The organism is Sorangium sp. So ce128 (assembly GCF_051525245.1).
Lineage (GTDB): Bacteria > Myxococcota_A > Polyangia > Polyangiales > Polyangiaceae > Sorangium > Sorangium cellulosum_B.
On record NZ_CP150313.1, the window covers coordinates 9941313 to 9998343 of the forward strand.

Genomic DNA, 57031 nt, shown 5'->3' on the forward strand with positions numbered 1-57031 from the left:
CGCACCTCGACCGGCCCCCGCCCCGCGCTGATCTGCACCCACGACCGGCTCATCGCTTCACCGTGAGCACCGGCACGAGCGGCGCGACCGCCGTCGCCAGGCCGGCCTCGACGAGGCTCTCGATCACCGGCTCGATCGGCTTGTACGCGTCCGGGTGCTCCTCGAGCAGCAGCGCCGGATCGTCGCACACAACACGGCCGCCGAGCTCCGTGCGGGCGAGCTCGCGCCGCCGGTACCTGGCCGCGATCTTCTCGCGCGCCTCGCTGCGCCCCATCTTGCGGCCCGCGCCGTGCGCGACGGAGCGCAGCCCCGCCTCGGCGTCGCACGCGCGCATCACCCACGACGGCGCGCCGCGCGACCCGAGCACCACGGTGAAGTCGCTGCCCCGGGCGGGCGCCGCGCCCTTGCGGTGCACCCAGGCCAGCTCGCCGCCCACGGCCTCGCGCGCGACGTCGTTGTGGGTGAGGTCGAGCCCGCCCGTGATCGTCGACGCCCGCGAGGCGCCGAGCGCGCGCAGCATCCGGTACGCGAGCAGGAGCCGGTTCGCCCGCGCGAAGCGGCACGCGCCGGCAAGCTCGCCGAGGTACGGCTCGGCCGCGTCCCCCTCGAGCACCGCGCCGCCCCAGCGCTGCCCCAGCGCGCCGCCGAGCCCGCGCGAGCCGGAGTGCGCCACGACGACGAGCTCCCCCGCGGAGAGGCCGAGGGCCTTCGCCGCCGCAGGGTCCCGCAGCGCGCCGACCCGGGCGACCTCGAGGAAGTGGTTCCCCCCACCGACCGAGCCGAGCGCGCCCTCGTAGCCCGCGCGGTACGGCGAGGCGTCCCCGCTCGGGCGAAGGCCGTCCTCCGGCTCCGCCGCCGCGAGCCGCGCGAGCGCCTCGGGCACGCCGTCGACCTCGGCAAAGCCGCGCGCGCCGCGCTCCCAGACCCGCTCGAACACCGCCCGCGGGTCGCACTCGGCGAGCGGCTCGTCATCCATCGCCTGCCGGGCGCGCCGCTCGAGGACGTCCGGCGCCATGCGGCCGATCGACGTCGCGACGAGCCGCACGCCGCAGCCGGCGTCGCCGCCGATGAGCTCCGGGACGACCTGATCCGCGAAGGCGAAGGCCGCGCCGATGGGGATGCCCCGCCCGGCGTGCAGGTCCGGCATGCCCACGGCGCGGACGCAGCCCGGCAGCGCGGCGACGCGCGCGAGCTGCTGGACGGCGTTGCCCTCGAGCCAGACGTCGTCGCGGGCGACCAGGCGGGCGTGGGCAGGAAGGACTGCGCTATCGGCGGGGGCTTTCATCGAGATCTCCGGGGCAGGAGGCAAAGGCAGGCGCAAACGCGGAGGAGAACGGGAATGCCCATGGGAATGCGGAGGAGACTTGCGGCTTCCGTGCCAGCGCGCGGCCCGCGGCGACGCCGGCAGAACGCCTCAACGTGGTGCGCCGTGCACCAGATAAAGTGGTACATCATGCACCACGTCTGGTGTACGGTGCACCAGTGAATCGCCTCCTCCTCACCTGGTCGGACGCGGGCACGCTCGGGCCGGCGCCGGCGCACCACGGCCGCCGGCCCGAGGGCGATCGCGGGCCGGTGCTGCGGCTCCTCGACCAGGAAGAGAGCCGCTACGACGCGATCGTGGTCCTCACCATCCCGGCGGGCGAGGCGCCGTCGCGGGCGCTCGTCGAGCAGGCGCGGGCCCGCGCGCCGCGGATCGAGCTCCGGGTCGTGGACGTCGACGATCCGTCGGACCACGCGAAGCTCTTCCGGGCGCTCGGGAAGCTCTCGGCGCAGCTCAAGCGCGCCTTTCCACCCGCGGCGTGGGCGACGGACGTCCTGCTCTCGGCCGGCACGCCGCAGGCGCAGACGCTCTGGGTCATCCTGGTGCAGGCGGGGATCCTGCCGGCGCGCATGCTCCAGGTGATCCCGGCGGCGTTCGTGCCGCACCCGCACCCGCGGCCGGTGCGCGAGGTCCGGCTCGACATCGAGGGTTTCCCGGAGATCCGCGCGCTGCGCGAGGAGGTCGTGCGCCTGCGGGCCGAGGCGCGCACGCGCGACACGGTGCTCGTGGGCGAGAGCGAGCCGATGCGCTTCCTCCGCGCCCGCATCGCCCGGGTCGCCGCGACCGACGTGCCTGTGCTGATCGTCGGCGAGACCGGGACCGGAAAGGAGCTCGCGGCCAGGGCGATCCACGAGCACAGCCCGCGCGCGAGAGGGCCGTTCATCGCGGAGAACTGCAGCGTCTTCGCCGAGGGCGTGCTCGCGAGCGAGCTGTTCGGCCACGAGGCGGGGGCCTTCACCGGGGCCGCGGGGCGGCGGCGCGGCGTCTTCGAGCAGGCGCACGGCGGGACGCTGTTCCTCGACGAGATCGGCGAGCTGTCGCCGCGGGTGCAGGCGTCGCTGCTGCGCGTGCTCCAGGACGGGACGCTGCGGCGGGTGGGCGGCGAGGCGAAGATCGAGCTGGACGTCCGCGTCCTCGCCGCCACCCACCGCGACCTCGCGGCGATGGTCGAGGAAGGGACGTTCCGCGAGGACCTGTATTACCGGCTCCGCGGCGCGATCATCGAGGTTCCCCCGCTCCGTGCGCGGGGTGGCGACATCGAGGTGCTCGTCGGCGCGTTCCTCGACGAGGTGCAGCCGCGGCGCAAGGGGCGCGGGCTCGAGGTGACGCGCGAGGCGCTGAGGAGCCTTTACCAGCACGCCTGGCCGGGCAACGTGCGCGAGCTGCGCGCGGAGGTGCAGCGGTGGGGCGTGTTCTGCGAGCACACGGTCGACGTGGGCGATCTCGCGCCGGAGATCGCGTCGCCGGCGGCGCGGCCCGCGAGCGGCGGCGCAGGCGGGATCGCGCGAGCGCCGGAGTCGGAGGCAGGCGGCGAGGAGGTCGCGCCGCTCGCGGAGGCCGTGGCGTCGGCCGAGCGCGCCGCGATCGGGCGCGCGCTCGAGGTGCACCAGGGCAACCTCTCGCGCGCGGCGCGCGCGCTCGCCATCGACAGGAACACCCTGAAGCGCAAGATGGCGGCCCATCGCCTCGGCAAGGGGGCGCCTGCGCGCTCGACGATCCGAAGAAGCTGAAGCTGCCGCCGCTGCCGAACAAAGAGAAGAAGAAGACGAACGATCGCGGATACCGCGAACGGCGCCCGGGCCGCCGGCGCCAGCAGCGATGTCCTCGATGTCCCGAGGCTGGGCGCCCGAAGCCCGGAGAGCCGATGCCTACGCCAGGAGCACCCACGAGCGCGCGCGCCTGGTTCACCGCTTGCATTGCCCTGTCGAGCAAGCTGGGAGGTCGTGCGAATGCTGGCGCTCACATACCATGGGCCGAAGAACGTCCGCGTCGAGGAAAACCCGGAGCCTCGGGTTCAACATCCGAACGACGTGGTCCTGCGCGTGAGTCGCGCCACGATCTGCGGCTCGGATCTGCACCTCTATCATGGCTACGTGCCTGACACGCGCGTGGGGACCATCTTCGGCCATGAGTTCACCGGCGTCGTGGAGGAGCTCGGGGCCTCCGTGCAAACGCTGAAGCGCGGCGACCGGGTCGTGGTGCCCTTCAACATCGCCTGCGGGACGTGCTTCTTCTGCCAGCGAGAGCGCACCTCCGCCTGCGAGAACACGAACCCGCTCACCACGCTCGCCAGCGGGATCTTCGGTTATTCACACACCACCGGCGGCTACCAGGGCGGCCAGGCCGAGCGCGTCCGCGTCCCCTTCGCCGACGTCGGCCCCATGAAGATCCCCGACGACCTCTCGGACGAGGACGCGCTCTTTCTCTCGGACATCATCCCCACGGGGTACCAGGCCGCGGAGATGGGGGACATCGGCCCCGCGGACACCGTGGCCGTCTTCGGCTGCGGGCCCGTCGGCCTCGTGGCCCAGCGGTGCGCATGGCTCCTCGGCGCGCGCCGGGTCATCGCCGTCGATTCGGTCGGTTACCGCCTCGATTTCGCGCGCCGGCACAACAAGGCAGAGACGCTCGATTTCAGCGAGACCCATGATGTCGTGTCCGCGCTCCGGGACATGACCGACGGCCGCGGGCCGGACGTCTGCATCGAGGCGGTCGGCCTCGAGGCGAACGGCTCGGCGCTGCACGACGTGCTGGGCAAGGCGCTCAAGCTCGAGGCCGGGTCGCCCGTCGCCCTCAACTGGGCGATCCAGTCGGTCCGCCGCGGCGGGAGGGTCTCGATCGTCGGCGTCTACGGGCCGCCGTGGAACCTCCTCGACGTGGGCGCGGCCATGAACAAGGGCCTGACGATCAAGACCGGGCAGTGCGACGTCAAGCGGTACATGCCCCGCCTGCTCGAGCACATCCGCAGCGGGAACATCGACCCGAGGGCGCTCATCACCCACCGCGTCCCGCTCGAGGCGGCCGCGGAGATGTACCGGGTGTTCGCGGCGAGGACCGACGGGATCCTCAAATGCGTGCTCATTCCGCGGGGGGCCAAGTGAGCTCTGCCATCGAGGAGGAGGCGATCATGGAAGCCGAGATCGTGCTGCCGAGGGAGCTGCCGTACTGGGGAGTCGATCTTTGCCTCGAGGACAGGCCCGGCGTCCCGAGGGAGGTGCCGCCGCGCCTCCTGGAGAGCGCGCACTGGCTCGAGCCCGAGCAGCAGCCGATCGAGGGGCCGCTGCTCAGGCACCCCGGGCGCGCCCGCCCGACGCCGGTGTTCAGCACCGCATTGCCGCCGAGAGGAGCGAGCGGCGCGCTGCGCCGCGTCGCAACCAAGGTCCCGGATCACCGGCTCTCCCACTGGGTCGCGCTGTTCATCGCGGATCGGGTCGACGTGATCGAGAGCCTCCCTCTCCTGTTGAAGAGGCGGGCCGTCAGGGCAGGCAAGCCCAGGCGCGCGGCGTCACAGCGCGCGTGACGAAAGGCGTGCTCGCGCCGATCCAGCGTGGCACACGCGATGCCGGATCGGGACCAGGGCCCCCGGGGCCATGGCGAGATGCGAGGAGCCGAGCGCATGCGCACTGGATGGATGGAAGCTGAAGGCCAGGAGAGCTCGGGCATGCGGCGCGTGATGTCCGGCGCCGCCGAGCAGGCGGCATGAACGCCGCTGACGCGCTCGTGCTCTTCGGAGCGACAGGCGACCTGGCCTTCAAGAAGATCTTCCCGGCGCTGGCCGGGCTGATCCGCCGCCGCAAGCTGGAGGTGCCGATCGTCGGCGTGGCCAAGAGCCCGTGGAGCCTCGATCAGCTCTGCGCCCGCGTCCGCGAGAGCCTCGAGCGGGCGGGCGCGTTCGAGGCGGGCGTGTATCGCGAGCTGTGCGCGCGGCTCTCGTACGTGAGCGGGGATTACGCCGATCCGGCGACGTTCCACCGCCTCCGCGAGCGGCTCGGCACCGCCCAGCGGCCGCTCCACTACATGGCCGTGCCGCCCGACCTGTTCGAAGAGGTCGTCAAGGCGCTCGACCGCTCCGGGTGCGTGCGGCGAGGGCGGCTCGTCGTCGAGAAGCCGTTCGGCCACGATCTGGAGTCCGCTCGGGCGCTGTACCGCACGCTCGCGAGCGTCTTTCCGGAAGAGGAGATCTTCCGGATCGACCACTTCCTCGGCAAAGAGCCTGTCCAGAACATCGTTTACTTCCGCTTCGCGAACGCGCTGCTCGAGCCGGTCTGGAACTCCCACCATGTCGAGAGCGTCCAGATCACCATGGCCGAGAGGTTCGGCATCGAGGGCCGCGGCCGGTTCTACGACGCCACCGGGTGCATCCGCGACGTCCTGCAAAACCATCTCCTGCAGGTGCTCGCGTGCCTCGCCATGGATCCTCCCCCGTCCGGGGACGCCGACGCCGTGCGCGCGGAGCGCGTCCGGCTGCTGCGGGCCATCACGCCGCTCGATCCGGCGCACGTCGTCCGCGGTCAATACAACGGGTACCGCGGCGAGCCGGGCGTCGCGCCAGGGTCGCAGGTCGAGACGTTCTGCGCCGCGCGGCTCCGCATCCACACCTGGCGCTGGGCGGGCGTGCCGTTCTGCATCCGCGCTGGCAAGCGCCTCGCCGTCACGGCGACCGAGGTGCTCGTCCTGCTGCGGCGGCCTCCGCACGCCGTGTTCGAGGATGTCGGGCGCGGGGCTCCAGACTACGTGCGCATCCGGCTCGCCCCGGCCCCGGAGCTCGCCGTCGGCGTGCGGATCAAGGCGCCCGGCGAGCTGATGGCCGGACAGCCGACCGAGCTGCTCGTGGCGAGCGACCTGTCCGAGGCGCTGGGGCCCTACGAGCGGCTCCTCGGCGATGCGCTCGCCGGCGATCCGACCCTGTTCGCGAGCCAGGCCGAAGTGGAGGCGCAATGGGCCGTGGTCGATCCGGTCCTGGACCAGGCGACGCCGCTCTCGCCCTATGAGCCGGGCAGCTGGGGCCCAGCCGAAGCCGACCGCCTCGTCGCCGACCTCGGCGGGTGGCGGACGCCCTCCCTGGCCACCCCGCTGGCGAGGAGAGCCGCATGACCGCGATTCGCGTGCTGCTCGCCGACGTGGACGGCGCGCTCCTCACGCCCGACGGCGTGCTCACCCCCAGGGCGGAGCAGGCCGTGAGTCGGCTCCGCGACGCCGGGATCGACCTCGCGCTGATGAGCAGGCGCTCGCCGCGCGGCCTGCGCGTCCTGCTCGGGCGGCTGGGGATCGCGACGCCGTTCGCCGCGTTCGGCGGCGCCATGCTGGTGCGGCCGGATCTCTCCGTCATCGAGCAGCACCCGCTCGACAACGGCGCGGCCGCGGTCGTCATCGCGACCCTGGAGCGACACGGCGCCGCGGTCTGGGTCTACCAGGGCGACGACTGGCTGGTGCGCCGCGCCGACGCGCCGCACGTCGCGCGCGAGCAGGCGGTCGCGCAGTGTGTCCCCAGGGTCGTCGAGCGCTGGGAAGGCGTCGTGGACAGCGCGGTCAAGATCGTCGGTGTCAGCGATGACGCCGAGGTGCTGGAGCGCGGCGAGTCGGACCTCCGGGGGGCCTGCGCGTTCTTCTCTGCGTCGCGCCCCGTGCCTCATTGCATCGAGGTGATGCACCCGCGGGCCAACTCCGGAGAGGTCGCGAGGGCCCTCTCGGCACGCCTCGGCCTCTCCGGCGCGGCCATGGCCGCGATCGGCGAGCAGCCCGACCATGTGCTCATGTTCAGGGAGAGCGGGCTCAGCATCGCCATGGGGCAGGCGCGCGCCGTCGTGCAGCGGCAAGCCCACTTCATCACGCTGTCGAACGCCGACGAGGGCTTCGCGCACGCCGTGGAGACCTGGCTGCTCGCCACGAGCGGTGGTGGCCAGTGAGGGACGAGCGTCAGGCGCGGTCTCCGGCCCGGGGCGCCTGTCACATGCTGGCCACCGGCCGCTGTCGCGCGGCGGTGCCGATCAGCAGCATCGACGTGCCGCTGACGAGGACGTTGACGCCCACGAGCAGCCCGATCGCCCACGCCGCGGTGCTCGGCCAGCGCCACCAGATCAGGACCCCGAGCGCCAGCGCGAGCAACCCGTCGAACAGGAGCCAGCCCCAGGCGGGCATCTCGCGGTGCTGGAGCGCGCGGACGATCTTGAGGAAGCCTTCCACGAAGAAGAAGGCCGCGAGGATCAAGGTCAGCGTGACCGTGCCCGTCAACGGGAAGACCACGATCAGGACCCCCGCGGCGATCTGGAGCAGGGCGCTCGCGAGCGACCAGCCGGAGTTGGCCCATCGCCGGTGCTGGATGGCGTGGACGCCCTGGAAGAGGCCGCTCGCCACCAGCACGGCCCCGATGGCGACCGCCGTGACCAGCGAGGCGATCACGGGCATGAGGATCGCGAGAGCGCCAAGCACCAGAAGGGCGATGCCGAGCCCGATGAACGAGCCGCGGTTCTCCCGCAAGGTGTGGGGCTCGACCAGTTGCAATCCGAAGCTCGTCGTGCGAGCAGAGTCCTGCCAGCGATCAGCCATGTATGTACCCTCCTCTTCCCGGAGCTGGAGTTTCGCCGTAACGTAAATGGAAGCCCAGCGCCTCACCGGCGTGCCTGCTCGCCGCAACGAGCGCCACGCGCTCCGCCGAGAGCGCATGAGCCGGGCGGGGCACCGCAGGGGTCGGGCCACGACGAACAAGGTGCCGCCCCCGAGCGGTGTCAAGTGACTCCAGAGCGACCGGCCTCGCGCGCCCGTGATCAGGTTGCTCACCCCCTCACGCCCAGGGGGTGGTCGGCGGCCCTCTCCGCGGCGTCGTTCTACCAGCGATCCGCGCGGCCGGGCCGCTCAGCCGGCGAGCCAGCGCAGGAGCGCCCGCCCGCGCTCACTCGTACCACGTCGGCACGATCTCCCGCACCTCGGGCAGCGCGGCGATACGACAGACCTGGTCCCATGCCGCGTCCTCGAGCGCGCCATGGCGCGCGGTGCACTCGGCGTCTCCCGTGGGGAAGAAGTACAGCGTCTCTGCGGGCACATCGCACCTGGCGCGCCCCCTCGACGAGCCGGCCCGGATCGCGGGCGCGATGCCCCGCACGCGCGCGAGGAGCGCCGCGTCGTCCGACGGCAGGCAAAACTCCAGGGATCCATCGTTCACGCACCCCGTTTCCCTGGTGAACGCGAGCTTCTGGGTCGGGCACGTCGGCGCAGGGGGCGGAGGCGCCTCGACGACCCCGTCCCCCGGCGTGGACGGCGGCGCCGACGTACAGCCCGCCAAGCACGCTATCAGCCAACGAGAGATCGCGAATCGTCGCATGGATCCACTCTCCATGTGCTCCGGCGGCGCACCTCTAGCCGATATCGCAGAGACGCTGGGACTGTCAACCCGGCGGTCCTGCAGTTTGGGCTTGACGTCTCCAAGACGTTTGGGTGTGCTTTCCCTCGGCCTCGGCGGGCTTCAACCTCGACGACCTCGGGCTGGTGCAAAAATGAACGTGCGACTCCTTCTCTCGCTGTCCGCGCTGGGCGCTCCGCTGCTCGTCGCGACGAGCGGCTGGGCCAAGGACTACTACGTGGCCCCGGCGCCCGCCGGCGACGACGCGAACGCCGGCACCGAAGCCGCGCCGTTCGCGTCGATGGCCAAAGCGCAAAGCGTGGCCCAGGCCGGCGACGTCTTCTACTTCAAAGGCGGCACGTACACCTACACGGAGGGCACCACCACCTGCTCGAGCGGGACGGCGACCATCAGCGGCGTGGTGCTGAACAAGAGCGGGAGCGCCGGCAACCTGATCAAGTACTGGGCGGCGCCCGGCGAGAAGCCCGTCTTCGATTTCGACGGCATCAGGGATTCGTGCCGCATCAAGGGCATCCTCGTCTCCGGCAATTACATCCACCTCAAGGGACTCGAGATCAAAGGCGTTCGCCAGAACAACAACCTGAACCACGAGTCCTGGGGCGTGTGGAATCAGGGCAGCAACAACATCTTCGAAGCGCTCGACGTCCACCACATCATGGGCGCCGGCATCTTCATCCAGCGCGGCAGCAACAACCTCGTGCTCAACTGCGACTCGCACGACAACCTCGACGAGCTCACGTCGAACGGCGCGGGCGAGAGCGCGGACGGCTTCGGCTGTCACGTCGGCGCCCGGGAGACCGGCAATGTATTCCGAGGCTGCCGCGCCTGGTGGAACGCGGACGACGGCTACGATTTCATCAACTCCGGCGCCGCCTGCCTCGTCGAGCGCTCGTGGGCCTGGTACAACGGCTACAGGCCGGGGACGCAGACCGGCATCGGCAACGGCAACGGCTTCAAGGGCGGCGGCTACGGCGCCGATCCGGCGAGATTTCCGGCCGAGCCCGCCGCGCACACGGTGCAGAACTGTCTCGCCGCCTTCAACAGGGCGGCAGGGTTCTACGCGAACCACCACCCGAGCACGCTCTACTTCTACAACAACACGTCGTACGGCAATCGCCCCGACTTCAACATGCTCGGGATGGATTCGAACGGGAACGACATCACCGTCGGGGTTTACCGGAACAACCTGGCGTTCGGCGGGACGCTGTTCTCGAACCGGAACGGCGCCGACGACGCGAACAACTCCTGGACGTCGGGGGGTGTCACGGTCTCGGACGCGGACTTTCAGAATCCGTCCGAAATGGGGCTGGACGCTCCGCGACAGGCTGACGGCAGCTTGCCCGTGCTCACGAATTTCCGCCTCGCGCCGGACAGCGACGCCATCGACAAGGGCGTCGACGTCGGGCTGCCCTACGCAGGCTCCGCTCCGGATCTTGGCTGCTTCGAGGCGGGGTTGGCCGAGACCGAGACCGCCGGGGCTTCCGGCACCGGCGGCGCGGCGAGCGCTGGCTCGGGCGGCGGCGGTACCGCGGATACGGGGTCGGGCGGCGCGAGCGCAAGCGCAAGCGGAGGAGCGGTAAGCGGCGGCGCAGACAGCGGCGGCACGACGAGCGTCGGTAGCGGCGGAACCCTGGGCACGGGCGGCGATGGCACCGAGCCGAGCGCGAGCAGCGCCGACGACTCGGCCGGATGCGCGTGCAGCACGCTTGGCGGCCACCGGCCGGACGCAGCGAGCCTCGTACTCCTCAACCTCGTGCTTTGGGCCTTCAGAGCGCGCCGGAAGCGCCGAGTCCCGGCCAGCGCATGAGCGCTGCCGCGGCTCGCGTGTCGCAGCCCTTCGCCCCGTTCTCCAGTTTCGTACGAAGCGCGCTAGACGGCCTATTGCCGGCGTGGCAAGGCTTCCATCGCATGAACCCGAGCTCCAAGCCTCAGCTCCAGACCCGACGCGGCCGTCTGTGGCGCCTCCTGTTGGCCCCGAGCGCGTTGTTGGCGAGTGCGGCCTGCTCTGACGGCGGCGGGGCTGACACAGACAATCCGGGAAGCGGCGGGGCTCCGACGAGCGGCGGCAGCTCGAGCGCAGGCGGCACCTTCGCGGCGACTACTGGCACATCTACGGCATCGACGTCCTCCGAGCCGGCGACAACGGCATGTTCGTCAGCGGCTCCCACAACGTGATCGAATACTCCACGTTCGTCGAATGCGCCGACACCGGACTCCAGCTGGGCGGAGGAGCGGCCGACAACCTGGTGCTCAACTGCGATTCGTATTTCAACGCCGATTCCAGCCTGGAGAACGCCGACGGCTTCGCGGCCAAGCTCGACGTCGGCACGGGCAACAAGTTCGTGGGCTGCCGCGCCTGGAACAACCTCGATGATGGCTGGGACGGCTACCTGCGCCCTGCAAACAACGTCACCACGACCTACGACGACTGCTGGGCCATCGACAACGGGAAGCTCAAGAATGGCTCGGCCGGCGCAGGCGACGGCAACGGCTTCAAGTCCGGCGGCAGCGACGGCAAAGATCTGAGCCACAACGCCATCTACACGCGGTGCATCGCCGCGGGGAACGTCAACGACGGCTTCGACCACAACAGCAACCGCGGCAGCGTCACGATCCTGAACAGCGCGGCGCACGCCAATGGCAGCAACATCAACTTCAGCACCTCGAACACCGCGGCGTCGTTGACCATCAGAAACACGATCTCCCTGGGAACGAACGGGTCACTGTCGGCGACGACCACGAGCATCACGAACAACAGCTGGCAAGGTGGACTGTCGGCCACGAGCGGCGATTTCGTGAGCGTCGACACCAGCCTGCTCAAGGGCCCCCGCAAGGCCGATGGCAGCTTGCCGGACGTCGACTATCTGAAGCTGGTGCCGGGCAGCGATCTCCGCGATGCGGGCGTCGACGTAGGCGTGGAGTACAACGGATCCGCGCCGGATCTCGGTCCCTTCGAGAGCGAAGAGTAGTCCCACCGGCGCAGGCGCGTGAGCCAATGTGCCTGGTGCCCTGGATCCATCAAGCCGGCTTGTCGCGGAGCGCGAGCCCGATCCCGACCGCGGCCGCGCCGATCACGAACGGCAGGACGCCCAGCGAGGCGCCGATCGTCACGCACTGATTGGCCTCCTCCGTGCCGACGCGCCGGATCATCTCGCGCAGCGTGGCGTCGTTCTCGCCGCCGGGATAACCAAGCGCCGCTTCCACGCGGGCGATTCCGATGGAGCGGCCGAGCAGCCCCACCGAGACGGCGCTGAGCCCCAGCAGCACGGCGATGGCGCCCGGGATCCAGGCCATGCCCCGCGCCTTCGTCGCCAGCATCGCCGCCCCCGCAAGGCCGATCGCGATGCCGGCTATCCCGGCCAGGAGGGCGAGCCACGCCGCCCACCCGCACGCCGTGAACGCTTCCAGCACGCTTTGCATGCTGCCCTCTAGCGCAGCGCCTGCCCGGAGAGAAGCGTCAGGTCCACCGCATGGGGCTCCTCGCGCACCCCTTACCGGCATCGGTTCATCGGCGGAGTCGGGCGCGGAAGGTCACCGCTCATGTCGCGCGCGGCGTCCACCTGATGTGGAGCAGAGCCCCCCACCCTGCGAGTCTTCGCCTCCAGCTGACCACAGGAGGCACTGGCGCCACCGCCGGGCGTGGGACCTCTGCGATTCCGCCCCGATTCCCACGAGACGGCGCTCCGGCTACGCTCCGCGCTCCGAGGTGCACCCGATGAAGGTTTGGCGAATCGAACGCATGATCGTGATTCCAACAGCGTTCTGTGCTGCGGCGTGCGCCGCTCCAGGCCCCGACGAAGGACCGCTCGCGACCGCCCCCGCGGCGCTCACCGTCACCGAGGACCAGAAGCTGACCGAGGAGACGCCGGCCCTCCAGCGCGTGTTCGGGTTCGCGGTCGCGGGCAGCGGTGACACGGCGCTGATCGGAGCGCCGGACGAGAACAGCCTGACCCGCGGCGCCGCGCACGTCTACACCGTGACCGACGGGGCCGCGACGCTCGACGCCACGCTCGCGCCCAGCGACGGCGAAAATGGCATGGTGTTCGGCCGTCAGGTGGCCCTCGACGGCGATACCGCTGCCGTCATGGCCAGCGCCAACTATGAGGTGCGGCCGTACGAAGAGCGCGTCTATGTGTTTGTCCGGAGCGACGGCGCCTGGTCGGAGCAAGCGAAGCTGACCGTCCCCGAGGATCCGGCGTTGAGCTTCTCGAGGATGGCGGTCGACGTCGGTGGGGACACGGTCGTCGCGAGCACGGTGGGAGAGGACATCGACCTCGTGCGGGGCAAGGCATTTGCGTTCACGAGGACGGGCAACGCGTGGTCGCCGCGGGTGGAGCTCGTGCCTCAGGACGGCCCTCGGGGATTCGGCTGGTCGGTCGCTGTGTCGGGCGACACGGCGATCGTGGGCGCGGCGGCGGATTCGCCCGAAGGCAGCGAGTTCGCCGGCTCGGCCTACGTGTTCGTGCGTGATGGGGGCAGCTGGACGCAACAGGCGAAGCTCCTGCCGCATGACATGAGCGCCCGCGCGTCCTTCGGCTTCTCGGTCGATCTCGCGGGGGACACCGCGGCGATCGGAGCCAAGAGCGCGGTGTACATCTATACGCGGAGCGACGGCGCCTGGACCGAGCAGGCGAAGCTCGTGCCCGCCTTGAGAGGGAGCGAGGCGACAGGGGTGCAGCTCCTGGGCAACGCCGTGGTCGCCGGGTTCGTCGGCGTGGCTGACAACAAGGGGATCGTGTCCGTGTTTCACGGAGGAGAAGGAACATGGACGGAGGTGCGAACGCTCGCGCCGTCGGATGGGCAAACGCTGGATTTTTTCGGGTGGAGCGCGGGATACGCGGGCGGGAGCGTGGTCGTCGGGGCGCCGTACCACAGCGCCCCTCTGGACCGGAGCGGCGCGGCCTATGTGTACGCGCTGCCGTCCCTGGACGGCGCGGCGTGCGTGGCGGACACCGATTGCCTGAGCGGCTCCTGCGAGGCCGGCCAGTGCGCGCCCGGGGGCAGCAGCGGCGCGGGCGGCGGCGGCGCTGGCGGTGAGGCGGGCGGCGGCGGCTCTGGCGGTGAGGCGGGCGGCGCGAGCAGCAGTGTTGCGGGCGGCGGTGGCTCTGGCGGTGACGCCGGCGGCGGCGGCTCTGGCGGTGACGCGGGCGGCGGGAACGCGGGCAGTAGCACGGCGTCAGCCGGTACGGGCAGTCCTGGGACCGACGCCGGCGGGGATGGCGGCTGCCGCATTGGCGGTCCAGGTCAGCCGACGCGCAGCGCTTCCACCCTCATGGCCTTCGCGCTCGCGCTGGCCGTCTTGCCGGCAAGACGCCTCCGCGATGCGCGCCGCCGACGGCTGGCGGCCCGGGATACGGCCCTCCCGGCCTGAGACCACAGCTCGCCCGCTGCGGGCCATTGCCGGTGGGGATCGCCTCGCTCATGTTCCCGGCCGCAGGGCCGTGTCGCGCCGCCGAGCCCGGGCGGCCGTGCCTGCTTGTCCAGAGGGTACAGGCAGGCGTTCGCGCTGGCGTTTCCCGGGCAGCCGCGGGCCGTGACGTTCGACAACCTCGCGCGGGCGCTCGCGGCGTCCGAGGCCACGCTGTTCACGCGGAGCCGCTGGGACGTGTTCCTCGAGGGGGACAATCCATGACGGCTCGGTCTCCTCGCTGGAGGAGGCCGTGAGCTGGAGGAGGCCGTGAGGAGGATGGCGAGACACCAGCTCGGGAAGGAGCTGGACGACAAGGAGGTGCACCTGATCACCCGCTGGCTCGACAGCCTGACGGGCCGGATCCCCCGCGCCGACATCGAGCTCGACGAGGCGTCGCGCGCGATCGTGCTGGAGCCAGGATACCCAGGAAAATTGTGACCCACCTCAGCCCGCGGCTGGGATAATATCGCCCTGGACGGCGATGGACGCGCAGAAGACCGTGGCGCTCGAGGCGGAGCTGGACGCGTTGCAGAAGGAAGTGCAGCGCCTGCGCTCCCGCGTCGCCGAGCTGGAGGAGGCCGGCCGCGGCTTCCCGGAGCGCTTGCTCGACGCGCTGCCCAGCCTCGTTTACGTGCTCGATCTCGATGAGGGGCGGTACGTCTACTGGAACCGGGAGCTCGCCGATCTCGTCGGAGAGGGCGGCGGAGCCGCGGCGGGCTCGCCCCGCGGCGGCGGCCTGTCCCCGATAGTCCATCCGGACGATATCGGTCGCATCGAGGAGTACCGGGCTCGCGTGGCCGCCTCGGAGAGCGGGGAGCAGGCGACGGTGGAGTACCGCGTGCGCGGTCGCGACGGCGGCTGGCGATGGTTCCTCGAGCGAGGCGTCGCGCTCGGCCGCGAGGGACCGGGGCGGCGGATGCTGGGCTCGGCGCACGACATCACCCCGCGCAAGCACACGGAGCAGATGCTCGAGCGGAGTGAGAGCCTGCTCCATGCGTTCCTCGAATACACGCCGTCCATGATGGTCGCCGTGGACGCCGAGGGCCGGCTCCTCCTCGTGAACCGCGAAATCGAGTCGTTCTACAAGATGAGCCGCGAGGAATTGCTGGGGCGGGTCGTCTACGACCTTCTCCCGACGCCGGCGGCTACCTCGATACGAAAAGCCAATGAAGAGGTGGCGGCCGCCGGACGTCCGGGCGCATCCGAGCAGGTGCTCGTCTTCCCGAACGGTCCGCGCACCTACCTGTCGACCAAGTTCCCCATCCGCGACGCCGAGGGGAAGATCTACGCGGTCGGGACGATCTCGGTGGACATCAGCCGAGCCAAGCAGGCCGAGGCCGAGCGCGCGGAGATGCAGCGGCGGCTCATCGAGATGCAGCAGGCGACGATCCAGGAGCTCATCACCCCGCTCCTGCCGCTGGCGCCTGGCGTCGTCGCGATGCCGATCGTCGGGAGCGTCGACCCCGCGCGCGCCGAGCAGATCCTGACGACGTTGCTTGAAGGGATCGCCGCCCAGCAGGCCAGGATCGCCATCCTCGACATCACCGGGGTGAAGGTCGTCGACGAGCGGGTGGCGCAATCCTTCGTCGACGCGGCCCGGGCCGCGGGATTGCTCGGCACCCGGGTCGTGCTCACCGGCATCAAGCCGCAGATCGCGCAGACGCTCACCACGATCGGCGCCGATCTGAGCGGCATCGTCACCAAAGGGACCCTGGAGAGCGGCATCGCTTACGCGCTGGGACGCCGGCTCCGCTGGTGACCGAGCGCGCACCCACCGAGAGACCGGGTGTACGCGGGTACGCACAAGGCCTTCACGGCATCGGCGGAGCGCGCGACGACCTCGGGAGAGCAGGTTTCAGGCGCCCCTGACGGTGTACTCTGGTGATGACATGCGCCCGCGCCCATCATGGAGCGCGGGGCGCTGTCGGTACAACGTGCGATGTGACCCAGGAGGTTGCGTATGAAGCCTGGAGTGATGCCGTTACGTGGCGTGATCGTGGTGACCATGGCCGTCAGCCTGGTCGCGGGGGCAGCGCTGGCCCGCGGCGTGCCGATGCTGGAGAGTTACGATCCAATGCCCGGTCCCTCGCCGTGGGGCCCTGACGACGAGGCGGGCGCCTCCAACACGCAGACGCCGGACAAGGTCCTCGAGGGAAAGCGCCTGATCAAGGAGGGCAAGGTCTATCGTCTGGGTCACGTCTACGAGCCGGGGATGCCGACCTTCCCGGGCAACCAGGGGCTCTCCGTGGAGGCCGGGCCGACCGCGGTCATCCAGCAGCAGGTCACGAACTCCGAGGTGATGCACGGGGAGTTCGGCCAGATGGGGACCGAGTTCGACGCGCTGGGCCATTTCGGCTACATCCCGCCCGGGAGCACGGACCCCGCCGACGCGCTCTTCTACAACCAGTTCACTGGCGCCGAGATCCTCACGGAAGACGGGCTCGCGCACCTCGGCGTCGAGAACGTGAAGCCGCTCGTCACGCGCGGCGTGCTCCTCGACGTCAAGCGCTACGCGAACGGCGGGGAGACGCTCGCGTTCGGCCAGGAGATCACGCTGCCCATGGTGATGAAGACGCTGCGCGCGCAGAAGATGGACGCGCGCGACATCGGCGCCGGCGACGTCGTGCTGATCTTCACGGGCTGGGAGGAGAACTGGGAGCTCGGCACCGAGGGGTATTACACGCAGCCAGGCGTGGGGCTGGCCCAGCCGGGGATCGGGCTCGAGGTCGCGAAGTGGCTCTCGTCGAAGGGGATCGCCTGCGTCGGGTCGGACAACTTCGGCATCGAGGTCCTCCCGCCGAAGGCTCCGGTGGCGCCGGGGGTGATCTTCCCGGTGCACCATCACCTGCTGGTGAAGAGCGGAATCTTCATGCACGAGGTGATGGTGCTCTCGGAGCTGGCCGCGGATCTGGCCGCGGAGCTCCAGGAGCGGCCCCACGGCCACAAGAGCCCCTACGAGTTCTTCTACGTCTACAGCCCGCTGCCCCTCCGGGGCGCGTCCGGCTCACCGGGCATCCCGCTCGCGATCCGGTGAGCGGATCGGCGCGCCGGCGCCGCGCGCGCCCGCATGTCGCCACTGTCCTCTGGGCCTCTGTGGTTCGAGCTCTCTCTTCAGGGCGCCAGAAGCGCTCTCAGCCACGCCGTGCAGACGTCAACCGAGGCGTCTTCTCATGCTCAGGCTCGTGATCCGGTAGCCGAGCGACTCATAGAGCCGCCGCGCCCGCGTGTTCTGCGCGAAGACGTGGAGCTCGATATCCCGCGCGCCCAGGCCGCGGGCAGCCTCCTCGGCGAGCGCCATGACCCGGCGCCCGAGGCCCCGGCCGCGGGCGGCCTCACGCAGGTGAAACTCGTAGATGAACGCGCTTCGAAACCCGTCCACGCTGGTCATCCCGATCCAGAGGTGCCCGACCACGGCATTCCCTTCCAGCACCGAATAGAGGTGGTGGTCGGGGGTGGCGAGCCCCTGCGGCAGGAGCGCCTCCACCTGGGAGCGCGCGTTGCGCAGCGCGTCCGCGGTCCCGGCGTCCACGGCGCTCGCGCGCTCGCCCGCGTACGAAGAGATCACGAGCTCGACGAACGCAGCGAGCTCGGTGACGTCGAGAGGCCGCAGGGCGACGGGGGGGTCGGTCATCGGTAGATCCTACTTGCTCCTGCCCGGCCGTGTAGCCGGGCGAGGAGGTTAGGGCAACCGAGGATCGCCGGCGAACTCGGCTGCTTCACCCGGGGTGCTCGGCTCGCTCGCTCGCTAGGCTGCTCTGGGTCTGATAGAATGGTCGTTGGCCATGCTCGAGCTCCTCCGCAACGCGCACCACACCGTGACGGTCGACCCGGTCTCGCAGATCGCGCGGGTCACGCGGAGCCCGCTGCCGTCCGAGTCTGCCACGCAGTTCGAGGCGCTGTGGATGGAGGTGGGCCGCGCGCTCGACCGGGTCGACCGCCATCGGCTGTGTCTGCTCATCGATCTGCGCGCGGCGGTGGGGCGCAATGATCCGCAGTTCGAGGCGGCGATGCAGCGGATTCGGCCGGTCGTGATGGGCCGCTTCCGGCGCGTCGCCATCCTCGTGCGGACGACCGCGGGGGCGCTGCAGATCCAGCGCCATTTCCGCGAGGACGGCATCGATCGGATGATCGGCAGCGACGAGGCCCGGCTGCTCGATTACCTCCGCGATGCACCGGCGCGCAGCCGTTGATGCGGGTCGCGATCGGCGCAGCCCCCCAAGACGCGCGCGGCTGCGCCGTCTGCGATCTGCATCGAGGTGTCCTCCGTCCGGCGATATCCATCGCGGTGTCCCATGTTCCGTGAGGAGACGATGATCCGAAGTCACCCGCGGCGCCGCCGCAGGGGGAACCGCTGCCAAGCACGCTCCATCCCAGAGCGACCCCCGGCCCGACCTCTACAGTGCTCAGGCGAGCGAGTCGCGGCTCACCTTTCGTGACCGGCCGGCGACGATTTTTGTAACCTGGCGAAAATGAACGACTTTTGGGGCCAGCGACCGGGCCGCCCGCGCGCGCTCTCGACGGGCTCCTGGGCCGGTGAGATGTCGCCCTCGCGGGACGTGGCCAGTCGAAGACTGGGACGGATCACCACGCTTGAGCGCCGCGGTCCATGTCCTTTTCGAGCTTGCGCAGCCCCCGTACTCCGGTCTTCTCGTTTGTTGTTCGATGTGCTTGTCAGTTCGCGAATTCGACGTATAGTGTATTCGAATCGCGCCCTTGCCGTCCGCAATGTAGTCATGCGGCGTGTTGCAGCGCTCGTGTCGATCTGCCAGGTCGAGGCCCCATCCGTCCCGGTTTCGCATCTTGCGATGCCCTGGACGGTGTGTTCCGTACCGGAGAGGCGCGGCGGGAGGACAGCGAGGCATGCCTGGCGCTCGATGAGCGGTCGAGTCGAGAGATCGACAGTCTGCTCGATGGGGGGAGAGGGGTATGATGGTACGGACCGATTGCGGCATCGAGGCTCGTGATCTCAAGGATTCACGGACCTCCCGGCGGCTCGCCATCGCGCACGTGGTGAGCAGCTTCCAGACCGGCGGCGCCGAGCAGGTGGTCGTCGATCTCGCCGCGTCCCAGCGCGCCGCGGGTCATGACGTGCTGGCGGTCGCGATCGCCGAGGATCCAGACGGCCCGCGCGCCGAGCAGCTCCGGCGGCGCGGGGTCGAGGTGCACCTCGTGCCGAAATGCCCGGGGTTCGACGCGACGATCACCGCCCGCCTCGCCGCGCTGTTCGCGACGAAGGGCGTCACGCTCGTCCACGCGCACAACCACCTCTCGCTCATCTACGCGGCGCCCGCCGGATGGCTGCACCGGGTCCCCGTCATCCACACGAAGCACGGCGTGTCCCAGGACATGCAAGGACGGAGCTGGCTGCGCCGCGCCGCGTCCGCGTTCGTCGATGCTCATGTCGCTGTGTCGCAGCCGACCGCCGCGGTCGTCCTCGGCCGGCGCGAGGTCGACCCGCCGAAGCTGCATGTCGTCGTGAACGGCATCGATCTATCGCGGTTCGCGCCGGATCCGGCGGCGAGGGCGCGGGTGCGGGCCGAGCTCGCGATTCCACGAGACGCCTGGGTCGTCGGGAGCGTGGGGCGCCTCTCTCCCGTGAAGAACCACGCGCTGCTCGTGCGCGCCGCCGCGACGTCGCTGCCCCGGAACGGAAGGGTGCTCCTCGTCGGCGAGGGCGCCGAGCGCGGGCGGCTCGACGCCCTCGCGCGCGAGCTCGGGGTGTCCGAGCGCGTGCTGTTCGCAGGGGAGCGCCACGACGTGCCAGCGCTCCTCGCCGCGCTCGACGTGTTCGCGCTGCCGTCCCTCTCCGAGGGCCTGCCGCTCGCGCTCCTCGAGGCGATGGCCGCTGGGCTTCCGGCCGTTGCGACCGACGTGGGCGGCGTGTCCACCGTGCTCGTCCACGGGGAGACGGGCTATCTCGTGCCGTCCGACGAGGTAGCGCCGCTCGCCGCGAGGCTCTCGGAGCTCCACGCCAATCCCGCCCGCGCCGCGCAGATGGGCCGGAGCGGCCGGATGCTCGCGCTCCGGCGCTACTCGGCCATCCGGATGGCCGAGCGCTACATGGACCTGTACGCGCTGCTGCTCCTGCGGCATTCGCAGCGCGCCGCCGCTGTCCGCCCGAGCGCCCTGCTCGCCCGGATCTGGGGCGCGGACGAGGCGACGCGCGCAACCACCGCCGCCTCACACCGCGACGGCGGGCGAGCTCTCGGCGATCACCCGTCGTCGCGCTCGCCGGCGCCGCTCGCGAGCTGATCGGGCGGCGGAGCACCGCCGTCGCCGAACGCTGCTGGTTTCAAACGCTCTCGAGGGGGGACGACTCATGTCGAACGCAATGCGATGGCTCTCCGATCTCCTGGCCGCGCCGTGGGCGACGCGGCCATTCACGCCGATGATGCACGGCCATTCGACCATCATCGTGATGCATCGGCTCGCCGACCCGGATCGCGGGATCGAGGGCCTCGATCCGCGCGCCCTCCGGCGCGCGCTGCAGTTCCTGAGAAGCGAGCGGTATCCGCTCGTGTCGCTCGAGCGGGTGTTCCGAGGCCTCGCGGGCGAGGAGCCGTCCATCGACCGGGCCGTCGCCTTCACGATGGATGACGGCACGATCGACCAGGCGACGGTCGCCGCGCCGATCTTCGCGGAGTTCGATTGCCCGGCCACCATCTTCGTGGTGAGCGGCTATCTGGACGGCCATCTGTGGTGCTGGTGGCACCGCGTGGAGCACGTGTTCGAGACGACGCGGCGCCGCGAGTTCAGCGTGATGGTGGGAGGCCTCCGCCACGTCATCCGCCTGGACGGCGGCGTCCCGCGCGCGCAGCTCGCGCGGCGGTTCATGGAGCGCTGCAAGCGCGTGCCCGAGACCGAGAAGCTCCGCGCCATCCAGCTGCTCGCCGCCGCGGCCGAGGTCGATCTCCCGGCGCGCCCTCCCGCGCGGTACGCGCCCATGTCGTGGGATGACGTCCGCGCGTGCGAGGCGCGCGGCATCACGTTCGGTCCGCACACGGTCACCCATCCGGTGCTCTCCAGGACGACCGACGCGCAATCGAAGCACGAGATCCACGTGTCCTGGGCGCGCCTGCGCGCCGAGGCCAGGCGCCCGGTCCCCATCTTTTGTTATCCGAACGGGCACGTGGGGACGGACTTCGGTCCTCGCGAGCGCGCGACGCTCCGCCGGCTCGGCTTCCTGGGCGCCGTGACCAACTGGCCTGGCGACTATGCGACGGTCAGCGGATTCCGTAGCTCCGCGGACGCGCCGTTCTCGGTGCCGCGGATCGACTTCGGCGCGGATCACCGGAGCCTCATCCGCGCGGTGTCGGGCGTCCTGCGGACCAAGCAGCTACTGCAGCGGCAACTCGCCCTGCGAAGCGCGGTGGCGCCGGTCGATCCGGGCCTGATGCTCGATGGATCCCAGGACGAAGCCGAGGGCCCGCCGACCTCGCTGATCCAGTGATCGCGGAAGCCGCGCGCGGCCGCTCATGCGGGTCGCGGAAGGCGCGGCCCGGCGCGCGCCGGAGCGCCAGGCGCTGCTCGGCGCGAGGGGATCCCCTGCGCCCGAGGAGCCCGGCCGGGCGCTCACTTCTTTCGATAGGCGCCCGGCGTCGTCCCCGTACGGCGCTTGAACGCCGTCGTGAGGTGCCCCTGATTGGCGAAGCCACACTCCAGCGCGATCTCCGCGATGGACAGCCGCTCGTCCTGGAGCATGGTCATCGCCTTCTCGATGCGGCGCGAAATGACGTACTGGTGGGGAGTCTGGTGAAAGGCGCTCTTGAACAAGCGCGAGAAATGGTCCGGCGAGTAGCCCACCAGCCCCGCCAGGTCGACGAGCCCGAAGTTCGAGGAGAGCTCGCTGTCCACGAATTTTTCGATCTGGGTTCGCTGGCTCCTCGAGAGGCTCGCGTTGCGCAGCGAGATCTCCGCCCCTGATCCCGCTCCGTACCGCGCCGATAGGTAGGAAGCCAGCGCCAGGCAGAGCGACTGCACGTAGACGGCCCCGAAGTACTCCTGCCGCTCGGCCTGCGCCTGCAGGCGACGGACCAGGTCGACGACATGGGCGTCGACCAGACCGAACCGTGGCTCCCGCTCCGGCACCAGCACGGCGGACGGAGATGCACAGAGAGCCAACATGGATGCTTCGGGGAAGTTCACCGACGTGCACACGGAGGGCCGTCCCCGCCACGCGACGCTGTACAGCCTTGTCCTCCGCGGCAAGAGGTCCATCATTCCCGAGAGCCGCTCGAAGGAATGCTCCCGGACCTCGCCCGACGTCGGCTCCGCGAAGTGAATGTCGACCTGCGAGGGGCCTCCCGTCCACACCAGGACCGCATCACTCTCCGCCGAGAGCCCCTCGATCCGGCCGCTCTCGGGCACGTACCCGATCCGGAGGGGCAGCCCCACCCAGTCCGATCCGGTGAGAGCCGCCCCGTACTTTGCTGAGAACTCCGCGGTCATGCCTGGGGTCGCCCCGGAGCATCGTCGACGTCGAGGAACACGGGGGTCAAGCCCCTCGTGCGCCCGGCATGTGAGCGCACACACACCTCTGCTCGCGGGCGCCGGGTGGATCGGATCCCGCGCGTCGGGATCCTGAAAACCTTCGCCGGGAATTTGAACGACCTCGCTGCGAGCGCCACGTACCCTTCCCTTCACTTCCTCGCAGAGGCTGTGCGGGTGGTGTGACACTGCGCCGAGCTCCCGCTCTCTCTGCTTACAACACAATTTTATTCGGTCGCTGACCGGGAGCGCTGCTCACATGTCTACCTCGACCTCTCCGCTGCTCGTCCGTCGTGGCGCATTCGGCACCTTTGCCCGCGGGATTCCGCTCGTGGGCCTTCTCTTGGTCGGTTCCATGGCCTGCTCCAGCGCTTCCGATGGGTCGTCCGACGGCTCGGGCGGCTCCGGAGGAGGTGCTTCTTCCTCCGGCAGCGCCCAGACGACGAGCGCGGGTGAGGGCTCGGGAGTCTCCTCGACCACGAGCGGAGCGAGCAGCACGACGGCCACCAGCGGTTCGGGCGGTGGGGCTTCTTCCAGCAGCTCGAGCAGCGCCGGAGGGGCTGGGGGCGCGAGCAGCAGCAGCAGCGCAGCGGAAGGAACGAGCGGGAGCGGGGGCTCTCCGGATGCAGGGTTCCAGCCTTGCCCTGCGACGGGCGCCTGCAAGATCCTGCCCCTCGGGGACTCGATCACCTTCGGTCTCGGCTCCGACGGCGGCTACCGGGTCGAGCTCTTCCACCTCGCCACGCAGGACGGCCACGAGGTCACCTTCACGGGCAGCCAGCCGGGGAACGGCCCCGCGATGGTCGATGGCAAGCCGTTCCCCCGCAATCACGAGGGCATCAGCGGAGAGACGATCCAGCAGATCGCCAATCGTATACCGACCCCGGGGCTCCGGGAGATGCCGCACATCGTGCTGCTCCACGCCGGCACCAACGACATGTATCGAGAGCCGAACGGCGCCGACACCCGCCTGGGCGCGCTCATCGACGAGCTGATCGCCGAGGCGCCCGACGCGCTGATCGTCGTGAGCAACATCATTCCTTTCCCGAGCGGCGCAAACGCGGTCAGTACGTACAACGCCAAGATCCCCGCGCTGGTCGAGGCGCGCGCCAGCAAGGGCGCGCACGTCCTCTTCGTCGATCAGTTCAAGGATTTCCCCACGTCCGAGCTCGGCGACGGGGTCCATCCCAACAAGGCCGGCTACGCCCGGATGGCAGGCCGCTGGTACGACGCGATCTCCGACTACCTGAGGTGAGCCGGACCCGGGCCGGAGGCGAGCGTCCCCCAGGTCAGCTCGACGATCCTTCGACGCGCCGGCCACGGCGCCTCGGACCGGGCCGACCATCCACCAGAATCTACCGGCATCCTGAGCCCCGCTGTCGCCTTCGGGGATGACGGGGCGGCCCGGGTCGTTCACGGAGCGCCCGGTCGGCTGCTCGGGCTGCCGCCGGCGACACCGGCAGGGACGCAGGAACCACGGCGTCCGGCGGACCATCCTCGTACCGCCAGGCGACGGGATCTCGGTGCGCGTGCCCCCCATCGACAGCCCTCCGCTTCCAAGATAGCGTAGCCTTGCGTCAATCAGGCGCACACATCTTCCGCCAACGTATGCGCCTGGCGACGCGACGCGACGCGGAGCTCGCTTTCGCAGGAGATTCGCTGAGGACGCGGCGATCGACCCGGCTTTGAACCAGGGGAGAGTCGCTCACGGCACGTACGAGGTCGATGGATCCATGGATGGCTCGGCCGCTCGTTCGCGGGTCCGGGCCACCCGCGCCGCTTACACGAGGTGAGAGCCATGGCCAATGCAAATGTCGGGATCAGTCAACGCGGCGTCGTTGACGCGACGAACGGGCAGTTCGTGTTCCGGAACTTCTCCTCCGTCGACGACAGGTATACCGCGCAGTTCAGCGTCACCGCGATCGACGGCCAGGGGCGCCCGATCGACGCGATCTCCACGGTGACGGGCCTCGTCCACGGATCGCTCTTCTCCTTCCCTGCGTCGAGCGCGATCGACGTACAGGTCGTGCAGACCAGCGGCGACAACACCGGTGATAGCCAGACGTTGAGCCTCCAGCCGTACACCCTCGTCGCGCCAGGGTACGACATCTTTCACTTCTTTCATGAGGAGCTCACGGAGGTCGTCTGGGCGATCGGCAGCCCCACGTCGGCCAAGAACCAGGTGGTCGTGCTCCGCTCCAGCGACTACTTCACGAGCTTCATCGTGGTCTGGACGATCGATATCCCAGACGGCGACAAGAACCTGAACCAATATCGCTCGATCTACATCGATCAGTACGACAACATCATCATCGGATGGCGGCCGGGGCCGCTGATCTGGCGAAGCGGCGCCCGTCTGATGCGCGACGCGAGCTACAGGCCTACGACCGACCCGTTCGTCCAGTTGTTCTCGTGGATGGATCCGGACAATGGATTGCTGTGTCCGTTCTGGAACATCACGGAGGATGACATCGGCGGTCGCTTGATCATCTCGGAGTACGGAAGCAGCACGGCCGCCCAGAAGCCGCACGGCTCCCACCGAGGGATATTCCGGTCGTCTGACCCGCTCCGGGCCACGTGGAGGCTGGACGTGGTGGACGCGGGGTTCGACGCGAATGTGACGAAATTCTCGGGCTATTTCCGTCACATTCACGGCTATCACGTGAACCCCGACTTCTCCAACATACACCACATGTTCCTGGGGGACACCGTGCCCGACGTGAGCTCGGACGGGACACCTGGTTATTACGTCAGTCAGGACGGCGGTCGGACGTGGAGCACCGAGATCATCACCCAGTGGCCGGGCGGAGGGAGCCAGTTTTACAACGGCCCTTGCTTCGTCACATGGTGGCCGAACGGACAGGCTTTCATCACCAGCGACACGGCAGAGACAGGGCGCGCGTACTGGTGGGGGAGCGGTCCTTCGAACTGGGGCGGCCCCGGCTTCAGCCCGGTGATCGAGCTGCGGGCCAACGTCGATGAGGAGTCGGAATCCCCCGATACCCCGTGGATGGCCATGGCCGTGAAGAACTCCTACGAGACGTACTGCACGACGGCCAGCTCTGGGCACAAGGAAATCTTGTGGCGTTACGACTGGGACAAGGGAAAGACCCAGGTCCTGGCCGAGGTGCTCATCGACCCGTCGGCGAGCGACCCGTCGGCCACGACGCTGAGGTGGTTGTCCGGCTCTCGGCACAACAGGATACCTTCGCAGGCGCAGTACTTCTTCACGTCGAGGAACCGCCGATTCTCACGGCGCGGGGCGACGCCGTCCGCGGGGCGTACCATCCCCGACGGCACCTACAAGGTTATCGGCCGCGGCAGCGGCAAGGCGCTCGACGTCAGTGAGTGGTCGGTGGCGGACGGAGCCGGCATCCTACAATGGCCTTATGGTGGAGGGGACAACCAACGCTGGCTCTTTGCCTACCAGGGAAACGGCTATTACAAGATAACGGCGCTTCACAGCGGTAAGGCGCTGGACGTATCCAGCTTCTCCACGGAGGATGGCGCGGACGTGTTGCAATGGCCGTGGCACGGCGGTGACAACCAGCTCTGGCAGGTGGCCGCCAACGGCGATGGGACGTATCGCCTGGTCAGCAAGCACAGCGCGAAGGTGCTGAACGTGCTCGGCGCTTCGACGGCGGACGGCGCCAAGGTGAACCAGTGGACCTGGAGCAACGCAGCCAATCAACAATGGTGGATCCAGCCGCCCTGAGCTCGGCTTCCTTGTCCTTTTCGAGGCGCGGGAACGTGGGCGAACCCTTGCGGAGCCTCGCGCCGGGCTTTCGGGCGAGAGGCTCCACGGGCATCGAGCGCGGCCCGCTTCGCCGTTGATTTCGCGAGCTCGTCTGAAAGTCCATGGCCGGGGAAAGCCCGCTCCCGACGAGAGCTCACCGGGCAGCCGTCGCGTGTTGTCGCAGGAGTAGCCCTGCGCCGACCGCGTCGTTTTCCTGCTGTCCGTGACTCGCGACGCACATCAAAAATGTTGTTGAGCTTACATCCTGCACCGTGATAGACGTGTGCCGTCGTCTTGTCTTTCCGTCATCAACCGAAGAGAGGTTCATGTGAGCAAGGTGTCAGGATCGGTGTCCCTGCTGTGTGCCGCCGTGGCGCTGGTGGCGTGTGGAGGAGAGCAAGGCGCGGAGCTCTCCGAGGAGGTCGCGTCGACCGAGCAGCCCCTGAGCGTCGCCGTGGCGCTCACGGTCGGCAGCTCGCATGCCTGTGCTGCTCTGGCCGACGGCACGGCGTACTGCTGGGGCTTCAACAGCGGCGGCGAGCTCGGTGATGGAACGACCACGAGCTCGAGCAGCCCGGTGCAGGTCCCGGGGCTGTCCAGCGTCGTCGGTATAGCGGCGAATTTCTACCACACCTGCGCCGTTGACGGCGGGGCCGCCTATTGCTGGGGGAGCAATGGTTACGGGAAGCTCGGCGACGGGACCCGTACAAGACGTTACTCCCCGACGGCGGTCTCGGGCCTCTCGTCGGGAGTCGTCGCCGTGACAACGGGATACGAACACAGCTGCGCATTGCTCTCCGGGGGCTCCATCAAGTGCTGGGGATCGGACCTGCACGGGCAGATCGGGGATTCGAACGCCGCGACCGACCAGCTCACACCGGTGACGGTCTCCGGTATCACAGATGCGGTGGCCATCTCAGCTGGATCCTATTCCACCTGTGCCCTCCACAGCACGGGAGCCGTCTCGTGCTGGGGAGACAACTACCTCGGTCAGCTCGGAGACGGCACCCAGACGCTCAGGCAGACGCCTGTGAGCGTGACAGGCATCTCGACGGCGACCGCCGTGACGCGCGGTAACAATCACACCTGCGCCCTTCTGTCCGACGCGACGGTGAAGTGCTGGGGACGTAACGGCTCAGGTGAGCTCGGGATAGGCTCGTCGTCGCCCACCTACAGCACCACCGCGGTTACGGTCACCGGGATCAGCGACGCTGTGTCGATCGACGCCGGTTACACCTATGTCTGCGTGGTTCACGCCGGTGGGGGCGCATCCTGCTGGGGCTCGAACGGCAACTATCAGCTGGGGGACGGCACCACGACCAACAGGACGTCACCGGTCTCTGTCGGGAGCCTCAGCAACCCGACGCTGATGGCTGGAGGATACTCGTCGACATGCGCGACCATCTCGGGCGGTGGAGCCAAGTGCTGGGGCGCCGACGTCGATGGGCAACTTGGCAACGGAGGATCCATACCCGGCACCGCAAGCAGCACGCCGGTCAGCGTCGCGCTCCCGTGATCCGTCGAAGGGCCGGACAGCTCGCCATGATCTCCTGTCCAACCAAGGACGCGCTCAGGCGACGACCTACGTGAGGGCGTCGCGCTCGCCGGTGCGGCGCGCGGCGGACGACACCCGCCCGAGGGCACCGGCGAGCGCGCCGCGCGGATCCGCCGGCAGGTCGAGCGAGCGCCAGGCCACGTAGCCATCCGGGCGGACCAGCGACGCTCCCCCGGCCCCGAGGCCAAACGCCCTGGAGAACGCTCCTTCATCGGATGGCAGCACCTCCGCGCCGATGCGGATGCATTCGAGCTCGATGCCCAGCTGATCGCCGACCTGCGCTGCGGCGGCGCACCACCGCGCGTCCTCGGTGAGCAGCACCCAGCGTCGCTGGAACAGATCGAGCGTCGACAGCCGCTCGCCGCCCCTCACCACCCACACGTGCGGCGCGCGCGTGCCGGGCTGACCCGCCCATTGCTCGGGCCGCAACGCCGGCGGGAGTTCGTCCCCGGCGCCGAGCACCGCCGTCGATCGGACCAGCTGCCCGAGCTCCATGGCGTCGTCGTCGAGGATCGGCGCGCCTCCGGCGGTCCCGCCCGCGTGCGCCTTGTAGTCTTCCCGGGCGAAGATCTGGTGGTGCCGGAGCCACGCGATCGGGCGCCGCTCGGCGTCGTACGTGTCGAGCAGATCCGGCGCCGACGCGCCGGAGAGGACCGCAGAGAGCTTCCACGCGAGGTTGTGGGCGTCCTCGATGCCGGTGTTCGCGCCGTAACCGCCCCGGTTGGGCGGCAGCGTGTGCGCGGCGTCCCCGGCGAGGAACACCCTGCCGGACATGAATCGATCGGCGACGAGGGCGCTGATCTCCCAGCGCCCGGTGGTGACGATCTCGATCTCCAGGTCCGGCCTGCCGATCGCCCTGGAGATCAGCGCTCTCAACGTCGCCGCGTCGCGCTCCTCGTCATCCCAGAAGATCAGCACCCAGCGGCCATCGCCGTAGGTGGTGAGGAATGCGCTGAAGCCCGGCTGCTCGATCGCGAACTGCGTGACCCCCGCTCGGAGGTACTCCTCGAGCGGAGCCCGGAAGAGGACGCTGCGCGCCGTCCGGATGTGCCCTCTCCCGGCGCGGCCGATCCCGAGCGCCTCGCGGATCGCGCTGCGGTGGCCGTCCGCCGCCACCAGGTAGGAAGCGCGCAGCGCGATCTCTCGCCCGTCGCGCCCGCGCAGCCAGGCGGTCACGCCGCCTGGGTCCTGCTCGAAGCGGGTCAGTTCGGTCTCGAGCCTCACGTCGGCGCCGAGCTCGATCGCCCTGTCTCGAAGCCTGGGCTCGAGGCGATCCTGGGCGATCGCGGCGCCCGCGCACGGCGATCGCTCGATCGCGGGCGCCACCTGCTCCCCGGGCGTCCACGGGACCTCCTCGAACCACGCCCCGGCCAGGCTCTCGACCCGAGCCCGGCGCAGCCGGAAGCCGGGCGGCACCTGCGGGATGTGCGGCCCAAGCCCGACCGCGCGGTAGAGCTCCAGCGTCCTCGGCGTGTAGCCGATCGCGCGTGGATGCGGCGAGCTGCCAGCGTGCCGTTCGACCAGCACCGTGCGCACACCTCGCCAGGCCAGGAACACCGCGGCCGACAGGCCGACCAGGCTGCCCCCGACCACGAGCACCGACGTCGATTCTACGTGCATGAGAACCGTCCTTTGATACAGTGTATCACTACGATACAGTGTATCGCGTCGGATTTGTTGTCAACCGGCTGCTGATGCGAACAAGACGAGCGATGACCGCACGGCAGAAAAAACCGCACGTGACCGGCGCCTCCCTCATCTGGGACCGCCCGGAGCCGGCGCTCCGTCCCGCTCCCGGGCCGCTGAGCAGAGACCGGATCGTGCGCGCGGCCATCGCGCTCGCCGACGCGGAAGGCCTCGCCGCGGTGTCCCTGCGCAAGATCGGGGCTTCGCTCGACGCCGGCCCGATGCGCCTCTACGGCTACCTGGACACCAAGGAAGAGCTGCTCGAGCTGATGGTGGACGCGGTGTACGGGGAGATGGCGTCCGCGGGGCCCATCCCTGGCGGCTGGCGCGAGGCCCTCCGGACGATTGCCCACCGCACCCGTCGGGCGGCCAGGGAGCACGGGTGGTTCATCGATCTGCTGGGCGGCCGTCCCCATCTGGGCCCGAACGCCCTCGCGCACCTCGAGGCCTCGCTCGCCGCGCTGAGCGGCGCACCGGGCTTCGAGGACATCGACGCCGTCATGATGGCGGTCGGGACCGTCAACGCCTACGTGATCGGCGCCATCCGCGCCGAGGCCAACGAGCTGCGCGCCGAGGTCGCCAGTGGCCTGGATCAGACCGAATGGCAGCGGGCGTCGGAGGCGTACATCCGCCGGATGATCGCCACCGGCCGTTTCCCGACGCTCGCCAAGGTGGTCGAGGACGCCACCCACCCGCCGGCCGACGCCGCGTTCGACAGGGGTCTCGACTGCGTGCTCGACGGCATCGCGGCGCGCCTCTCCTGCGGAGCGGCGGCGGGAAAAGGTCCCCGCGAGCGGCGATAGCCGCTGCCTTTCTAGAGCACCCGAAGGAACGCCGTGAGATCCGCCTTCTCCTGCGCTGTCAGCTTCGTGCCGAGCACGAGGTTGAAGAACTCCACGGTGTCCTCCAGCGTGAGCAGGCGCCCGTCGTGCAGGTAGGGAGGGCTGTCCTTGATGCCGCGCAGCGGGAACGTCTTGATGGGGCCGTCCGCGGTCGCCATCCGTCCGTTGATGAGCACGGGCTTGAAGAAGCGCTCCGCCCGCAGGTTGTGCATCAGGTTGTCCGTGTAGTACGGCGCGGCATGGCACGTCGCGCACTGGCCCTTGCCGTTGAAGATCTGCTCTCCACGGAGCTCCTCCGGCGTGGCCTTCGCGGGATCGAGGCGCCCGTTCAACGCGAGCTTCGGCGCCGGGGGGAAGTCGAGGATCTCCTGGAACTCGGCCATCGCGTGGACCTGGTGCCCGCGGTCCAGGATGTTGATCCCCTTCTTCACGGCGATGACGATGTCGCCGTCGAAGTACGCCCCTCGCTGCTCGAACTCGGTGAAGTCCTCGACGGTCTTGAGCGCGCGCTGCGAGCCGAAGAGGCGCTGGATGTTCACGCCGCGCAGGGTCGGGGTGTCGATCCGGTGACGGAACTCCTGCGGTCGGATGTCGCCCACGAGGTGGGTCGCGTTGTTCGTGTGCCCGTTGGCGTGGCAATCGAAGCAGGCGACGCCGAGGCTCGCCCTCTCCGAGCGCCGATCCGCGGTCGCGTTGAACTGCTGCTGCGGAAAAGGCGTGACGAGGAGGCGGAGCCCCTCGAGCTGCTTCGGGTTCAGGATCCCGTTGAAGAGCTCGTAGAAGTTGGCGATGGTGACGAGCTGCCCCCTGGAGACGTCGCCCAGATCAGGCCGCGTGGTGAGGTAGATCGGCGGCGGGAACTCGGAGACGACGTGGTCCGGCAGGTCGAAGTCGAGATCGAAGCGCGTGAGGTCGCGCCCTTCCTGGCGCTTGATCTCCTCGATCTCGAACTTCGGGAAGACCATCCCTCCCTCCGGATGGTTCGGGTGGGGCAGCGGCAGGAAGCCCTGCGGCCAGAGGCCCTGGTCCCGGATGGCGTCGGGCGTGAGCGCGGCCAGCGATTCCCACGTCGTCCCCTTCTCGAGCTTCACCCGGACGCCGCCCTGAACGGGCTTTCCGCGCGACATGGTGACCCCCGGCGCGGGGCGGTTGGCGAGGTCGTACCGCGCCTCGAGCAGCGTCTTCTGGCGCTTCATCAACGCGGGCTTGTCGGCCTTCATCCGGGCCATCACCGCGGCGAACGGCTCCTTGTCGTCGACAGGGAGGTAGCTCGTGCGCGGCGTGGCGGGGCCGGGCGGCGGATACGCGTTCATGGGCGCCCTCGGGCCCGCCGGCGCGACCGCCTCGGGCGTCCCCGGCGGCGCGCCACGCGTGCTGTCAGGCGCCAGAGGTACCGCCCCCGGCGTCGTGGCGCAGTTCACGAGGCCGAGCGAGAGCGCGGCAGTGCACGCGACCATGCACGTGATATCCATTCCCTTCACAGGCATACGAGCGGCTCCTTCACGAGGGGTACGTCGTCAGAAATGGCTGGCCGAGCGCCCCGCCTCCCGGCGCGCGGAGCTCCCGCCCCGTGCACACGAAGGGCGGCTCGCCGGGCAAACAGCCGAGGCGCCATGGGCAGTTCCGCCCGCAGGCGACTCCTGTGCCAGGGGCGCGCCCGCTGTGCGCTCCGTTCCTGATCAGGCGCGGAGCGGGGCAATTTGCGCGGGAGATCGTGCCTCCTCGCTCGGATCGGCGAGCGAGCACGCCTCGCGCCATCGCGGGTCACCGTGCCCACGGAGCTCACGAGCGCGCTCCGTCCAGCCGATGTGCGGGGCGGCGCGAGGCAAACTGCCACGATCCGTGGCATCATGGTCCGCGTCGCGCCGCGTGCGCGACCGGGGCGCACGCGGCGCGAGCGCGCGCCCCACGGCGATCCGTTCAGCCGCCCTGTTCGTCCCGCTCCGGCTTGACGCGGAAGAACGGCGCCTTGACGTCCTTCGCGTCGAAGAAGAACACCCGATCCCAGACGGGGACCCGCTCCCGCTCCGTCAGATCGACCACCTCGCCTCGGGACAGGCTGCCGACGAGCTTCGCGCTCGACTGGCCTCGCATCCTCCACCGGAACTCGTACGGGAGCAGGACGCTGGCGTCGCCGAACATGCCGCGGCGCTCGGCGAAGCTCCGCCGCGCGGCCTCGGCGAGCTCCCGGGCATACCGGAGGTTCGGGGCGACGATGTAGGTCGTCGCCAGGCCCTCCTCCAGCATCTGCCGGTTGATGAGCCGACCGCGCGACAGGACGTATCCGAGGACGCGGCCGTAGGCGTCGAACGGCTGTTCGTCCGTCTGGATCTCGACCTCGGCGCCGTCGGGGAGCAGCTCGGACAGCCGCTCGGCGGCCAGCTCGGCCCAGTAACCTTGCGAGGCGCCGAGGAAATGCGTCTCCGGCGTATCGATGGAGAGCATACGGACAGGATGGATCACGCCGTTCTCGTCGCGCACGCGGAGCGTGTCGCCGTCGACCGTCCTCACCACCTCGGCGAGGAACCTGTCGCCAGGCAGCTCCCGGCGCAGCCCCCGCCTACGGGAGACAAGAGACACGTAGTCGATGAACCTCCGGAACTCCGGAAGCAATCCTGCCATCGCCCCCTCCTATGATGGATAGCCCCACAGAAACCGCCGTTCGCGCATCGCAGGGACTTTCGCCCTGCCCAGGCGGCCTGTTCCATGAAGATATAGAGAAGGCCCTGGCCCTATGAAAGCGCTCGCCGCACCTGACCCGTGGGGCGCGAGGTGGCCTGAAGCGCCGGTCGGAGGGGGAGGAAGAATTGAACGCAAAGGCGCAAAGACGCAAAGACGCCAAAAGGCAAGAGGGAATATTTCCTCCTTCGCTCCGTTGGCACGCTGGCGTTCCAATCTTCTTCTGGCGGCTTCACGAGCTTTTCGTTCATCTCACCGGCGTCGCCGCGAGCCGGTCAGATAGCACCGCTCATCGCGCCGCCTTCCGGGCGTCGCCGGCGCCGATCTCCTCCAGCAAATCATCCTCGTCCTCCCCCGCGGACACCTTCTCCAGCGCCAGCCTCAGCTTCGGCTCGGCGCTCGCCTCGGCGGCGACGCGGATCCGCTTCTCCACCGCTTCGCCCCCGTGCGGGCGCGCCGCGAGCGCCGCAGCGATGCGCTGCTCCGGCGGCGCAGAGCCGTCCTCGACGATGCGCAGCACCTCTTCGAGGTCGTTCCCCGCCGTCCGGTATCCGGTCCTGGCCACCAGCGACCCCAGCGCTTTCTTCCACTCGGCCAGCGGCCGGCCATTGCGCGCGATGACCTCCAGCAGCCGCGCCCGTTCCTGCATCGCGACGGCGGCCTGAGCGGCCTGAATTCGCTCGATCAGCGCCGTGGCCTCGGCGGGGCTGGCCGCCGGGACGGTGATCGACTCGCCGTGCCGCAGGCCGATCTTCATGAAATGATAGGCGCCGCCAACTCCCCCGTGGGTGAGAGTGACCTGGACGATGGCCCTGTGCGGGAAGAACCGCCGCCGGAACGCGCTCTTGACCATCACGCCGTCCGTGCCGATATGCACCCAGCTCGGCGTCACCTTGGACCAGAGCCAGGCCGCGACGCCCAGGAGCGGCGCGAGCCCGCCCGTCGCCGCCATCGGACCGAGGGGCGCGATTGACCACTCCGCGATGGCCGTGAACAGCAGGATCAGCAGCGCCAGCACACCCGGGGCGAGGATCAGGACGAAGAAGGCCAGGAGACAGCCCGCGATCTTGCGACCGCTGGAGTCCTCGCGGTACGTGCGCATCCGCACCGCGCGCGCCTGCGCCCCCGCCCCGGCCTGCGACAAGAGGTCGATCGCCTCCTCCTCCGAGGCTTGCTCGACGGCCGCGACGCGCCCATCCGAGAACGACAGCACCGCGGCGTGGCCGTTCGGCGTCCGCTCCGTCCAGCCGCCGGCGAGGCGCGCGAGCGGCAGGCTGCTCTCCTTCGCTCCCTCCGCGATCAGGAGGCGCTCGCCCTCGATCGTCACGCTGCCGTCGCGGAGGCGGCGCTCGCCCGGTCCGCGGTCCGCGCCGGCGAACGACAGCGCGCTGGCGAAGTAGCTGCCAAGGCCGATCAGCGCGGCGAAGAGCGAGGCCTTCTCCATCCCGAGCACGGCTAGCCCCCACGGAGCGGCGAACGTGCCGACGAGCGATGCGACGACCACGGACCCGAGGAGGCGCTTGTCGCGGCGGGCGTCCTGCACCTCGACCTTGCAGAATCGCTCGGGCGAAGCCGCGCCGGGAGCGTCCTCGCTCATTGCTGCGGCCGCATCGCCGGGATGTGCTCTCCGTGGTCCGCGGTGGTCATCGCGCGAGGTTACCCCGGGAGCGGCGGCTCGGAGCGGCGATTCCGCCGGACAGGCGCCGGCCTGTGCGACAATGCGGAGCCTCTCGGGCCGGCAGGCATCCACGACCCGGCAGCCGCGCCCATGCGATGGACAAGCCGCATCAGCGGTCGAAGTCGACAGACAGCGTTCTAGCTGGCCGCCTGCCTGCGCCCTTGCCGGGCACGGTCGCCGGCGCGCGCGAGAAGCAGGTCCCACACGACGCGCACCCGCGGCACCTCGCGCAGCGCCCGGTGCGTCACCAGGAACAGCTCGTCCACCGGTAACAAAGCCGCGTCCGGCCGCAGGGCCGCGCCGAGCTTGACGGGGACGAGACCGTGACGCTCGACGCTCGGGGCGGGCACCAGCGCAACACCGGCGCCGGCGGCGACCGGCGCGAACTGGCGCAGCAGACTATCGGAGCGCACGACCGGCTCGGCGCCGCGCAGATGTCTGGCGAGCCAAAGCGCCGGCGCGATGTGCGACACGCCTCGGTCTTGCACTGGGGGCGGCTGCTCGACGGGGAGTTGTTCGCAACGTCGCGCTACGTCGAGTGGGCCGTGCTCATAAAACGCACCTTCGGGTTCAATGCTTTGCGATGCCCGAGATGCGAACGGAAGATGCGCGCGCTTTCCACGATCACGGACCCAAAGGCCGTGCGCCGCATCCTCGTTCATCTCAACCTCCCCTCACACCCGCGAACGGCAGCACCCACACGCGACCCAACGTGGGAACCGATGGCGTTCGGGTTCGACGCCGCATAGCTGGGCACACCGCCCGAGCCCGTCATGGCGAGCGCTCGCCGCGGTCGTCGAGGCACAGCTGCGCCCGGAGCACGGCGCGCCGGCCCTGCGACGGGGCAAGCGGGTGTTCGGATGGGCGAACGACGGCTCGCCCGGCGCCGTCCCCGCGGGGCTTGACTCGGGCGAGAGTTCTACCGTTTCCTATCCGGCGCGGCGCGCGCGTCCGCCGGAAATCACGTGCTCCGGCGCCGAGAAGACGCCGCGCAGGCGCTCCGCCTCGTGGAAAGCCTGTGAAGTAATGTAAAACCTCTTGACGGACCGGGGCTCCGACCTTCTTAGAGGCCCAAGATCGGGCGAGCACGGCCGCGCGCCCGTTCCACTTGTCGTGAAAGGATCCTTGTCGATGAAAACCAGGTTACGCCCCTTGCCCTCTCGCCTGCTCGCGCTCTCTGCCCTTGTCCTTTCGTCCTGCGGAGTCGAGCCGCTCGAGGAGCAGCCATCCTTGGACATCGCCGAGGCTGCGTTGAACGGCGCCGTCGCGATCGCGGGGCACGTCGGCAACGACACCTCGAATGCAGGGATGAGCGGCGTCATCGTCCAGCTCAGCGGCGCTGCGAGCGCGCAGGCCGTCACCGACAGCCACGGCAACTTCCTCTTCACCGGCTTGCCCGCGGGCACGTACACGCTCACCCCGTCCAAGCCGGGCGCGACGATCACGCCGAGCACGGTCAACCTCGGCAGCGTCACGGCCGATCGGATCCAGAGCTTCACCTGCGCCGGCGCCTGCGGCGCGGGCCCGGCCGTCGATCCTTACAAGGAGATCGCGATCGTCGATCCGTCGGTCACGCAGGACGCGCGCACCTGGAACGCGACGGGCGGGCCCTGGAGCTTCCGGTACCTGATCGAGCAGATGACCCCGAGCGGCGTCGATCCTGCGGATTTCGTGGCGGAGTGGCTGGAGGGCTTCCAGCCGCTGACGATCAACGGCTATCCCACGACGAACCGGGGGACGCTCTCGCTACTGAACCTCTGGCCGACGCGGCCGGACGGCAAGCTCGACGTCGCGCAGGCGCCGTTCCGGCTCCTCGGCATCTTCAACCGGACCGACCTGCACGCGAGCGGCAGCGGCGAGGCGCGCTTCGTGTTCGGCATCGTTCCGCCGAATCACTTCATCGGTGGAATGACGGTGATCTTCGAGTACCGCCTGCCGACCAACTCGATCGCGCCGGACCGGCACAGCTGGATTGCCCGCTTCCACGCGCTCGGGCAGCACGCCTTCGGCGCCCAGTACAACCAGGAGCTCCAGGAGATCACGGATCTCTTCACGCAGCGCGGCGCCGAGCGCAGCACGATGGGCAACCCCAACGCGAGCGCGCTCGCCCAGCTCCGCACGAGCGAAGACCTCATGGGTGCTCCCTGGTCGTGGCGGGAGTTCCACCTCGTCCCCGAGCCGACCGGCTACCAGGCCTTCCTTCGGCTCGTGGAGACCGCCCAGACGCCGGACCAGCAGCTCAACGGCGACGCCGGCCTCGAGGCCTTCCTGCTCGCGAACCGCACCGGGATCATCGCCGGCGCGACGCCGCTCGACCCCTCGTTCCTCGGCGGCGAGGCGGAGGGCAACATCGTGCCTTCCGCCACGAAATGGGTCTTCCCCGGCGCGGACGAGCCGCTGCGCCACGCGTTCGCCGGGCAGACCTGCAACGGGTGCCATAACGCCGAGACCCAGCAGCTCGCCACCTTCTATCATGTGGCGCCGTTCGCGACCCCCGGCCCCGACGGCACCGGCGTCCTCTCGAATTTCGTCAAGCAGGTCGAGATCCCGCGGCGGGTGAGCTTCATGCAGAACCGGCTCAGCTGCAGCACCCTCGCGGGGGACTGCTCGCCAGGATCCGAGTCGGTCGCCCCCTGACCGTCCTCAGCGCGATCATCGCGAGCGGCCGCGCACCTCCCAGGCGACGCGAGCGGCGCCGGCGTCTGCGTCGTGTGCAAGAGCCGATCGACTTGCTTGACCCCACTCTTGGGCGTTGGCGGCCCGGGGTGGCGTGTCGAGGCGAGCACCGGTTATTCACAAGTCCAGGCGCCCGCGCGCACGATCATGCCCGTGGCGCAAGCCCATCGCTCCGCCGTGATGGCCTCGATGACGCAGGACGCCGCTCTCGCGTCGATGTCAGGATCCTGTGTCCCGACGGCGCAGCCCATCTCATCGAACTTGACCGCGATCCCAGCGCCGCACGGAAAGTTCGTGGCGATGACGCAATCCTCGCCGATCTCCAGCAGGTGCTCCGCCGCAACGTCTTCGGAGGTGTCTCCAGCTTCGCAGAACACCGGGCGCTCTGCGCAGGGCGTGAGGCCCTCGAGCGGGATGGGATCGAACTCTCCCTCCGAAGCGATGATCCCACCGAAGTCCGGGTCCCGGGCGCCGCCCCGGCCTCCCGTGCCGCCCGAGACGTCCGGAACACCCGTGCCGCCGGCGCTGACGCCTGCCTCCGGGTCGCTCGCTTCACAGCCGAGACAGCTCACGACGGGAATTACAAGCAATCGATGTGTCCATTGCATGGACAGAGCATAGAGAGCTTCCATGCGGAGCACAACGCGACCCGCCGCGTAGGATCCCCCGCCCCAACCCAGGTTGGGGCGACCCGGCCCCGCGGTTGGGCGAGGCGAGTCACGTCGCGGATTTCCCCCTGAATAGGCGGCCTGTTTCATGGAGATATAGAGAGGTCCCTGGCCCTCCAAAAGCGCTCGCCGCGCCTGACCCGCGGGGCGCGAGGTGGCATGAAGCGCCGGTCGGATGGAGAGGAAGATTTGAACGCAAAGACGCAAAGGCGCAAAGACGCCAAAAGACAAGAGGGAATATTCTCCTCCTTCGCTCCCTTGGAGCGCCGGCGTTGCAATCTTCTCCTGGCGCCTTCGCGAGCTTTTCTCTCTTCTCTTGGCGTCTTTGCGCCTTTGCGCCTTGTATGTTCCGCGAGCGTTCTGGATCCACGTCGTCGTCGTACCGAGGGGGGGCCGGGGGGGAGACCGGCAACCTGTGGATTTGTGGACAATTTCGCGGCGAGCCGCCACAAAGCTACGCGTGGCAGACCGTTCGCGCCTTGGTCTTGAGGCCGTCGCAAAGCATGGGTCGCCACGCCGTAGGTCCTGGATAAGCCCGCACGGCTGCCTGAGGCATAGCTCGCATCGTTCGCAAGGATGGGCTTCTGGGGCTGATGTTTCCGCGTTTCAGTGAGGGAAAGGTCGACGTGTCCACGTTCGTAGGGATCGATGTCTCGAAGGAGCACCTGGACTGGGCCGTTCATGGCTCCAGCGCAGGGGGGCGGCTGGCGCATGACGAAGAGGGCCTGCAGGCGCTGGTGGACCAGCTACGCGAGCTGTCGCCGACGCTCGTCGTGCTGGAAGCTACCGGTGGGCTGGAGATGCCGGTGTTGGCGGTGCTGAGCGTCGCGGCCGTGCCCGTGGCGGTGGTCAACCCGCTCCAGATCCGCAACTTTGCGCGCGCCACCGGCCGGCAGGCGAAGACCGATCGGCTCGATGCCAAGTGCATCGCGCACTTTGCCGCCGCCGTGCAGCCGCCGCTGACGCCGATGCCCGAGGCCACGACGCTGGAGCTGGAGCTGCTGCTGGCGCGCCGGCGCCAGTTGATCACCATGCTGGTGGCCGAGAAGAATCGGCTCTCGGGCTTGGTTGGGCCCCGCCGCGTCGCGCGCGTCGTCAGCAGCATCAACCGCATCATCGAGACGCTCGAAAAAGAGCTGAAAAAGCTCGACGACGAGCTCAAGGACAAGATCGAAAAGAGCCCGCTCTGGCGCGCCAAGGACGAGCTGCTGCGCTCGGTCCCCGGCGTCGGGCCCGGCACCTCGCGCACGCTGCTGTTCGACCTGCCCGAGCTGGGCACGCTCAACCGCAAGCAGATCGCCGCGCTCGTGGGCTTGGCTCCGTTCAACCACGACAGCGGCAAGATCAAGGGGCGCCGAGCTATCTGGGGTGGACGAGCCTCGGTGCGATCGATGCTCTACATGGCGAGCGTCGCCTGCATGCGCTTCAACCCCGTGATCCGCGCCTTCTACGACCGGCTGAAGACCGCCGGCAAGCCTACGAAGGTCGCCCTCACGGCGTGCATGCACAAGCTGCTCACCATCCTCAACGCGATGGTGAAGGCGAACCGACCCTGGCAGGTCGCCGCCGCTTGACAAAGAACACGGCTGCTTTGCGTTCAAATCTTCTTCTCTTGGCGTCTGGGCGGCTCGCAGCTCGTCCCCACACCAGGCGGCAGCCGGATGCGCGCCGCTCGCCGTCCCGCTCCGGCTTGGGGCTACGCTTCCTCCGCGCTTTCCCGTTACGATGACCAGCGCGATCGCTTCGGTAGATCGCCGGGGGGGCATGAGACGTCTGCATGCGGCCCCGCGCTGGGCTCCCGGGGGCGAGGGCCACCGCGGCGAGGAGGTCTTGGATGTCGTCGCACGAACAGGTAGAGCCGGCCGATACGCCGGCAGAAGAGGGCGCAGCGAGGGCGGGGGCCGAGCTTGCGCGCCGCAGGCGCGGCCTGCGCTTCCGGCTCGCGCTCGGGGCGCTCGCGCTCGCCGCCAGCGTGACAGCGCTCGTCTTGACCCACGAGACGAAGCCCGAGAAGACCAGCGCCATCGGCGCGCGGCTCGAGCTGTCCTCGGGGGAGGTCACGCTCGCGGCGAACGCTCAGGGCGAAAGGAAGTCGACGGTGGTGTCCGGGATCCCGGTCCCGGTCGGGGCGAAGCTCGCGACCGGAAAGGGCGCGCGGGCGCTCGTCCGGCTCGCCGACGGCTCGACGGTGTTCCTCCGCGCAGACTCGGAGATCGCGCTCCGCGCAGAGGGGCTCTCGATCGCCCAGGGCGAGGTCTGGCTCGACGCGCCGCCCGAAGGGCGCGGCGGGCTCTCGCACGCGCTCGGGGACGTCAACGTCTCGGCGGCCGACGCCGGCCTGTCGATGAGGCGCTCGGGCGACGCCGTGAGCGTGTACGTGGCGCGCGGGCTCGCCGTCGTCGCGGCCCCCGGCGGGCGCGTCGAGGTGCACGCAGGGGAGCAGGCGACGGTCGCCGGCAGCGCCGCGCCCAAGGTGGCGCCGCTCGCCTACTGGGAGGACTGGACCGGAGGCATGGGCGACCACCGGCCGCTCGCAGGCGAAGGCAGCGGATCCGGCCAGATCTACGGCGTCGACCTGCAGGGCGCCCCCGGGACGCAGGCGCGCACGCTCGAGATCAGCCGGCAGGCCGTGCGGGCCGTCCTGCGCGACGGCATCGCCGAGACCGAGGTGGACCAGACCTTCTCGAACCCGGGCGGACGCCAGGTCGAGGGCTGGTACTGGTTCACCGTGCCCGAGCGGGCGATCGTGAGCTCGTTCGCCGTGGAGACCAACGGCGTGCTCGTCGAGGGCGAGGTCATCGAGCGGAAGGAAGCGGCGCAGCGGTACCAGACCGCCGTGCAGACCGGCCACGAGCCGGCGCTGCTCGAGTGGGTCGACGGGCACAGCTACCGCGCCCGCATCTTCCCCGTGCCCGCCAGCGGCTCCCGGCGCGTCGTGCTGCGCTACGTGGAGATGCTCAGCGCGCCATCAGGTAAGCTTGATTACGTTTATCCGATGCGCGCGAGCGAGCCTGTGCAGATCGGCGAGTTCTCCCTGTCCGTGGATCTCGGCCAGGCCGGCCAGGGGCTGCAGATCGCGACGCTCGCCGACGCGGTGATCGAGGACGGCGGGCGGCGGGTGAGCATGCGGCGGAGCGGCTACGAGCCGCGCGCGGACTTCCAGCTCGAGGCCTCGGTCAAGGTGAAGCCGTCGCCGCTGCGGGTGTCGCGCTTCGCCGCGGGCGAGGACCGCGCGGACTACGTGATGGCCAGGTACGTGCCCGACGTGGACTGGGCCGAGCTCGCGGAGCTGCCCGCCGACCTGGTCGTCGTGGTGGACACGTCGGCGTCGGCCGATGAGTCGGCGCGGCAGCAGAAGGCGGCGGCCGCCGAGGCGATCCTGCGGGCGATGTCGCCGTCGGACCACTTCGCGCTGATCGCGCTCGACTCGGCGCCGGCGGTCCTGCACCCGAAGGACGGGCTGGCCGAGGCGTCGGACAAGGAGATCTCCGCCGCGCTCACGCGGCTGGCCGAGCACGCGACGGGGGGCGCGACCGACCTCGGCGCGCTGTTCGAGTCGGCGCTCGGGCGGGTGCACGGCAAGGAGCAGCCGGCGGTCATCTACATCGGCGACGGGCTCGCGACGAGCGGCGAGGTGACGGGCGCGCGCCTCGCGGAGCGGCTCCGGCGCTCGCTCACGGGCTCGCGCGCGCGCTTCTTCACGGTCGGCGTCGGCGAGAACTCGAACCACGCGCTGCTCCGCGAGCTCGCGCGCGCCGGGGGAGGACAGGCGTTCCGGATCGACGAGGCCGAGGGCTCGACGTCCGAGGTGCTGCGCCTCGCCGGCGCGATCAAGACGCCGACGATCACCGATCTCGCGATCGACCTCGGCGCGGGGCTCGACGAGCCGATGCTCACCGCGAGCGGCAAGGTGTCGCGCGGCGAGGAGGTGGTGCTGCTCGCGCGCACGCACCACGCGCTGCCCACGAAGGCGATCGTGAAGGGGCGGCTCGCCGGGAAGGAGTACACCCGCGAGCACCCCATCGAGCTCGATCGGGGCGTCGGCGCGGCGCTGGTGCCGCGCTTCTGGGCGGCCGAGAAGATGCGGCGGCTGCTCGCGGACGGCGACGACATCGAGGCGCACCGGGGCAAGGTGGTCGAGCTCGGGCTCGACTACGGGCTGATCACGCCGTTCACGAGCACGCTGGCGCTCGAGAGCGAGCAGGCCTACGTGAACCAGGGGATCCGGCGGCGGCGCTCGCCGCTCCGGGGCGAGCGGCTGACGGCGCTCACGCCCCAGCGAGAGCGCGAGCTCGCGGCGCTGCTCGCGCCGCCCTCCGCGGCGGTCGCCGCCGGGTGCTCGAGGAGCGAGCCGAGCGCGGCCTACGAGGAGAGCTCGGCGAAAGAAGGCGGCTACGGCGCGAGGGCGCAGGCGGCGGCGCCAGCGCCGGCGATGGCGCCGGCGATCGCGGAGCAGGGCAACGAGCGGGACCAGAGCCTCAAGGGAGATGTCGCCGCGCCCGGCGCCACGCTGGCGGCCCCGCCCCCTGCGCCCGAGGCGGCGCGCCCGGCCGAGGAGGCGGAGCAAGAGCCCCTGCGGCAGAAGCAGGAGGCCGCGGCGAACCAGCCGGCCACCCCCCGCCCGCCGGCTGCGCCCATGAGCGCACCGGCGGCCGACAAGCCGTCCGAGCTCGCCACGATCGGCTCGACCGGCTTCAAGCGCGCGACGGGCGGCGGCGGTGCGATCACGCCGTCCGACGCCATCCCGCGCCTGGAGAAGGCCCGCAAGACAGCGCCCGCGGCGGTGCGCCCCGCTTCCCGGACCTCCCCGTCGCCGAGGCGCCCGCAGGTCGCGATGGCGCCGTGCAGCGACACCGCGCGGCGGCCGCTCGCCGAGCGCATCGTCGTCTGGTCGAAGCGCCTCGCCCGCGCCACGACGGCGGAGCAGCTCATCGCGCGCTACGAGGGCGCGCTCACGACCTGCGAGCTGCCGGACTGGCGATCGAGGGCCGCTCTCCTCTCGCTCCTCCAGGCGAGGGTGTCCACCGAGGGCGGCGCCGAGGCGCTGCTCGCCCGGTTCGCCGGCGAGCCCGAGGCGCAGCGGTTCATCGCGCACGCGCTCCTCAGGCGGAGCGTGGACCCCGCGATCTCCGCGGCGGTGCGGCGCACGCTCTTCGGGGGCGTCGATCCCAGGACCAGCTGGGCGCTCCTCGACGAGCGGCTCGCGGCGCTCCCGGCGGTGGACGAGCGGCTCGCGCTGGTGCGGCAGGCGCTCACCGACCGGCCCGACGATCCGGAGGGGGAGATCCGGCGGGTGCGCCTGCTCGCGGAGGCGGGCCGGAAGGACGAGGCGCTCGCCTACGGGCGGCGGCTGCGCGACCGCGGCTTCATGAGCCCGGCGCTCGCGCTCGATCTCGGCGACGTGCTCGCGTCGAGCGGCTTCGAGGCGGACGCGCTGCGCACGTACTCGGAGGTCGTCGAGTTCGATCCGACGAGCCCCGCGTCGCGCGCGATGCTCGGCGACGTCTACCTCCGGCACGGCTGGTACGCGGCGGCGTACCGCCAGTACACGACGCTCACGGACCTCGCGCCGGCCGAGCCCCAGGGCTGGCTGCGGCTCGCCGCGGCGGCCGCGGGCAGCGGGCGCGTCGACGAGGCGCTCCGCATCCAGCGCAAGGTCGCCGCCGCGGAGGGCACGCCGGGGCCCGACGATCCGCGCGCGTGGGCGCGGCTCCTGTCGGCGGCGCGCATCGGCCGGCTGCTCGCCGGGGGCGGCGGCGCGGCCCCCGCGGCCGGCGCCGAGGCCGAGAGCCTCGCCCGCAAGCTGAAGGAGCTCCAGCTCTTCAGCGGCCCCGGGGCGCTGCGCGTCGTGCTCTGGGAGGACTACGCCGCGGAGCTCGCCCTCGCGGCGCGGGACGGCCAGGTGGACGCGGCGCTCGGCGACGGCACCTTCGCGCCGGCGGTCGGGCTCGCGGCGGTGCAGCTGCCCGCCTCGGAGCTCGCGCGCCTCGAGTGGCGCGTCCGGTTCCGCAGCGATCCGCCGGGGAGGGACGTGCGCTTCGTTGTGACGACGATCGTGTGGGACGGGGCGTCGTTCCAGGTGACGAGCGCGCCGGGGTCGATCGGCGCGAAGGACCGGGAGGTCGCGCTGGCGAGCGGCGCGCTGCCATGATCGACGTCTCGCTGCTCGGCTGGCTCCTCGTGACGCTGACGTCGCCGCTGTCGCTCGTCCTGCTGCTCGTGGCGCTCGGCTCGGTGGCCTACCTCGGCGTGACGGCGCTCGAGGCCGCGCCCCGCCAGCGCGGCGCGCGCGCGGTCGGCACGGGCGCGGCGGCCTGCGCGCTCGCGGCCGGGATGGTCGGGCTGCGCGTGGGCGCGGGCGCGGGCGCGGCCGTCCCGACGGCCGCCGTGGGGATCGCCGCCGCGGCCGCGCTCGGGGCGACCGCGGCGTGGGCGTGGACCTTCGGCGCCCGCGCCGCGGCCGCGCTCGGGGCGGCGCGGGCCCGCCGGAGCGCCGCGGCGCTGCGGGCCGGCGACGAGCGGCGCCGGCTGCTCGCGGCGAGCCAGCGCGCGTACGCCGAGGGAGACGACCTCGCCGCCGAGACGGCGGCGGCCGACGACGCCGTCGCGCGGCTGCGCGCCGCGGTGGGCGCGCTGGCCGGCGCGCGCGCCGCGCTCGAGGCGAAGCGCGCCGGCGCGCAGGACGCGCCGCCATCGGAGGAGCGACCGGAGGCGAGCGCGCTCGCCGAGGACCTCGCGCGCGCGTGCGACGAGGCCGCGCTGAAGCTGTCGATGGGCCAGCGGGTGCTCGCCGCCGCGGAGGCCGCGGCGCTGCGGATCGCGTGCAACGCGCCGCTCCGGCGGCTGCTGCGGCGGCGGCCGCGCGAGGCGACGCAGGCGCTCGCGACCCTGGGCGCGGGCGCGCTCGCGCCGGCGGCGGCGTCGATCGAGGCGTTCCTCGGCGAGGTGCGGGCGGCGCGCGCCGAGGTCGTGGAGATCGCGGAGCGGCGCGCGCCGGGCGCGCCCGGTGCGCCCGGTGCGCCCGGCGAAGACGGCGCGACCGGCCCAGAGGGAGCGGAGGGCCCGGCGGCGCTCGCGTTGCGCGAGCTCGCCGCGATGGAGTCGGCCTACGGCGCGCTGCTCGAGCGGCTGCGCCTGGCGGAGCTCCACGCTTCGGCGCGCGCCTCTGTCGAGCAGGTCGAGAGCGCCGCGGGCGCGCTCTCCGCGACGGCGAGGGCGGCTGCGATCGATCCGGGGGCGATCGGCGCGCTCGTGACGGAGATAGCGCGCGCCGAGTCGGCCGTCGCCGCCGCCGCGCCGGAGGCCGGGGGCTCGCGCGCGCTCGCCGAGGCGCTCGCCGCGGGCTCGGTGGCGCTCGATCGGAGCGACGCGACGTCGCTGGCGGAGCTCATCGCAGCGCTGCGCGAGCTCCGCTGAGGCGATGAGCGACGGCCGCCCCTGAAAATCACACGCAAAACGATGCCTGGCCGTAACGGGTCACCTTGGCGCCCGGCGCCCTGGGAGCCTCCCCGAGCGAGGTGGGTTGAGCTAGGCTTCGCGTGTGGTTCAGGCCCTCCCCACCGGCTATCTCTTCGACCCTGCGGACCCGCGCGCGCCGACGAGCGAGCAGTGGGCGCGGATGACCCCGGCCGAGCGCGCGCGCGTCGTCGACATGCTCCCCGCCGAGGTCCCGCTGGAGCTCATGCCTCCCGAGGGAGACCCGCACCGCAAGGCGAAGCGCGACGCGCTCGACGCCCTGGACGGCTTCTTCCGCCGCAGCGCCCGCAAGATCTATCTCTCTTCCGAGCTCGCCGTCTTCTACCCCGGCGAGCCGCGGTTCGCGCCCGACCTGCTCGCCGTGATCGACGTCGAGCCCCACGAGCGCATGCGGTGGGTGGTCGACCACGAGGGCAAGGGGCTCGATCTCGTGATCGAGGTCCACGTGGCCGGCAGCCGCACGAAGGATCACCAGCTCAACGTCGACCGCTACGCCCGGCTCGGCATCCACGAGTACTTCCTCTTCGACCGCGCCCGCCTGCGCCTGCACGCCTACAGGCTGCCCGCCGCCCAGGAGAGCGACCCGTCACGCCCGCGCGCCTACCAGCGCATCGTGCCTCAGGCTGGCCGGTTCGCCTCCGAGGTGCTCGGCCTCGATCTGCTGCTCGACGGCACGCGCCTCCGCTTCTTCGCGGGCAACGCCCTTCTCGAGGACGCCGATGAGAGGATCGCCCGCCTTGGCGGGATGCTCGATCAGGTCATCTCCCACCAGGAGGAAGCGCAGCGCGTCGCCGAGGAGCTGGCCGCGGAGCTCGACAGGGAGCGGCGCCTGCGCGAGGAGGAGCAGCGCCTGCGCGAGGAGGAGCAGCGCCTGCGCGAGGAGACAGAGAAGCAGCTGGCGCAGGCGCGCGCGGAGATCGAGCGGCTCAAGTCCCGCTGAGCGCCTGGCCGGCGAGGAGGATGGCCGCCTGAGCCCTCCTCGCCAGCCACGCCGCTCCTTACCCCTTCAGCTTCGCCGCCAGGAACCGCCGCGCCTTCTCCCACGCGTCCGCCGCGGCCTTCGTGTTGTACCGCTCTCCCGACGGGTTCGCGAAGGCGTGGTCGGCGTCGTACCGGAGCACCCCGTGCTCGATGCCCGCGTCGTGGAGCGCCTTGTCGAAGTCGTTGACGACCTCGGGCGGGATGCCCTTGTCCTGGTTGCCGAAGATGCCGAGCACGGGCGCCTTGATCGCCTTGAGCTGCGCGGGGTCGGTGACGAGCCGGCCGTAGTAGATCACGGCCGCGTCGAGCTCGGGCTCGTTCAGCGCGAGCTTGAGCGACCACGCGCCGCCGAAGCACCACCCGATCGAGGCCGTGCGCGGCGCGAGGACGCGCGCGTCCGTCGTGAGGAAGCGGTGCGCCGCGCGCACGACCTCGATCCCCTTCGCCTCGTCGACCGCCTTCATCGCCGCCATCGCGTCGTCCGGCGTGGTCGCTACCTTGCCGCCGTAGAGGTCCACGGCGAGCGCCGCATATCCGTCCTCGGCGAGGCGATCGGTCCAGTGCTTGATGTGCTCGTTCAGGCCCCACCACTCGTGGATGACGACGACGCCCGCGATCGGCGGCTTCGCGTCCCGCGGCAGGCTCAGGTACGCCTTCGTGCCCGCCACCTCGACCGTCTGTCCTCGCGCGGGCGGGGCCTTGTCCGCCCTGAGCTGGTGGAGGGCCTTGAAGTCCTCCTCCGAGAGCAGCCCGGTCGGGCCGACTTCACCGGGCGCGCCGGACGACGCCGGCGCCGGCGCGGCGGCCGCGGGCGGCGGCTCGACGCGGGGCGCGGGAGACGAGGCAGAGCAGGCGGTCGCGACGAGCAGCGCCAGCGGCGCAGCCACGCGGAAGCGGCGTAGGTGGGACAGGAGCGTCATGGCGCGCACCCTACCAGCTCGGAGCGGTGCGCCGGAAGCTCCGCCGCGAGGCGTCGCGCCCGCCTACGTCGCGACGCGCAGGCCCAGCTGGCTCGACGCGACCCCCCGCCGGACGGCGGACGCCAGCGTATCCGGGGCGAACGGCTTGGCGACGAACGCATGGGCGCCGAGCCGGAACGCCCGCTCCCGCTCGCGCGGCGAGGACCTCGACGAGACGATGACGACCGCGACGTCGCGATGGTGCCGGCTCTGCCGGATGAAACGGATGAGCTCCAGGCCGTCGATGTCCGGCAGGTGGATGTCGATGATCACCGCGTCGTAGGCGCCCCCGTGCATCCGCCGGAGCGCCTCGAACCCGCTCGCCGTCTCGGCGACCTCGACCGCCGGCCCGAGCTCAGGCGCCCCCTCGAGCGCCGCTCGCATGTAGGTCCGCATCGCGGCGGAGTCGTCGATGAGGAGGATGCGGGTCATGCAGGGGGTCCGGCTCGAGCTCTCGAGGGGGCGCCTAGTACACCACAAACGGCAAAATCAGAAGCGTTTGTCGGCCTTCCGACAGGAGAGCGCGTCCCCGGCGGCGCCCCTGACCCCTCCACGCCCGCCTGCGCGCTGGTCAGGTGCCCCGCGGCGGCCTCCGAGGACCGGCCTGGCCCCTCCTCGAGCCCGTGCCGTGATCACATCGGCGCGTTCCGGGAATTCGTCTGAGTCACACAGGAAACCTTGTGCGCTCCGCGCGCACTGCACTTCTTCGCCAGAGCTGCTTCGATGAGAGCCCTGGCTCTGCCACGATAGAGCTGGACGGGGCGAGTAAAGAGACGATTTGCGGTACGTCGCTCCGCTACCGCGCACCTCGGCGCGTCGCCCGGTTCTTGCTTAGGAGGGCCAAGCCCGTATGTCCTTGAAGCACTGTCTCACCGTGAACAACGGGTGGGGCAGCCTGTCCTCGGGCAGCTTCGGTACCCGTGCTCTCCGACCCATCCTCGGCGCGCTCATCCCGTCGCTCGTCATGGTGGCGCGCCAGTCCGAGACCGGGAGCAGCGATGACGCGCCCGATGACGACGACGCGGCGTCGACGAGCGCCTCCTCGGCGACCAGCGGCGCTGGCGGCGTCGACCACGGCCCCACCGTCAGCCACGGCGCCAGCATGGGCAGCCCCGGGGCGGGACGCCGCTCCCTCTCCTGTCAAGCCAGGGTGATTGCACGGGTCAGATCAGCGACTCATCGAAGGAGACCGTTGTATGCGTAATAGCCAAGGAGCCGTGCCGCGAGAGCTGCTCGACTGGGTCTTCAACCGTCGGCAGCCCCTCGTCAAGCTCGGGGCGTTCGCCATCACCAAGCCCGTACTCGTGTCCTGCAGGGAGGACGACGAGAGGGGCGGCGACCTGAGCGGGAGCGGCACCGGCGGCGGAGAGGGCACGTGGAGCGGCCCTGGTAGCTCGGGCAGCTGCACCGCCGGCCCCTTCGCCACCAGCTCGAGCAGCGCCGGCGGCGGCGTGGGCGCAGGCGGCGCCGACGCGCTGGATCCGTCGATCTTCAAGGGCGCCGGCAGCTGCCGAGTGACCGCCACGGACATCGGGGGTCCGTTCTTCATCGACGACAGCGAGATCCCGAACGACATCAGCCTGTTTCGCAGCGACATCCGGGACAACCACCCCGGCTGCGAGCTCCGGCTCTATGTCCGCCTGCTCGACGCCCGGAACAACCACGAGCCCATCCCCGACGCCGAGGTCTACATCTGGCACTGTGACGCGGATGGGCAAACCAGCGGCCTCGAGCATCAGAGCCCCTCCACGCCGTCCACGGGCGCGGCCGAGCACACGCCGGAGAGCCAGGATCGGTTCTGCCGCGGCGTGCAGCTCTCGGACCGCAACGGGATCGTGGGCTTCAAGTCGATCTATCCCGGGTCGGACGCGGGGCGGCCGGTCCACGTCCACATGGTCGCTCGCATCAACGGAGCCACGACCAGGCTGATCACGACGCAGCTCTATTTCGACGCGGACCTCAGCGCGGAGGTCTTCCAGAAGGAGCCAGCCTACGCGGCTCACTCGGCGAACCTCCCGGCGTCCAGCCTCAATCCGCCGCCTGGCAAGGTGGTCATGCCGACCACGTACACCTCGGGGCTGATCACCAGCATTCTCAACATCATCGTCGATGCCTGAGCGCACGGGTGTCTCGCCCAGGGGGCAGCGCGTCACGCCCTCGGCTCGACCCGGGCCCCCCTCGGCGAGCCGGGACCGCGCCTGCCCGCTGCCTGTTGAACGTCACGAAATTTCGAGGAAACAGGGCACCTCTGCGGTTCGCCGCGCCGGCGCGGGGCGGACAATCGCCCTCCGGGGCGCCAGACTGCGGTAGGGAGGTTCCATGAGCGACACGGATCGGCTGGATCCCGGGAGCATGGCGCGCGCGTTCCGCGAGGCGCGGCGCCGCGGGATGGATGTGGAGCCGGCGGTCCTGTTCCACGACCTCGGGCGCATGCGGGCGCGCATCGGACGGATCGGCGCGGCGTTTCCGCCGGGCGCCCTCCACACAGTCGCGATCAAGGCGAACCCCCTCGTCGAGGTCCTGCGGGCGGCGGTCGACTGCGGCGCGGGGCTCGAGGCGGCCTCGCTCGAGGAGGTGAAGCTCGCGCTCGCCGCCGGCTGCCCGCCCGACCGCATCGTCTACGACTCTCCCGCGAAGTCCCGCGCCGACATCGCGGAGGCCCTCCGCCTGGGCGTGCGGCTCAACGCCGACAACCTCGACGAGCTCGGACGCATCGACGAGCTCGTCGGCCACGGGGGGGCGGCCAGCCGCATCGGGCTGCGCATCAACCCGCAGGTCGGGGCCTCCAGCATCGCCCTGACCAGCGTCGCGGATCGGCGCTCCAAGTTCGGGGTCCCCCTCGAACAGGCGGACGCGGTGCGCGCTGCCTTTGCGCGGTACCCGTGGCTCGCAGGGCTGCACGTGCACGTCGGCTCGCAGGGGTGCGCGCTCTCGCAGCTCATCGACGGGATCGGCCGCGTCGAGGCGCTGCGCCAGGAGCTCCGGCGCGCGATGGGCCCGCTCGCCGCCGGGACCATGGATATCGGCGGCGGTCTGCCGGTCGCCTACCGGAGCACGGACCGCCCCCCGGCGCTCGAGGACTACGCGGCCGCGCTGCGGCGCGAGGTGCCGACGCTCTTCGAGGAGGAGACCACGCTGATCACGGAGTTCGGGCGCTGGATCCAGGCGGGCTGCGGCTTCGCGGTCTCGCGGGTGGAGTACGTGAAGAAGGACTCGGCCGGGCGCACCGCGATCCTTCACCTCGGAGCCGACTTCCTGCTGCGCCGCGCGTATCACCCGGACGACTGGCACCATGACTTCATGGCGCTCGATCCCGAGGCCGAACCCAAGGGGGGGCCGCTCTCGCCGTGTACCCTCGGCGGCCCGCTCTGTTTCGGCGGCGACGTGCTGGCCCGCGAGCTCGCGTTTCCGGAGCTGTCGCCCGGCGATCTCGTGCTCATCCGCGACACGGGGGCTTACACGCTGAGCATGTGGTCCCGCCACTGCAGCCGCGGCATCCCTGCTGTGCTCGGCGTCGACGCCGACGACCTCCGGGTCCTGCGCGAGCGCGAGCTGCCAGAGGACGTCGTCGCGTTCTGGAGCCGCGGCCGCGGCCGGCCATGAGCCCGCCGCGCGGCGTTCACATGGCCGTTTCCAGGCGAATCCAGCATGTGGCACCATGGAGCGGCGAGCGCTGCGACGTGGAGGAGCACAGATGAAATCGAGCGGAGCTTCCTGGGTCCTCGGGCGATGCGCACGAGCGTGGCGGGTCACGCTCCTCGGAGCCGCGCTGTGCGTGCCACCCGTCGCCAGCGCGGGCTGCGGCGATGACGAGGCGACGACCACCGCCTCGGTGTCCAGCGGCAGCGGCGGCGCGACGGGTACCAGCTCGGGCGGCGGCGCTGCCGGCTCGGGCGGCTCCGGTACCGGCGGCTCAAGCGGCTCCGGCGCGGCTGGCTCAGGCGGCTCCGGCGCGGCTGGCTCAGGCGGCTCCGGTGCCGGCGGCTCGGGTGGCTCCGGCGCGGCTGGCTCCGGCGGCGCTGCCGGCGCCGGTGGTTCCGGTGGCACCGGCGGCTCGGATGGCACCGGCGGCTCCGGCGGCGACACCGTGAGCGTGCAGATCATCGCCTTCAACGACTTCCACGGCAACCTGGAGCCCCCTACAGGCAGCAGCGGCAGGATCACCGTACCTGCCACACCCACCAACACCACCGTGGACGCCGGCGGCGTCACTTACCTGGCGTCCCGCGTCGCCGCGCTCCGCGCCGCGAATCCGAACACCGTGGTGGTCTCGGCCGGTGATCTCATCGGCGCGAGCCCGCTGGTGTCGGCGCTCTTTCATGATGAGCCCACGATCGAGGCCATGAACCTCCTCGGCCTCGACATCAACGGCGTCGGCAACCACGAGTTCGACAAGGGCACAGCGGAGCTCCTCCGGATGCAGTACGGCGGGTGCAGCCCGGCCGACGGCTGCACGGACGGCACCTTCTTCCCGGGCGCGAACTTCAAGTTCCTCGCCGCCAACGTCGTCGTGGACACGATGAGCGGCAGGACGCTCTTCCCGCGCTACGACATCCGCGAGTTCGACGGCGTGAAGGTCGCTTTCATCGGCATGACGCTCGAGGACACGCCGTCCATCGTGACGCCGATCGGCGTCGCGGGGCTGTCGTTCATGGATGAGGTCGACACGGTGAACGACATCGTCCCGGAGCTCCAGGCGCAGGGCATCGAGGCGATCGTCGTGGTGCTCCACGAGGGAGGGCTCCCCACCGGCCTCTTCAACGAGTGCCCGGGCCTCTCCGGCCCCATCATCGACATCGCCACGAACATCGACCCCGCCGTGGACGTGATCGTCACAGGGCACACCCATCAGGCGTACAACTGCATCCTCGGCGACAAGATCGTGACGAGCGCGGCGTCGTTCGGCCGTCTGGTGACGGACATCGATCTGGAGATCAGCAAGAGCACGGGCGACGTCACGGCGAAGACGGCGAACAACGTCATCGTGACGCGCGAAGCGCCCGACGCGGACGTGAGCACCCTGGTGACGCGCTACAAGGATCTCGCGGCGCCGCTGGCCAGCGTGCAGGTCGGCACCATCACCGCGATTCTCGACCGCGCGGTCCCGGCCATGGGCGCCGGGCTGTTCACGATGGGCGCGGTGATCGCCGACGCCCAGCTCGCCGCCACGCGCGACGCGAGGACCGGCGGGGCCGAGATCGCGTTCATGAACCCGGGCGGCATCCGCGCGGACCTCACTTACGCGGCCTCTGCCACCGAGGTCAGCGACGGGGTGGTCACGTTCGGTGAGGTGTTCACGGTGCAGCCCTTCGGCAACAGCCTGGTCGTGATGACCCTCACGGGGGCGCAGATCGACACGCTGCTGGAGCAGCAGTTCCGGCTGGACACGGGGGGCGTGCGGCAGAGCCTGATCCTGCAGATCTCGAACGGCTTCACGTACACCTACAGCCAGAGCGCGCCCATCGGCGCGAAGGTCGACATCGCCTCGATCCAGATCAACGGCGTCCCGATCGAGGCGGCGCGGACGTACCGGGTGACGGTGAACAGCTTCCTGGCGACGGGCGGCGACGGCTTCACCGTGCTCAACGACGGCACCGATCGGCTCGGCGGCGCGCTGGATCTGGACGCGCTGCGGGACTACTTCGCGGCGAACTCGCCCATCTCCCCGCCCGCGCTCGACCGGATCACGGTCGTGCCCTGATCGGGCTTCCTGGAGCTGCCGAGGTTGACGGCCGCGCTCGACTTCACGCGATAGAACGGCGGCTGGCTGGAGGACGCGGGCAGGGTCACGCCCTCCGGCCGACGAGCTCTCTGAAGGGGCGCGAAAGCTCGCCCCCTAGCTGCGCGGCCTTCGTGCGTAGAGGAAGCGTGCATAGCCGATCTCGGCGGCGTTCTTCGTGAGCTCGACGTTGGCCCACGCGACGACGTCACCGAACGGGCGGTCCTGGAAAGGCCATCGCGTCCGCCGTGTCGAGCGCAGGTCGTCGTCGGTCACCTGCTCGATCGCCGCTCGCCACTGGCCCTGAAGCCCTCCGAGCCACGCGCGCACGTCGCCGGCGTTGCCAGGCCACGTCACGTTCTCGCGGGTGAGAGCGCCGTCGCCGAAGGCGTGGTCGAGCACCATGGACCACCAGAAGCCGAGATGCCACGTCAGCCACGCGATGCTCGGCGGGCCGAGATCGTAGCCCTCGTGCTCCGGCCAGTCGGCGCGCCACTTGCCATCGGGGGTTTGACGAACGTGCAACCCCTGGTCAGCAGGGCGCCACAAGCACTCTTCGGTGGAGAGCCCGTCGAGGTGAAAGCTGGTGAGCTGCCAGGCTATCTCGAACTGCCGGATCAAGTAGCCGCCGACTTCGCTGGCCATCGGCGACGGAGCGGCGTCAGGGCCATCACGTCTCATGGCCCCGACCCTAGCATGCCTGCCGTCCCTCTCCCTGCCCGCGCACGGAGACGAACGCGTGATGCTACTTCAAGGAGGCGCGTGCGGGATCCCCGTGGCCTCGAGACGTTCTCATGAGCGAGGTCTCGCCGAACGGACATCCTCGACCGGCGAGGAGCGCCCGTCAGAGCGGCTCGAACGCGCCCGCCGGTCGGCCGACGCAGCCGTGGGAAGGGAGCGAGCCCGCTCTGCCTAGCCGGGATTCACCGCGATCTGCATCTGGGCGATCACGATGTCCCCTTCCATCACGGCCTTGGCACGAAGGCCGCTGTTGCCAGCCTCGTCGGCCTTGATGGCGCCCTGGTAGTAATTCGCCAGGTTGCCGGTGGTGCGCGCCTTGTACGGCTCGTACTTGGTATGAACGGAGTCGGTGAAGGCGGGATCGAAGTAGAATTGCGTCGTGAAGATGTGGTCTCCACCCTGGTACGTGGTGCGACCCTTCGACATCGATCCCTTCTTGAAGCAGACGAAGTGGATGTGAACGTCGCGGCCGTTGTACCAGCCGGGGAAGATGCTCCTGAACGAGACGACGCCGTTCGCGTCCGTGGTCTGCACGCCGCGACAGAAACGGTCCGTGTTGGTGAGATCGTTCTGACCCGGCCTGCCCGCGTAGGGCGCGTCGGGCTTCTGCTCGTTGGCAGCACCCCTGGTCCCGAAGCCGCTGTAGAACCCCTGCCCGTCCGTGTGCCAGATGTAGACGTCCACGTCGGCCAGGCCTACGCCCTTGCCATCGCAGTCGGGCGCGCTCAGGTCGACCACGCGCAGGTGGAGGTGCATCTCCACACCTTCTGGCGCGCTCTCATTGTAGCGACCACGGATGTCCTGTCGGACCAGGGAGATGTCGTCGTTCTTCTCGAGCTCGTGAATGAAGAAGGGGCCCTGACCGGCGCCGTCCGTCTTGTTGATCGCCCTGCACATCGGCACGTTGTCGAACGGCGGCGCCTCGAGGCCGTCGCCGCCGCCGCTGCCGCCGCTACCTCCCGCGCCTCCCGCGCCCGGCTCGGAGCCTCCCTCGCCCGAGCCGCCCGTGCCTGCCGTGGTGGAGGTGGCCGGTCCCGCGCCGCTCGAGCTCGACGTGGTGGTGGCGGGGTCGGACCCGCCGCCTCCGCTACCCGAGGCCGTGGTCCCACCGCCCCCGGAGCTCGCAGAGCCTCCGCCGGCGCCGCTGGGGTCATCCGACTCGCCGCCGTCTCCGCACGACACGGTGACGGCAATCACTCCCAGCCCCAGGAGCGCCTGCCGCCGGTCAACGACCTTGAACAACGGGCCCTGGGTCTCGGTATCTCGTTCCTTGCTCATAAAGCAGCTCTCCTCAGGTGGTCGATGACCTGTCCGTCCGGCGGACAAGGCGCCGAAAAGGCGGCAACATCTTCCCAAGAACGGCGACAGTAAAGCATGGCGGCGCGGGGCGTGGAAGACGGGACCCGAGCTGATTCCACATTCCCGCCTTCATGTAGTTATCCTCCGCTGTTTCACGCGCATCGGCGCGTCAGGTATCGAGGGTGACAGGGGCCTGCACGCCACCCCGGATCCACGTGCGAAGAACCTCGATCAACGCCGGGAATCCCATGGCTCAGGCCGGCATCGGTTGCTTGTTGCTCGTCGCCTGGGAGAGGGCGCCGCAGGCAGCGGCTGTGCAGTAAGACGAGGCATCCTTCGATGCATGAGTGCGTTGTGGATACAGCGCACTTTTCCAGGAGGGAGGCGAATCGCGCAAGCGACCTTTCACCGCACGATCGCGGGCCGGGGTGGCCACACCATCCGCTGCTCGGACGCGAGCGCTGGCGAACGATGGATGGCGGGCGGCGCCGCGAACGACGCCTCCGACGTGCCGCCGCCGGCCGCGGTCTTCTTCGGCCACCAGTCCATGCTGAGGTGGATGTGGTGGTGGTGATACGGCCACCCCTCGCCGTACGCCATCCGGTCCGAGAAGCTCGCGAGCTCGTCGTCGGTGATCTTCCGCCGATCCCGGGCCGGAAGGGCGTTCAGCTTGGCCGCGGTCCTCGACAGGAACGGCGCGAGGACCTTGTCCACGCCGATGACGCGCGTGCGGGGCGAGCGGAACAGCCTGGCCATGAAGAACGCCTCCCGCTCGAGGTCGACGATGTGCTTCCGCTTCGCCGCCGAAGAGCAGTACCCGTCCTCGTGCTTCGACCCGTCTCCGCAGATGATCTCCCCATCGTTCGATCCGTCCGTCTGGAAATAGGCGATGTCGATGTTGCCACCCTGGTCGTGCGTCGACTGGGGGTGACGTGGGCTGTCGACGTCGTAGCCGGGCGTGACGCCGTTGATCTGGCAGACGTCGATCAGCGAGAGCGGCGTCGTGCCCGGGAACGCATGCAGCGTCTCCGCGAGGGCGTCCCGGACGAGCATGATGAGCTCGCGCCGAGCAAAGCGGTAATTGCTGAACGTCTCCCAGATGTAACCGCCGCCGACCACCGAGTCGTCGGGGTCGGGGAACGGGAACGGCAAGAGCCCGCCGCCGCGCTCGCCGAAGCCGGCGCACTCGTCGAACGAGAAGCCGGCGTCCACGCAGCTCGGGCCGTCGACATACGGAGTCGACGTCACGTCCAGGCCATAGACGTTCTGCGCGCCGTCGTGGCCGACGACCCGGACGAAGTACTCGGCGCCACCCCGCTCGGAGTAGAACCCGTAGAACTCGGTGTCCGTCTCCTGATCGCGGTACGCGTACGGGTACTGCGCGCCGTCGCGCGAGCCGAGCAGGCGGCCCACGCCGTCATAGACCACCAGATCGATGTCCCCGGCGGCCTGACGGAACCGGATGCCCACGCGGACGATGGTCCGCTCCGGCACCACGATCTTGAGCCAGTCCTCGTCCCCCTCGCAGAGGGTGAGGTCCTTCGTGACGCCCATGGGCGCTGCCACCGCTGCTCCCAGGTCGTCGTTGGGCTCGAGGGCGTCGCCCTCGGCGCCGCAGGCGGAGGGGCCCTTGCGGCACTCGCCGCCATCGCAGGAGCTGCCCTCCGGACACCAGCCGGACGGGACGTCGGGTGAGCACGCGACATCGTCCGATACGCAGAGCTCCCCGAGGCAGGTCGTGCCCTCCGGGCAGGTCGA

At 70.5% G+C, this 57031-nt stretch carries 45 protein-coding genes and 1 pseudogene (2 of these 46 only partly in view); 27 read left to right on the forward strand and 19 right to left on the reverse strand.

Going from position 1 to position 57031, the window contains the following annotated elements; translation table 11 throughout:
* Nucleotides 1-53, reverse strand: the 5' portion of a protein-coding gene (locus tag WME82_RS37675; protein ID WP_438039270.1) for a peptide chain release factor-like protein. 610 nt of this gene lie to the left of the window's left edge; only the first 53 of its 663 coding nucleotides appear in the window; its start codon is at nucleotides 51-53; the stop codon falls past the left edge of the window.
* Nucleotides 50-1285 (reverse strand): RtcB family protein, encoded by a 1236-nt coding sequence (locus WME82_RS37680; protein ID WP_438039271.1) that lies wholly within the window; start codon nucleotides 1283-1285, stop codon nucleotides 50-52. The genes WME82_RS37675 and WME82_RS37680 overlap by 4 nt, the downstream gene beginning before the upstream one ends.
* Nucleotides 1286-1482: 197 nt before the next feature.
* Here WME82_RS37680 and WME82_RS37685 point away from each other — a divergent pair, with 197 nt between their 5' ends.
* The 5 genes from WME82_RS37685 (at nucleotide 1483) to WME82_RS37705 (ending at nucleotide 7230) form a co-directional block, all read left to right on the forward strand.
* Nucleotides 1483-3054 carry a sigma-54 interaction domain-containing protein gene (locus WME82_RS37685; RefSeq protein WP_438039272.1) on the forward strand — a complete coding sequence of 524 codons (1572 nt, stop codon included), beginning with the start codon at nucleotides 1483-1485 and terminating at the stop codon, nucleotides 3052-3054.
* Between the two features lie 219 nt (nucleotides 3055-3273).
* Complete coding sequence (locus tag WME82_RS37690) at nucleotides 3274-4425, forward strand: zinc-dependent alcohol dehydrogenase (protein ID WP_438039273.1); 1152 nt, start codon at nucleotides 3274-3276, stop codon at nucleotides 4423-4425.
* 26 nt (nucleotides 4426-4451) lie between these two features.
* On the forward strand, nucleotides 4452-4844 hold the full coding sequence (locus tag WME82_RS37695) for a hypothetical protein (protein WP_438039274.1): 393 nt from the start codon (nucleotides 4452-4454) through the stop codon (nucleotides 4842-4844).
* Between the two features lie 179 nt (nucleotides 4845-5023).
* Nucleotides 5024-6418: a glucose-6-phosphate dehydrogenase gene (gene zwf / locus WME82_RS37700; RefSeq protein ID WP_438039275.1), complete on the forward strand. Its 1395-nt coding sequence runs from the start codon at nucleotides 5024-5026 to the stop codon at nucleotides 6416-6418.
* Nucleotides 6415-7230 carry an HAD hydrolase family protein gene (locus WME82_RS37705; RefSeq protein WP_438039276.1) on the forward strand — a complete coding sequence of 272 codons (816 nt, stop codon included), beginning with the start codon at nucleotides 6415-6417 and terminating at the stop codon, nucleotides 7228-7230. The genes zwf and WME82_RS37705 overlap by 4 nt, the downstream gene beginning before the upstream one ends.
* A 40-nt stretch (nucleotides 7231-7270) precedes the next feature.
* On the opposite strand, the gene WME82_RS37710 is transcribed toward WME82_RS37705, so the two are convergent.
* Together WME82_RS37710 and WME82_RS37715 are read right to left on the reverse strand one after the other, a co-directional pair.
* Complete coding sequence (locus tag WME82_RS37710; RefSeq protein ID WP_438039277.1) at nucleotides 7271-7870, reverse strand: HdeD family acid-resistance protein; 600 nt, start codon at nucleotides 7868-7870, stop codon at nucleotides 7271-7273.
* A gap of 343 nt (nucleotides 7871-8213) precedes the next feature.
* Entirely contained in the window at nucleotides 8214-8603 is a 390-nt protein-coding gene (locus tag WME82_RS37715) for a hypothetical protein (protein ID WP_438039278.1), read from the reverse strand.
* 217 nt (nucleotides 8604-8820) lie between these two features.
* Here WME82_RS37715 and WME82_RS37720 point away from each other — a divergent pair, with 217 nt between their 5' ends.
* Together WME82_RS37720 and WME82_RS37725 are read left to right on the forward strand one after the other, a co-directional pair.
* Complete coding sequence (locus tag WME82_RS37720) at nucleotides 8821-10488, forward strand: right-handed parallel beta-helix repeat-containing protein (RefSeq protein ID WP_438039279.1); 1668 nt, start codon at nucleotides 8821-8823, stop codon at nucleotides 10486-10488.
* Between the two features lie 298 nt (nucleotides 10489-10786).
* Nucleotides 10787-11650 (forward strand): annotated as a pseudogene (locus WME82_RS37725) (right-handed parallel beta-helix repeat-containing protein); the annotation flags it as partial.
* A gap of 49 nt (nucleotides 11651-11699) precedes the next feature.
* Here WME82_RS37725 and WME82_RS37730 read toward each other — a convergent pair.
* The gene (locus WME82_RS37730; protein ID WP_438039280.1) at nucleotides 11700-12101 is read right to left on the reverse strand and encodes a hypothetical protein; all 402 of its coding nucleotides are present in this window, start codon (nucleotides 12099-12101) and stop codon (nucleotides 11700-11702) included.
* A 295-nt stretch (nucleotides 12102-12396) separates the two neighbouring features.
* Here WME82_RS37730 and WME82_RS37735 point away from each other — a divergent pair, with 295 nt between their 5' ends.
* The 5 genes from WME82_RS37735 (at nucleotide 12397) to WME82_RS37755 (ending at nucleotide 17125) form a co-directional block, all read left to right on the forward strand.
* Nucleotides 12397-14052 carry a hypothetical protein gene (locus tag WME82_RS37735; RefSeq protein WP_438039281.1) on the forward strand — a complete coding sequence of 552 codons (1656 nt, stop codon included), beginning with the start codon at nucleotides 12397-12399 and terminating at the stop codon, nucleotides 14050-14052.
* Between the two features lie 105 nt (nucleotides 14053-14157).
* Nucleotides 14158-14313, forward strand: a complete 156-nt coding sequence (locus WME82_RS37740; protein ID WP_438039282.1) for a cytochrome c peroxidase — start codon at nucleotides 14158-14160, stop codon at nucleotides 14311-14313.
* Nucleotides 14314-14367: 54 nt separating this feature from the next.
* Nucleotides 14368-14529, forward strand: coding sequence for a hypothetical protein (locus WME82_RS37745; protein ID WP_438039283.1), 162 nt, complete (start codon nucleotides 14368-14370; stop codon nucleotides 14527-14529).
* Between the two features lie 43 nt (nucleotides 14530-14572).
* A complete protein-coding gene (locus tag WME82_RS37750) occupies nucleotides 14573-15850 on the forward strand; it encodes a PAS domain-containing protein (RefSeq protein WP_438039284.1) in 1278 nt (425 codons plus the stop codon).
* Between the two features lie 201 nt (nucleotides 15851-16051).
* Nucleotides 16052-17125: a cyclase family protein gene (locus WME82_RS37755; RefSeq protein WP_438039285.1), complete on the forward strand. Its 1074-nt coding sequence runs from the start codon at nucleotides 16052-16054 to the stop codon at nucleotides 17123-17125.
* A gap of 117 nt (nucleotides 17126-17242) precedes the next feature.
* On the opposite strand, the gene WME82_RS37760 is transcribed toward WME82_RS37755, so the two are convergent.
* Entirely contained in the window at nucleotides 17243-17722 is a 480-nt protein-coding gene (locus WME82_RS37760; protein ID WP_438039286.1) for a GNAT family N-acetyltransferase, read from the reverse strand.
* A 151-nt stretch (nucleotides 17723-17873) separates the two neighbouring features.
* Here WME82_RS37760 and WME82_RS37765 point away from each other — a divergent pair, with 151 nt between their 5' ends.
* The 3 genes from WME82_RS37765 (at nucleotide 17874) to WME82_RS37775 (ending at nucleotide 21541) form a co-directional block, all read left to right on the forward strand.
* Nucleotides 17874-18281: a hypothetical protein gene (locus WME82_RS37765; protein ID WP_438039287.1), complete on the forward strand. Its 408-nt coding sequence runs from the start codon at nucleotides 17874-17876 to the stop codon at nucleotides 18279-18281.
* A gap of 736 nt (nucleotides 18282-19017) precedes the next feature.
* Nucleotides 19018-20343, forward strand: a complete 1326-nt coding sequence (locus WME82_RS37770; RefSeq protein ID WP_438039288.1) for a glycosyltransferase — start codon at nucleotides 19018-19020, stop codon at nucleotides 20341-20343.
* Nucleotides 20344-20410: 67 nt separating this feature from the next.
* A complete protein-coding gene (locus WME82_RS37775) occupies nucleotides 20411-21541 on the forward strand; it encodes a polysaccharide deacetylase family protein (RefSeq protein ID WP_438039289.1) in 1131 nt (376 codons plus the stop codon).
* Between the two features lie 122 nt (nucleotides 21542-21663).
* Here the strand turns inward: WME82_RS37775 and WME82_RS37780 are convergent, their stop codons facing one another.
* The gene (locus WME82_RS37780; RefSeq protein ID WP_438039290.1) at nucleotides 21664-22539 is read right to left on the reverse strand and encodes a helix-turn-helix domain-containing protein; all 876 of its coding nucleotides are present in this window, start codon (nucleotides 22537-22539) and stop codon (nucleotides 21664-21666) included.
* Nucleotides 22540-22933: 394 nt separating this feature from the next.
* On the opposite strand from WME82_RS37780, the gene WME82_RS37785 reads away from it, so the two are divergent.
* From WME82_RS37785 to WME82_RS37795, 3 genes are all read left to right on the forward strand, one after another.
* A complete protein-coding gene (locus WME82_RS37785; RefSeq protein ID WP_437912903.1) occupies nucleotides 22934-23833 on the forward strand; it encodes an SGNH/GDSL hydrolase family protein in 900 nt (299 codons plus the stop codon).
* Between the two features lie 543 nt (nucleotides 23834-24376).
* Nucleotides 24377-26293 carry an RICIN domain-containing protein gene (locus tag WME82_RS37790; protein ID WP_438039291.1) on the forward strand — a complete coding sequence of 639 codons (1917 nt, stop codon included), beginning with the start codon at nucleotides 24377-24379 and terminating at the stop codon, nucleotides 26291-26293.
* A gap of 370 nt (nucleotides 26294-26663) precedes the next feature.
* Nucleotides 26664-27830, forward strand: a complete 1167-nt coding sequence (locus WME82_RS37795) for an RCC1 domain-containing protein (RefSeq protein WP_438039292.1) — start codon at nucleotides 26664-26666, stop codon at nucleotides 27828-27830.
* Nucleotides 27831-27896: 66 nt separating this feature from the next.
* Here the strand turns inward: WME82_RS37795 and WME82_RS37800 are convergent, their stop codons facing one another.
* Nucleotides 27897-29489 (reverse strand): FAD-dependent monooxygenase, encoded by a 1593-nt coding sequence (locus WME82_RS37800; protein WP_438039293.1) that lies wholly within the window; start codon nucleotides 29487-29489, stop codon nucleotides 27897-27899.
* Nucleotides 29490-29563: 74 nt separating this feature from the next.
* Here WME82_RS37800 and WME82_RS37805 point away from each other — a divergent pair, with 74 nt between their 5' ends.
* Nucleotides 29564-30358: a TetR/AcrR family transcriptional regulator gene (locus WME82_RS37805; RefSeq protein WP_438039294.1), complete on the forward strand. Its 795-nt coding sequence runs from the start codon at nucleotides 29564-29566 to the stop codon at nucleotides 30356-30358.
* 11 nt (nucleotides 30359-30369) lie between these two features.
* Here the strand turns inward: WME82_RS37805 and WME82_RS37810 are convergent, their stop codons facing one another.
* The 4 genes from WME82_RS37810 to WME82_RS37825 all read right to left on the reverse strand — a co-directional run bounded on the left by WME82_RS37810 (nucleotide 30370) and on the right by WME82_RS37825 (nucleotide 35416).
* Nucleotides 30370-31710: a cytochrome B6 gene (locus WME82_RS37810; protein WP_438044971.1), complete on the reverse strand. Its 1341-nt coding sequence runs from the start codon at nucleotides 31708-31710 to the stop codon at nucleotides 30370-30372.
* A 607-nt stretch (nucleotides 31711-32317) separates the two neighbouring features.
* Complete coding sequence (locus WME82_RS37815; protein ID WP_438039295.1) at nucleotides 32318-33019, reverse strand: thermonuclease family protein; 702 nt, start codon at nucleotides 33017-33019, stop codon at nucleotides 32318-32320.
* Between the two features lie 346 nt (nucleotides 33020-33365).
* Nucleotides 33366-34673, reverse strand: coding sequence for a hypothetical protein (locus WME82_RS37820; RefSeq protein WP_438039296.1), 1308 nt, complete (start codon nucleotides 34671-34673; stop codon nucleotides 33366-33368).
* A 218-nt stretch (nucleotides 34674-34891) separates the two neighbouring features.
* Nucleotides 34892-35416, reverse strand: coding sequence for a hypothetical protein (locus WME82_RS37825; protein WP_438039297.1), 525 nt, complete (start codon nucleotides 35414-35416; stop codon nucleotides 34892-34894).
* A 469-nt stretch (nucleotides 35417-35885) separates the two neighbouring features.
* On the opposite strand from WME82_RS37825, the gene WME82_RS37830 reads away from it, so the two are divergent.
* Entirely contained in the window at nucleotides 35886-37391 is a 1506-nt protein-coding gene (locus WME82_RS37830; RefSeq protein ID WP_438039298.1) for a carboxypeptidase regulatory-like domain-containing protein, read from the forward strand.
* Between the two features lie 152 nt (nucleotides 37392-37543).
* Here WME82_RS37830 and WME82_RS37835 read toward each other — a convergent pair whose 3' ends face one another.
* Nucleotides 37544-38038 (reverse strand): hypothetical protein, encoded by a 495-nt coding sequence (locus tag WME82_RS37835; RefSeq protein WP_438039299.1) that lies wholly within the window; start codon nucleotides 38036-38038, stop codon nucleotides 37544-37546.
* 653 nt (nucleotides 38039-38691) lie between these two features.
* Between WME82_RS37835 and WME82_RS37840 the strand changes: the two genes are divergently transcribed.
* The 4 genes from WME82_RS37840 (at nucleotide 38692) to WME82_RS37855 (ending at nucleotide 46514) form a co-directional block, all read left to right on the forward strand.
* Nucleotides 38692-39672, forward strand: a complete 981-nt coding sequence (locus WME82_RS37840; protein WP_438039300.1) for an IS110 family transposase — start codon at nucleotides 38692-38694, stop codon at nucleotides 39670-39672.
* Between the two features lie 260 nt (nucleotides 39673-39932).
* Nucleotides 39933-44249, forward strand: coding sequence for a VIT domain-containing protein (locus WME82_RS37845; RefSeq protein ID WP_438039301.1), 4317 nt, complete (start codon nucleotides 39933-39935; stop codon nucleotides 44247-44249).
* The gene (locus tag WME82_RS37850; protein ID WP_438039302.1) at nucleotides 44246-45514 is read left to right on the forward strand and encodes a hypothetical protein; all 1269 of its coding nucleotides are present in this window, start codon (nucleotides 44246-44248) and stop codon (nucleotides 45512-45514) included. Before WME82_RS37845 ends, WME82_RS37850 begins: the two co-directional genes overlap by 4 nt.
* Nucleotides 45515-45638: 124 nt before the next feature.
* Entirely contained in the window at nucleotides 45639-46514 is an 876-nt protein-coding gene (locus tag WME82_RS37855; protein ID WP_438039303.1) for a Uma2 family endonuclease, read from the forward strand.
* A 58-nt stretch (nucleotides 46515-46572) separates the two neighbouring features.
* On the opposite strand, the gene WME82_RS37860 is transcribed toward WME82_RS37855, so the two are convergent.
* The 3 genes from WME82_RS37860 to WME82_RS37870 form a co-directional block, all read right to left on the reverse strand.
* Nucleotides 46573-47475, reverse strand: coding sequence for a dienelactone hydrolase family protein (locus WME82_RS37860; RefSeq protein WP_437741361.1), 903 nt, complete (start codon nucleotides 47473-47475; stop codon nucleotides 46573-46575).
* 63 nt (nucleotides 47476-47538) lie between these two features.
* The gene (locus WME82_RS37865; protein ID WP_438039304.1) at nucleotides 47539-47946 is read right to left on the reverse strand and encodes a response regulator; all 408 of its coding nucleotides are present in this window, start codon (nucleotides 47944-47946) and stop codon (nucleotides 47539-47541) included.
* Between the two features lie 399 nt (nucleotides 47947-48345).
* Complete coding sequence (locus WME82_RS37870; RefSeq protein WP_438039305.1) at nucleotides 48346-48618, reverse strand: hypothetical protein; 273 nt, start codon at nucleotides 48616-48618, stop codon at nucleotides 48346-48348.
* Nucleotides 48619-48710: 92 nt separating this feature from the next.
* On the opposite strand from WME82_RS37870, the gene WME82_RS37875 reads away from it, so the two are divergent.
* From WME82_RS37875 to WME82_RS37885, 3 genes are all read left to right on the forward strand, one after another.
* Complete coding sequence (locus tag WME82_RS37875; protein WP_438039306.1) at nucleotides 48711-49631, forward strand: protocatechuate 3,4-dioxygenase; 921 nt, start codon at nucleotides 48711-48713, stop codon at nucleotides 49629-49631.
* 202 nt (nucleotides 49632-49833) lie between these two features.
* Entirely contained in the window at nucleotides 49834-51117 is a 1284-nt protein-coding gene (locus tag WME82_RS37880; RefSeq protein WP_438039307.1) for a diaminopimelate decarboxylase, read from the forward strand.
* A 91-nt stretch (nucleotides 51118-51208) separates the two neighbouring features.
* Complete coding sequence (locus WME82_RS37885; protein WP_438039308.1) at nucleotides 51209-53215, forward strand: bifunctional metallophosphatase/5'-nucleotidase; 2007 nt, start codon at nucleotides 51209-51211, stop codon at nucleotides 53213-53215.
* Between the two features lie 135 nt (nucleotides 53216-53350).
* Here the strand turns inward: WME82_RS37885 and WME82_RS37890 are convergent, their stop codons facing one another.
* From WME82_RS37890 to WME82_RS37900, 3 genes are all read right to left on the reverse strand, one after another.
* Nucleotides 53351-53914 (reverse strand): DinB family protein, encoded by a 564-nt coding sequence (locus WME82_RS37890; protein ID WP_438039309.1) that lies wholly within the window; start codon nucleotides 53912-53914, stop codon nucleotides 53351-53353.
* A 231-nt stretch (nucleotides 53915-54145) separates the two neighbouring features.
* Nucleotides 54146-55252, reverse strand: coding sequence for a hypothetical protein (locus WME82_RS37895; RefSeq protein WP_438039310.1), 1107 nt, complete (start codon nucleotides 55250-55252; stop codon nucleotides 54146-54148).
* 426 nt (nucleotides 55253-55678) lie between these two features.
* A protein-coding gene (locus tag WME82_RS37900; RefSeq protein WP_438039311.1) for a hypothetical protein crosses the window boundary here: on the reverse strand, nucleotides 55679-57031 show its 3' portion. The gene runs 651 nt beyond the window's last position; only the last 1353 of its 2004 coding nucleotides appear in the window; the start codon falls outside the window, past its right edge; its stop codon occupies nucleotides 55679-55681.

Excerpts from the sequence above, each read along its gene's own strand:
- WME82_RS37745 (WP_438039283.1), top strand. The coding sequence starts at position 14,368 with ATGGCGAGACACCAGCTCGGGAAGGAGCTGGACGACAAGGAGGTGCAC.
- WME82_RS37885 (WP_438039308.1), top strand. The coding sequence starts at position 51,209 with ATGAAATCGAGCGGAGCTTCCTGGGTCCTCGGGCGATGCGCACGAGCG.
- WME82_RS37850 (WP_438039302.1), top strand. The coding sequence starts at position 44,246 with ATGATCGACGTCTCGCTGCTCGGCTGGCTCCTCGTGACGCTGACGTCG.
- WME82_RS37695 (WP_438039274.1), top strand. The coding sequence starts at position 4,452 with ATGGAAGCCGAGATCGTGCTGCCGAGGGAGCTGCCGTACTGGGGAGTC.
- WME82_RS37690 (WP_438039273.1), top strand. The coding sequence starts at position 3,274 with ATGCTGGCGCTCACATACCATGGGCCGAAGAACGTCCGCGTCGAGGAA.
- WME82_RS37890 (WP_438039309.1), bottom strand. The coding sequence starts at position 53,914 with ATGAGACGTGATGGCCCTGACGCCGCTCCGTCGCCGATGGCCAGCGAA.
- WME82_RS37875 (WP_438039306.1), top strand. The coding sequence starts at position 48,711 with ATGCGTAATAGCCAAGGAGCCGTGCCGCGAGAGCTGCTCGACTGGGTC.
- WME82_RS37785 (WP_437912903.1), top strand. The coding sequence starts at position 22,934 with ATGGCCTGCTCCAGCGCTTCCGATGGGTCGTCCGACGGCTCGGGCGGC.
- zwf (WP_438039275.1), top strand. The coding sequence starts at position 5,024 with ATGAACGCCGCTGACGCGCTCGTGCTCTTCGGAGCGACAGGCGACCTG.
- WME82_RS37880 (WP_438039307.1), top strand. The coding sequence starts at position 49,834 with ATGAGCGACACGGATCGGCTGGATCCCGGGAGCATGGCGCGCGCGTTC.
- WME82_RS37705 (WP_438039276.1), top strand. The coding sequence starts at position 6,415 with ATGACCGCGATTCGCGTGCTGCTCGCCGACGTGGACGGCGCGCTCCTC.
- WME82_RS37830 (WP_438039298.1), top strand. The coding sequence starts at position 35,886 with ATGAAAACCAGGTTACGCCCCTTGCCCTCTCGCCTGCTCGCGCTCTCT.
- WME82_RS37770 (WP_438039288.1), top strand. The coding sequence starts at position 19,018 with ATGATGGTACGGACCGATTGCGGCATCGAGGCTCGTGATCTCAAGGAT.
- WME82_RS37815 (WP_438039295.1), bottom strand. The coding sequence starts at position 33,019 with ATGGCAGGATTGCTTCCGGAGTTCCGGAGGTTCATCGACTACGTGTCT.
- WME82_RS37750 (WP_438039284.1), top strand. The coding sequence starts at position 14,573 with ATGGACGCGCAGAAGACCGTGGCGCTCGAGGCGGAGCTGGACGCGTTG.
- WME82_RS37870 (WP_438039305.1), bottom strand. The coding sequence starts at position 48,618 with ATGCTGGCGCCGTGGCTGACGGTGGGGCCGTGGTCGACGCCGCCAGCG.
- WME82_RS37845 (WP_438039301.1), top strand. The coding sequence starts at position 39,933 with ATGTCGTCGCACGAACAGGTAGAGCCGGCCGATACGCCGGCAGAAGAG.
- WME82_RS37820 (WP_438039296.1), bottom strand. The coding sequence starts at position 34,673 with ATGAGCGAGGACGCTCCCGGCGCGGCTTCGCCCGAGCGATTCTGCAAG.
- WME82_RS37735 (WP_438039281.1), top strand. The coding sequence starts at position 12,397 with ATGAAGGTTTGGCGAATCGAACGCATGATCGTGATTCCAACAGCGTTC.
- WME82_RS37790 (WP_438039291.1), top strand. The coding sequence starts at position 24,377 with ATGGCCAATGCAAATGTCGGGATCAGTCAACGCGGCGTCGTTGACGCG.
- WME82_RS37865 (WP_438039304.1), bottom strand. The coding sequence starts at position 47,946 with ATGACCCGCATCCTCCTCATCGACGACTCCGCCGCGATGCGGACCTAC.
- WME82_RS37765 (WP_438039287.1), top strand. The coding sequence starts at position 17,874 with ATGCTCGAGCTCCTCCGCAACGCGCACCACACCGTGACGGTCGACCCG.
- WME82_RS37805 (WP_438039294.1), top strand. The coding sequence starts at position 29,564 with ATGCGAACAAGACGAGCGATGACCGCACGGCAGAAAAAACCGCACGTG.
- WME82_RS37825 (WP_438039297.1), bottom strand. The coding sequence starts at position 35,416 with ATGAACGAGGATGCGGCGCACGGCCTTTGGGTCCGTGATCGTGGAAAG.
- WME82_RS37680 (WP_438039271.1), bottom strand. The coding sequence starts at position 1,285 with ATGAAAGCCCCCGCCGATAGCGCAGTCCTTCCTGCCCACGCCCGCCTG.
- WME82_RS37730 (WP_438039280.1), bottom strand. The coding sequence starts at position 12,101 with ATGCAAAGCGTGCTGGAAGCGTTCACGGCGTGCGGGTGGGCGGCGTGG.
- WME82_RS37755 (WP_438039285.1), top strand. The coding sequence starts at position 16,052 with ATGAAGCCTGGAGTGATGCCGTTACGTGGCGTGATCGTGGTGACCATG.
- WME82_RS37810 (WP_438044971.1), bottom strand. The coding sequence starts at position 31,710 with ATGAACGCGTATCCGCCGCCCGGCCCCGCCACGCCGCGCACGAGCTAC.
- WME82_RS37835 (WP_438039299.1), bottom strand. The coding sequence starts at position 38,038 with ATGCAATGGACACATCGATTGCTTGTAATTCCCGTCGTGAGCTGTCTC.
- WME82_RS37895 (WP_438039310.1), bottom strand. The coding sequence starts at position 55,252 with ATGAGCAAGGAACGAGATACCGAGACCCAGGGCCCGTTGTTCAAGGTC.
- WME82_RS37775 (WP_438039289.1), top strand. The coding sequence starts at position 20,411 with ATGTCGAACGCAATGCGATGGCTCTCCGATCTCCTGGCCGCGCCGTGG.
- WME82_RS37800 (WP_438039293.1), bottom strand. The coding sequence starts at position 29,489 with ATGCACGTAGAATCGACGTCGGTGCTCGTGGTCGGGGGCAGCCTGGTC.
- WME82_RS37760 (WP_438039286.1), bottom strand. The coding sequence starts at position 17,722 with ATGACCGACCCCCCCGTCGCCCTGCGGCCTCTCGACGTCACCGAGCTC.
- WME82_RS37860 (WP_437741361.1), bottom strand. The coding sequence starts at position 47,475 with ATGACGCTCCTGTCCCACCTACGCCGCTTCCGCGTGGCTGCGCCGCTG.
- WME82_RS37780 (WP_438039290.1), bottom strand. The coding sequence starts at position 22,539 with ATGACCGCGGAGTTCTCAGCAAAGTACGGGGCGGCTCTCACCGGATCG.
- WME82_RS37840 (WP_438039300.1), top strand. The coding sequence starts at position 38,692 with ATGTTTCCGCGTTTCAGTGAGGGAAAGGTCGACGTGTCCACGTTCGTA.
- WME82_RS37710 (WP_438039277.1), bottom strand. The coding sequence starts at position 7,870 with ATGGCTGATCGCTGGCAGGACTCTGCTCGCACGACGAGCTTCGGATTG.